40 protein-coding genes and 1 riboswitch are annotated in these 41,854 nt (G+C 70.3%); of the genes, 31 read left to right on the top strand and 9 right to left on the bottom strand.

The features are described 5' to 3' along the window. Positions 1-71: 71 nt before the first annotated feature. Positions 72-1,184 carry a cytochrome P450 gene (locus ACFV4K_RS14460; RefSeq protein ID WP_379275037.1) on the bottom strand — a complete coding sequence of 371 codons (1,113 nt, stop codon included), beginning with the start codon at positions 1,182-1,184 and terminating at the stop codon, positions 72-74. 171 nt (positions 1,185-1,355) lie between these two features. On the opposite strand from ACFV4K_RS14460, the gene ACFV4K_RS14455 reads away from it, so the two are divergent. After that, positions 1,356-2,168 carry an SAM-dependent methyltransferase gene (locus ACFV4K_RS14455; protein WP_379275035.1) on the top strand — a complete coding sequence of 271 codons (813 nt, stop codon included), beginning with the start codon at positions 1,356-1,358 and terminating at the stop codon, positions 2,166-2,168. A 23-nt stretch (positions 2,169-2,191) separates the two neighbouring features. Here the strand turns inward: ACFV4K_RS14455 and ACFV4K_RS14450 are convergent, their stop codons facing one another. From ACFV4K_RS14450 to ACFV4K_RS14435, 4 genes are all read right to left on the bottom strand, one after another. Further along, complete coding sequence (locus ACFV4K_RS14450; RefSeq protein WP_379275034.1) at positions 2,192-2,632, bottom strand: hypothetical protein; 441 nt, start codon at positions 2,630-2,632, stop codon at positions 2,192-2,194. Then, a complete protein-coding gene (locus ACFV4K_RS14445) occupies positions 2,629-3,486 on the bottom strand; it encodes a hypothetical protein (RefSeq protein WP_379275032.1) in 858 nt (285 codons plus the stop codon). The genes ACFV4K_RS14450 and ACFV4K_RS14445 overlap by 4 nt, the downstream gene beginning before the upstream one ends. 396 nt (positions 3,487-3,882) lie before the next feature. Beyond that, a complete protein-coding gene (locus tag ACFV4K_RS14440) occupies positions 3,883-4,953 on the bottom strand; it encodes a polyprenyl synthetase family protein (protein WP_379275030.1) in 1,071 nt (356 codons plus the stop codon). Between the two features lie 116 nt (positions 4,954-5,069). After that, positions 5,070-7,229 (bottom strand): germacradienol/geosmin synthase, encoded by a 2,160-nt coding sequence (locus tag ACFV4K_RS14435; protein WP_379275028.1) that lies wholly within the window; start codon positions 7,227-7,229, stop codon positions 5,070-5,072. A gap of 301 nt (positions 7,230-7,530) precedes the next feature. On the opposite strand from ACFV4K_RS14435, the gene ACFV4K_RS14430 reads away from it, so the two are divergent. Further along, positions 7,531-8,739, top strand: coding sequence for a glycosyltransferase (locus ACFV4K_RS14430; protein WP_379275026.1), 1,209 nt, complete (start codon positions 7,531-7,533; stop codon positions 8,737-8,739). A 119-nt stretch (positions 8,740-8,858) separates the two neighbouring features. Beyond that, entirely contained in the window at positions 8,859-9,215 is a 357-nt protein-coding gene (locus ACFV4K_RS14425) for a ribosomal subunit interface protein (protein ID WP_357086450.1), read from the top strand. 59 nt (positions 9,216-9,274) lie between these two features. On the opposite strand, the gene ACFV4K_RS14420 is transcribed toward ACFV4K_RS14425, so the two are convergent. Then, entirely contained in the window at positions 9,275-10,135 is an 861-nt protein-coding gene (locus ACFV4K_RS14420) for a response regulator transcription factor (RefSeq protein ID WP_379275024.1), read from the bottom strand. Between the two features lie 55 nt (positions 10,136-10,190). On the opposite strand from ACFV4K_RS14420, the gene ACFV4K_RS14415 reads away from it, so the two are divergent. The 7 genes from ACFV4K_RS14415 (at position 10,191) to ACFV4K_RS14385 (ending at position 17,125) form a co-directional block, all read left to right on the top strand. Continuing rightward, positions 10,191-11,828 carry an AMP-binding protein gene (locus ACFV4K_RS14415; RefSeq protein ID WP_379275022.1) on the top strand — a complete coding sequence of 546 codons (1,638 nt, stop codon included), beginning with the start codon at positions 10,191-10,193 and terminating at the stop codon, positions 11,826-11,828. Continuing rightward, entirely contained in the window at positions 11,825-13,531 is a 1,707-nt protein-coding gene (locus ACFV4K_RS14410; protein WP_379275021.1) for an AMP-binding protein, read from the top strand. Before ACFV4K_RS14415 ends, ACFV4K_RS14410 begins: the two co-directional genes overlap by 4 nt. A 52-nt stretch (positions 13,532-13,583) precedes the next feature. Next, on the top strand, positions 13,584-13,775 hold the full coding sequence (locus ACFV4K_RS14405; protein WP_357086456.1) for a hypothetical protein: 192 nt from the start codon (positions 13,584-13,586) through the stop codon (positions 13,773-13,775). Between the two features lie 68 nt (positions 13,776-13,843). Next, complete coding sequence (locus tag ACFV4K_RS14400) at positions 13,844-14,758, top strand: AraC family transcriptional regulator ligand-binding domain-containing protein (RefSeq protein WP_379275019.1); 915 nt, start codon at positions 13,844-13,846, stop codon at positions 14,756-14,758. Positions 14,759-14,807: 49 nt separating this feature from the next. Continuing rightward, entirely contained in the window at positions 14,808-15,734 is a 927-nt protein-coding gene (locus ACFV4K_RS14395; RefSeq protein WP_379275017.1) for an AraC family transcriptional regulator ligand-binding domain-containing protein, read from the top strand. Positions 15,735-15,779: 45 nt separating this feature from the next. Next, entirely contained in the window at positions 15,780-16,754 is a 975-nt protein-coding gene (locus tag ACFV4K_RS14390; RefSeq protein WP_379275015.1) for an AraC family transcriptional regulator ligand-binding domain-containing protein, read from the top strand. Between the two features lie 179 nt (positions 16,755-16,933). Continuing rightward, entirely contained in the window at positions 16,934-17,125 is a 192-nt protein-coding gene (locus ACFV4K_RS14385) for a hypothetical protein (protein WP_379275014.1), read from the top strand. An 18-nt stretch (positions 17,126-17,143) separates the two neighbouring features. On the opposite strand, the gene ACFV4K_RS14380 is transcribed toward ACFV4K_RS14385, so the two are convergent. Continuing rightward, the gene (locus ACFV4K_RS14380; protein ID WP_379275012.1) at positions 17,144-17,656 is read right to left on the bottom strand and encodes a DUF3558 family protein; all 513 of its coding nucleotides are present in this window, start codon (positions 17,654-17,656) and stop codon (positions 17,144-17,146) included. After that, on the bottom strand, positions 17,656-18,168 hold the full coding sequence (locus tag ACFV4K_RS14375) for a DUF3558 family protein (protein WP_379275011.1): 513 nt from the start codon (positions 18,166-18,168) through the stop codon (positions 17,656-17,658). The genes ACFV4K_RS14380 and ACFV4K_RS14375 overlap by 1 nt, the downstream gene beginning before the upstream one ends. A 78-nt stretch (positions 18,169-18,246) precedes the next feature. Beyond that, positions 18,247-18,416: riboswitch (M-box (ykoK) riboswitch) on the top strand. 223 nt (positions 18,417-18,639) lie between these two features. Between ACFV4K_RS14375 and ACFV4K_RS14370 the strand changes: the two genes are divergently transcribed. After that, on the top strand, positions 18,640-20,397 hold the full coding sequence (locus ACFV4K_RS14370; RefSeq protein ID WP_379275009.1) for an ABC transporter permease: 1,758 nt from the start codon (positions 18,640-18,642) through the stop codon (positions 20,395-20,397). A gap of 25 nt (positions 20,398-20,422) precedes the next feature. Continuing rightward, positions 20,423-21,217 carry an ABC transporter ATP-binding protein gene (locus ACFV4K_RS14365; protein WP_379275007.1) on the top strand — a complete coding sequence of 265 codons (795 nt, stop codon included), beginning with the start codon at positions 20,423-20,425 and terminating at the stop codon, positions 21,215-21,217. 11 nt (positions 21,218-21,228) lie between these two features. Here the strand turns inward: ACFV4K_RS14365 and ACFV4K_RS14360 are convergent, their stop codons facing one another. Next, entirely contained in the window at positions 21,229-22,191 is a 963-nt protein-coding gene (locus tag ACFV4K_RS14360; RefSeq protein ID WP_379275005.1) for a DNA polymerase domain-containing protein, read from the bottom strand. A gap of 210 nt (positions 22,192-22,401) precedes the next feature. On the opposite strand from ACFV4K_RS14360, the gene fabD reads away from it, so the two are divergent. From fabD to ACFV4K_RS14265, 19 genes are all read left to right on the top strand, one after another. Continuing rightward, the gene (gene fabD / locus ACFV4K_RS14355; protein WP_379275004.1) at positions 22,402-23,391 is read left to right on the top strand and encodes an ACP S-malonyltransferase; all 990 of its coding nucleotides are present in this window, start codon (positions 22,402-22,404) and stop codon (positions 23,389-23,391) included. A 98-nt stretch (positions 23,392-23,489) separates the two neighbouring features. Further along, positions 23,490-23,912 (top strand): acyl carrier protein, encoded by a 423-nt coding sequence (locus ACFV4K_RS14350; RefSeq protein WP_357086477.1) that lies wholly within the window; start codon positions 23,490-23,492, stop codon positions 23,910-23,912. Then, positions 23,912-24,694, top strand: coding sequence for an SDR family NAD(P)-dependent oxidoreductase (locus tag ACFV4K_RS14345; RefSeq protein WP_379275002.1), 783 nt, complete (start codon positions 23,912-23,914; stop codon positions 24,692-24,694). Before ACFV4K_RS14350 ends, ACFV4K_RS14345 begins: the two co-directional genes overlap by 1 nt. 41 nt (positions 24,695-24,735) lie before the next feature. Beyond that, complete coding sequence (locus ACFV4K_RS14340) at positions 24,736-25,188, top strand: hypothetical protein (RefSeq protein ID WP_379275000.1); 453 nt, start codon at positions 24,736-24,738, stop codon at positions 25,186-25,188. After that, positions 25,185-26,495: a beta-ketoacyl-[acyl-carrier-protein] synthase family protein gene (locus ACFV4K_RS14335; protein WP_379274998.1), complete on the top strand. Its 1,311-nt coding sequence runs from the start codon at positions 25,185-25,187 to the stop codon at positions 26,493-26,495. The genes ACFV4K_RS14340 and ACFV4K_RS14335 overlap by 4 nt, the downstream gene beginning before the upstream one ends. After that, positions 26,492-27,004, top strand: a complete 513-nt coding sequence (locus ACFV4K_RS14330) for a 3-hydroxyacyl-ACP dehydratase FabZ family protein (RefSeq protein ID WP_379274996.1) — start codon at positions 26,492-26,494, stop codon at positions 27,002-27,004. Before ACFV4K_RS14335 ends, ACFV4K_RS14330 begins: the two co-directional genes overlap by 4 nt. Further along, positions 27,001-28,275, top strand: a complete 1,275-nt coding sequence (locus ACFV4K_RS14325; protein ID WP_379274994.1) for a beta-ketoacyl-[acyl-carrier-protein] synthase family protein — start codon at positions 27,001-27,003, stop codon at positions 28,273-28,275. Before ACFV4K_RS14330 ends, ACFV4K_RS14325 begins: the two co-directional genes overlap by 4 nt. Before the next feature lie 18 nt (positions 28,276-28,293). Then, positions 28,294-30,696: a beta-ketoacyl synthase N-terminal-like domain-containing protein gene (locus ACFV4K_RS14320; RefSeq protein WP_379274992.1), complete on the top strand. Its 2,403-nt coding sequence runs from the start codon at positions 28,294-28,296 to the stop codon at positions 30,694-30,696. 55 nt (positions 30,697-30,751) lie between these two features. Beyond that, positions 30,752-31,885 (top strand): 3-oxoacyl-[acyl-carrier-protein] synthase III C-terminal domain-containing protein, encoded by a 1,134-nt coding sequence (locus ACFV4K_RS14315; protein WP_379274990.1) that lies wholly within the window; start codon positions 30,752-30,754, stop codon positions 31,883-31,885. Continuing rightward, on the top strand, positions 31,875-32,432 hold the full coding sequence (locus tag ACFV4K_RS14310; protein WP_379274988.1) for an ester cyclase: 558 nt from the start codon (positions 31,875-31,877) through the stop codon (positions 32,430-32,432). The genes ACFV4K_RS14315 and ACFV4K_RS14310 overlap by 11 nt, the downstream gene beginning before the upstream one ends. Beyond that, on the top strand, positions 32,429-33,643 hold the full coding sequence (locus tag ACFV4K_RS14305; protein WP_379274987.1) for an FAD-dependent monooxygenase: 1,215 nt from the start codon (positions 32,429-32,431) through the stop codon (positions 33,641-33,643). The genes ACFV4K_RS14310 and ACFV4K_RS14305 overlap by 4 nt, the downstream gene beginning before the upstream one ends. A 1-nt stretch (position 33,644) precedes the next feature. Beyond that, positions 33,645-34,352, top strand: coding sequence for a bifunctional 2-polyprenyl-6-hydroxyphenol methylase/3-demethylubiquinol 3-O-methyltransferase UbiG (gene ubiG, locus ACFV4K_RS14300; RefSeq protein WP_379274985.1), 708 nt, complete (start codon positions 33,645-33,647; stop codon positions 34,350-34,352). Then, positions 34,349-35,314 (top strand): NADP-dependent oxidoreductase, encoded by a 966-nt coding sequence (locus ACFV4K_RS14295; protein ID WP_379274984.1) that lies wholly within the window; start codon positions 34,349-34,351, stop codon positions 35,312-35,314. The genes ubiG and ACFV4K_RS14295 overlap by 4 nt, the downstream gene beginning before the upstream one ends. Positions 35,315-35,318: 4 nt before the next feature. After that, a complete protein-coding gene (locus tag ACFV4K_RS14290; RefSeq protein ID WP_379274982.1) occupies positions 35,319-35,714 on the top strand; it encodes a hypothetical protein in 396 nt (131 codons plus the stop codon). A gap of 205 nt (positions 35,715-35,919) precedes the next feature. Next, positions 35,920-36,393 carry a DUF1772 domain-containing protein gene (locus ACFV4K_RS14285; protein ID WP_357086503.1) on the top strand — a complete coding sequence of 158 codons (474 nt, stop codon included), beginning with the start codon at positions 35,920-35,922 and terminating at the stop codon, positions 36,391-36,393. Between the two features lie 44 nt (positions 36,394-36,437). After that, positions 36,438-38,186 carry a BTAD domain-containing putative transcriptional regulator gene (locus tag ACFV4K_RS14280; protein WP_379275039.1) on the top strand — a complete coding sequence of 583 codons (1,749 nt, stop codon included), beginning with the start codon at positions 36,438-36,440 and terminating at the stop codon, positions 38,184-38,186. 2 nt (positions 38,187-38,188) lie between these two features. Continuing rightward, positions 38,189-38,692: a DUF2505 domain-containing protein gene (locus ACFV4K_RS14275; protein WP_379274980.1), complete on the top strand. Its 504-nt coding sequence runs from the start codon at positions 38,189-38,191 to the stop codon at positions 38,690-38,692. Then, positions 38,689-39,615, top strand: a complete 927-nt coding sequence (locus ACFV4K_RS14270) for an SDR family NAD(P)-dependent oxidoreductase (protein ID WP_379274978.1) — start codon at positions 38,689-38,691, stop codon at positions 39,613-39,615. The genes ACFV4K_RS14275 and ACFV4K_RS14270 overlap by 4 nt, the downstream gene beginning before the upstream one ends. Positions 39,616-39,621: 6 nt before the next feature. Further along, positions 39,622-41,814, top strand: coding sequence for an MMPL family transporter (locus tag ACFV4K_RS14265; RefSeq protein ID WP_379274976.1), 2,193 nt, complete (start codon positions 39,622-39,624; stop codon positions 41,812-41,814). Positions 41,815-41,854: the final 40 nt, after the last annotated feature.

Below are 41,854 nucleotides of genomic sequence, written 5' to 3'. Positions count from 1 at the left end.
ATCCGGGGGATCGCCCGCAAGCCCTGATCAGCTCGACCGGCCTGGCGCGGCCTCGACCAGCCTGGTTCGGCTCAGCGCAGCGTGACCGTGGTCGGCAGGGTCGCGAAGCCGCGGTTGTTGGAGGCGTGGATGCGCTTGCTGCCCGCGGTGTGCACCTCGAAATCGGCGACGCGGGACGCGATTTCCTGCAGGGCCGTGCGCAGCTCCAGCAGCGCCAGGTTGGAGCCCAGGCAGTGGTGGCGGCCGCTGCCGAAGACCAGCGAGGCGGAGGTGTCGCGGTCCAGATCGAAGGTGTCCGGGTCGGCGAAGACCTCCGGGTCGCGGTTGGCGGCGCCGGTGAGCAGCAGCACGCGGGCGTCCGCGGGGATGGTGACGCCGTGCAGTTCGATCGCCTCGGTGGTGGTGCGCAGCTGGGTCTGGGTGGCCGGATCCCAGCGCATGGCCTCGGCGATCCAGTCGTCGATGCGGCCGTCGAGGGCGGCACGGCGGGCCTCCGGGTACAGCGCGGCGGCGTTCCAGGCATTGCCGAAGGTCAGCATGCTGGTCTCGATGCCGGCGCCGACCAGCAGGATCAGCACGCCCACGATCTCCTCGGGGGTGAGCCGGTCATCGCCCTCGGCGGCGTCGAGCAGGCCGGAGAGCAGGTCCTCCTGGCGGGACTTGCTGCGCTCGATGGTCAGCTCGGTGTAGTAGCCGACCAGTGCGCCGATCGCCTGCATAGCCTCCGGCCGCAGGTCGGTGGACTCCTCCTCGGTGTACATGATCTCCATGCCGAGCTTGCGCAGCATTTCCCGATCGCCCTCGGGCACGCCGACCAGCTCGGAGATCACCTCGGTCGGGAACGGCCCGGCGAACTCCGCCATCAGGTCGAAGCTGCCGCGCGCGAGCAGCGGTTCCAGCATCGAGACCGCGATCTCGCGCAGCCGCGGCTCCAGCGCCTGCACCCGGTGCGCGGTGAAGGCCCGCGTCACCAGGCCGCGCAGCCGGGTGTGCTTGGGCGGGTCCATGGCGACGAAGGAGAAGAAGCGCTCGGCCTGCGGGCCCCAGAAGGCGGGCTCCATGCGCAGGCCGTTCTTGCTGGAGAAACGGTCCGAATCGCGGAGGGCGGCAAGCACGTCCGCGTGGCGCGACAGGGCCCAGAAATCGTCGGTCTCGTTCCGGTAGACCGGGGCCTCGCTGCGCAACCTGGCATAGTAAGGGTACGGATCGGAATGGACTTCGAAATCGAACGGGCTGTATCGCAACTGCATGACGAACCTTCCGGCGATGTCGCGGCGCGGGCGCGGGACCGCCGCTACCGATCCGCAACTGGAGCTGACATAGTCAGACAGTAGCCGAAAAGGATTGGGAGCGTTGTGAACTCGGATTCAGCGGCGGAGCGCGTCGACACCACCAAGCCACACCCGGCCCGCCGGTACGACTATTGGCTGGGTGGTAAAGACAATTTCCCCGCGGATCGCGAGTCCGCCGACGCGGTCGCCGAGGCCTTTCCGACGGTCCAGCTGGCCGCGGTGGAGAACCGGAATTTCCTGCGACGCGCCGTCGCCTATCTGACCGGTGAGGCCGGAATTCGCCAGTTCCTCGATATCGGCGCCGGCCTGCCCACCGCGGGCAATGTGCACGAGATCGCCCAGGGCATCGCCCCCGAATCCCGCATCGTCTACGTCGACAACGACCCCATCGTCTTGGTGCACGCCCGGCACCTGCTCGACAGCTCCCCCGAGGGCAGGACGGCCTACCTGGACGCGGACCTGCGCGACCCGAAACACATCCTCGACGACCCGGACCTACGCTCGACCATCGACCTGAGCCGGCCGGTCGCGCTGATGGTGGTGGCGGTCGCGCACTTCATGACCGACGACCAGCGCCCCTACGAGCTCATGCGCACTCTCACCGACGCGCTGGCGCCGGGCAGTTACCTGGTCATGTCGCACGCCACCAACGACTACCTGGACGAGCACGATCTGGAGCGGTCGGCCGAGGCCAATACCCGCAGCGGCGTGCCGTTCCAACTACGCTCCAGTACCGAGTTCGCCCGATTCTTCGACGGCTTCACCCTGGTCCCGCCGGGCATCACCGCGGTCACGCTGTGGCGGCCGGAGGAGTATCGGCCGCATCCGCGACCGGAGGCGGTGTCCATGCTCGGCGCGGTGGCCCGGATTCCCTGACCGGTCCGCGCCGAGCCGCATGGTCACAGCCTGCCGACATCCTTGAGCACCCGCCGGGCCTGCGCGAAGAGCATGCCCACATTGACCGATTTGCGGCACACCATCACCACGACCACGTCCTCGCGGCTCTCGGTCCGCACGAACAGGTGGGTGAGGTTGTCGCTGTTGACCAGGATCTCCTGGAAGTAGTGACGCTCCAGGCGGATGCCGCGGCGCTCCTTCCAGATGTTCTCGATCATGACCACATTGCGGCCCTGGAACAGCTCCAGGGTGGCCGCGGCCAGCAGATCGAGCACTTCGGTGGGGTGGTTGTCGACGGTCTCCACGGCCAGCAACATGCCGGTCGACATATCGATGGCGCCCGCGGCGATGCAGTCGGGCACATCCGATCGCAGCACCTTGACCAGCGTCGCGACTCGATCCGTCATGCTGCCGGGTGCGCCGGCTCCGCTCGGATTGTTCATTGCGTCCTCTCTGATTTCCTTGGGGTGAGGCTTCGTTGACCGCCGCGCAGCATGGGCTGGGGCGGGCTGGGCGGGAGCGCGTCATTGATGCCGCTGGCCCCGCGGCGGCGTCGCGGCAGCAGGGTGCGGCCGGTCACGCCGTGAACGGGCGCCGGGTCGAGCGGGGTCGGATCGGCTTCCACCGGTGCGATGACGAGCAGATCGTCGTCGAGCATCCGGACCACCTCGACGGTGACCGCGTACAGGCTGCGGCACAACAACTTCGCGATATCGCGGCAGCTGCGGCGGCCGTTGGACCACAGCAGGATCTCGCGGCGATGGCCGCTGCCCGGACCGCTGAGCAACACCCGGCCGCGTTCGGTGAGCTGCACGTGATTGCGGTGCGGGGAGATGCGGCCGTGGGCGAGCGCGCCCAGCCGCCGTTCGGTCTCCAGTAGTAGCCACCCGGATTCGAAGCCGGGCGCCTGCGGCGCGGCGTCCTCGAATGTGCCGGGCGCGTCGGCGGATTCGGGGTGCGGGTCCGACTGCCAGAAGCAGTTGCCGATCCAGCCCGAGGTGATGGCGAAACAGCCGTCCACCGCGGCCATCATGGTCACCACCCGCAGATCGGCCTCCCCGGTGGAGGTACGCCCGGGGCGCGCGAGCAGTTCGCGCACCCCGGGCGCGCCGGGCGAGTCCACCATCACCACCAGCCCATGGACGATATGGAGATCGCCGCCCGGCTCCCCGGTCACCCGCAGGACCCCGGTCCGCGTGGTGGCCGCGGCCTGTGCCAGTTCCCGGACCAGTTCGCGGGCCGATTCGCGGTCCAACGCCGGTAGGCGCCCGGGTCCGGCGACAGGTCCCGTAGTCATGCGCGAACTCCTGGGAAATAGGCAGGACGGCATGGCACGAATGCGCGGCCGAGAGCGGCCGACAGCGAAACGCGCACGCCTGGTTGATATTTCGACGGCGAATCGCACCGACCCCGGTCACCGCGTGTGGGATATCGTGACAGCCCAGCAGTTTTGGAGCAATGGATTCCTGCGAATCGAGTACTAAAGTCCCTTCGCGGCTATCGAATTCGCTGGGCGGGATACCAGCATCACCAGCGCAAGCGATCCGCTACACGCGCGCCACGGAGGTCAATCCCTATTGACAGAGGCGGCGCGGAGTCACAATTGTTCCCGACGGAATGATATTGCGGCGCAATATGAACCGCCCGGTCGAATTGATTTGTCCGATTTCGAATCGATGCGATTATCGAGGCGTCACCGATCGCACGGGACGACGCATTCGGCCAAGGCCAGCAGATCCGCGGCGGGACGTCCCCCCAGCATGTCCGCGGCGGTGCGCATATGGCGCAGGGATTCCGCTTGCGCCCAGGACTTTCCACCCGCTCGCGCGATGAGATCCGCGGCGTGCGCGGCCGATTCCCGATCCAGGGCGGTGTCCGAGGCGTAGAGCTCGGCGAACTCGCGGCCCGCCGGCGTCGGCGACTCGAGGGCCGCCACCACGGGTAAGGAATGCTTGCGCCGCATCAGGTCATGGCCGACCGGTCGGCTCGGATTTCCGGGCTCACCCCAGATCCCACGCAGGTCGTCACATAGCTGACAGGCGATGCCCAGCTCCCGGCCGAACCGATCCATGGCCGCCACCACCTCCGAAGGCGCGCCGGCGCACAACGCGCCCATGGCGCACGCGCACCCCAGCAGGGCCGCCCGCTGGTGGCGCAGCGTCTCCAGGCACTCCTCGAGCGACCCGGCCGGAGCGGATTCCTGGGCCCGGTCCTGATGCCGGCCCAGACAGAGCTCGATCACCACGTCCGCCAGCCGCGCGATGCTGTCCAGCGTCGCGGTCGCCGGGGCGTCGGCCAGGGTCCAGATGGCCAGGCTGTGCAGGACGTCCCCGACCAGCACCGCGTCGTCCACACCCCACAACCGCCACACCGTGGGCCGCCCCCGGCGCACGGTGCCACCCGCCACGATGTCGTCGTGGATGACCGTGAAGTTGTGCACCATCTCGACCGCGGCCGCGGCGTGCACGGCGGCGGCGGGCTTCGCGTCCAGGGCCGCGGCGGCCGCCAGCACCAGCGCCGGGCGCAATCCCCGGCCCGACTCCCCCTCCGTCATCGCACCGTTCGCGTCGCACCAGCCCACGTGGTACTCGGCCATCAGGCGTAGTTCGCTGGGCAGGGTGTCGAAGGCCGCCCGCAGCAGCGGCCGGGTGAGGCGTTTGGCCCGGCGCAGCAGGTACGGGGCCCGCTCATCGGGCCCGATTCCGCTGTCCCGCGCGCCTTTCCGGTGGGAGAAGGCGGGACCGGCCGCTGTCGACGAACTCATGGCAACCTCCAGTGAACTGCTGCGGAATCGTGATCGCCGGACCCGGCACCGGACCCGACCGGGGCGGCGCCGACCCGATGGGCGCCGGGGCCCGCGAGACGTGGGTGCCGACCGGCTCAGCGACGAGCCGCCGGGACGGCGCGCACGCCGGCGAACGGCCCCGGGTGGCCGAGAGTCGGCCTGGGCCGCGACGCGCGCAGCGCTGCCTCGGAGTAGCGTCCGGTCCTGGTGTGCCAGTGCAGGTTTCCGGCCATGTGATCGCGCAGCCGATCGACGTGCGTCAGCAGCGCGGCCCGAACCTCCCCCGACAGTTGATGATCGGCCATGAAGCCCGGAAGCTGATCGCGGACAACGAGTTCGAACTGCCGTAGCCGCTCGTTGGCCAGATCCACCACGATCGCCGACGCGCGCTCCCGCGAACAGCCCAGGAACGACTGCGTCAGATACACCAGATTGTGCAGTTCGTGGTCATATTCGATTTCCCGCTGATACGAGTACAGATCATTGACCAGACCGGCGTAGTCCTGCGCCGAATGTTGCAGCTGCCGGACGATACTGGAGTCCGCGAGTTCCGCGACCGCCGGATCCGAGACAACTCCGGGCGAATGGAGAGCATCCAGCGCGCCGAACAAGGGACCGCCGGAGGTGATCCGCCGCAATTCGAGATAGTCGACCGGGTCCGGCAAACGGTTCCGGGTCTCGTTCTCCAGCACGGTAATCCAGCCTTCGACCAGGTCGATCAGCGCCGCGCGCAATCGATTCCGGCCGGTGTCGTCGCACACGGCCGCCGTCTCCCGCCACAGCGCGGCCAGACCGAACTCGAGTGGACTGGAGGGCGTCGGCGCGCTCTCGCCCAGTTGAAGAGGTAAGCGCCGCAATTGGTCCCGGCCCGAGACCGGATCGGCCCGGAACACCCGGGTCCCCAGATCATCGGCGTAGGTGCCCCAGGTGCACCAGCGCGAGCGCAACTTCAGGGTCTCCGCGTCTGCTTCGGGGTCGGCCATGGCCATGAGCGCCGGAAAGTCGGCGGCCGCCAGCGATTCCGCCGTCCAGCCGACCCGCGGATCCAGCAGACCCACCGACGCCGCCCACTCCGGGACATCGGCGCGGGCCAGCTCCACGTGTGGGTTCACCCCCACGACGTAGGGCATCTCCAACCCGTCGACCGGCAGCGGACCCGCGACCCGGGGCGGCGGCACATGCTGATTCAGCTGCACCCGCAGGCCCGGCCGCAGCCGTGCGGCGGCGGTGCCCAGGCCGGTCGGCCCGCGATCGACGCCGCTGTTCATGTAGCGACTGGACCGCAGATGCCATTCGTGCCCACCGGACTGCCAGTCCTGCAGTCCCAGCGTGTAGCGCGTCACCGCGAGCTGCTCCTCGGGAGTGGCCGCGCGTTCGGCGAACAGCTGCGGCACCTCGGCGAGCGCGGTGTGCTCGAACTGCTCGAGGCGGGAGGTGAGCACGTCATTGGTGAGCTCGGCGGCCGCCTGGGCGGGTAAGCCCAGGAACCGTTCCAGCACCAGCACCATGTTCGCGTTCTCACCCTCGACTCGCACCTCGCGTTCGTAGGAGAACAGGTCGTTGCGCAGATGCACTGCGTCGGAGAAGGTTTCGCACAGCACGCGCAGCGGGCGCTCCGCGGCGAAGCGGCCGGGCACCTCGGCGCCGCAGGCGTATTCCACCAGGGCGGCGGACCAGGGCGCGCCGCCCACCCGGCGGCGCATCTCGATGTACTCGACCGGATTGGCGACCCGGTCGCGGGCGATATTGTCCAATTCCCAGAGGGATTCGACCATGAGGTTGTGGGTGGAGCGCCGCATGCGCCGCCGCCAGTCCTCCGACATGGCGGGTACGGTGCGGGCCCAGCAGTCGGCCAGCCCGGCCTCGGAGGCGTTCTCCGGTTCCGGTGCGGGACAACCCGGTTCGGCCATGAACTCTTCCAGGCGGGCCAAGTAGCGGGTGGCCTCGGCGCGGTTGCCGGTGCGCTTGTAGGCGTCGAGGAACCAGTCGTCGAAGTAGAAGACCCAGATGTACCACTCGGTCAGCAGCGCCAAAGTCTCGGCGTCGCAATCGGGATGGGTGTAGGCGCACAGCAGCGCGTACCCCATGCGCTCCAATTTCTCGGCGTCCCAGATGGGTTTGCCGTCGACCCCGGGCTCACCGAGCATGCCCAGGCGCTCGGCCCACGCGGCGGCGTAGACGCGGGCGTAGTCGTGATGCGGATTGAGCCGGGCGGGGTGCGGGGAATAGAAGTCGGGCAGGGTGAAGGGCTTCAATGCGGGGCCCTCTCGCTGGGCTGATCAATGAGGATGTGCCGGTGAGCACTGCTTTGGGAAATATCGCTACTCGGGGAAAAGCCGAACGGGACCGCGTCGGAACTGCACTGCGAAGACGTGACTCTTACTGCGACAACGTGATCAGTGTCACAACCATGGTAAAGGCCCGTAGCCGTCTCGCCAACACCTCGCAATCTTCTCCGACCGACCGGTACCTCCCGGCCCGGTCCCCGGAACCGTTCCCGGGATAGCCTGGGCGCTGCCCCACCCACCCGACCCACCCCGCCCAGGAGGATCGTCCATGTCGAATCCCGCCGCCGACCGCGCCCCGATCCTGCAACGGCTGGGCGATCGTGGCCGGGTCCGGGTGATCGTCGCCGGCGGCGGCACCGGCGGCCACACCTATCCGGCGGTCGCCGCGGTCCGGGCGCTGCGCGATCTGGCCGCCGAGGCCGGCGCCACCGCGGAGGTGCTGTGGGTCGGCGTGCCCGACAGTCTCGAACAGCGGGTGGCGGCCGAGAACGACATCGACTTCACCGGCATCAAGGCCGGAAAGCTGCGGCGCGACCGCAATCCGCTGAAGATGCTCAACAAGGACAATGCCCGCGACGCGCTGCGGGTGCCGGTCAGCGTGCTCACCGCCCAGGGCGTGGTGGGCCGCTTCCGGCCGGACGCGGTGCTGTGCACCGGCGGCTACGTGTGCGCCCCCATCGGCATGGCCGCCGCGCTGCGCCGCCGCCCGCTGGTGATCCACGAGCAGACCACCGGCATCGGCAAGGCCAACCTGCTGCTGGCCCGGATGGCCGACCGCATCGCGCTGTCCTCCGACGCCTCCCTCGGCATGCTGCCCGCCAAGGTCCGGGGCCGGGCCCTGGTCACCGGCAACCCGATTCGGCCCGCGCTCACCACCGGCGATCCCGCCGCGGCGGTCAAGGCCCTCGACTGGGACGGCTACACCCCCGGCCTGCCGACCGTCTACATCACCGGCGGCGCGCAGGGCGCGGTGCAGATCAACGATCTGATCCGAGAGCTGCTGCCCGCACTGCTGCACTCCGCCAACGTGATTCACCAGTGCGGGCGGCTGTCCTACGAGCAGGTGCGCGACTTCGCCGCCACCCTGCCCGAGGACGTGCGCGGCCGTTACCTGGTGCGCGAGTTCATCGGCCCGGAGCTCCCCGACGTGCTGGCGCTCACCGATGTGGTGATATCCCGTTCCGGCGCGGGCACTCTCGCGGAGCTCACCACCCTGGGCAAACCGTCGGTGCTGATCCCGTACCCGCATTCGGTGGGCGGCGAGCAGATCCGCAACGCGCGGATCCTGGCCGACCACAATGCCGCCCGCGCCCTGGTCGGCGAGGACGCCACCGCCGCCAATCTGCGCGCCGCGCTGACCGAGCTGCTCACCGAATCCGAGACCCGCGCAGCCGTTTCCGCCGCGGCCCGCGCCCTCGGACACCCGGAGGCAGCCGAGCACCTGGCGCTGACCGTCCTGGACCTCGCCACGCGGTGAACCCGGTCGCAGCGCGGCGATTCCGGTCCCACGCGAGCGATCCCACAGGCGAGTCTCAGCCGGGGTGGGTATGGTCGAGGGTGTCAGCAAGTTCTCGGCTATTACCGAGAAGATTGGAGATGCCAGCCATGCAAATCCAGGTCTTCGCCGACAAGAACGTCGGCGGCGGCGCGATCGCCCAGGATGCAACCGATACCATCGCTGCGATTCTGGACCGGTTCGCGGATCATCTCACCCGGGTCGAGGCCCACATCACCGATGTGAACGGCCACAAGGGTGGTTCCGAAGACAAGAAGTGCACCCTCGAGGCCCGACCCAAGGGCCAGCCGCCGGTCGCCACCACGCATCGCGCGGCCACCGTCGAGGACGCTTACACCGGGGCCGCCGACAGCATGGCACACCTGCTCGACAGCAGGTTCGGAAGACTGCATCACGCCAAGGGCGGCGAATCCATCCGCCACCTGGTTTCCGACTAGTCGATCAGCTCACGGGGTTCGAGGGCGCGCCCCTGAACCCCGTTCCGGTCGGGAAGCACTCACGGTAGGAGCCCGAGGCGGCGTGCTCGCACGACCGCCTCGTGGCGATTGTGTGCCCCGAGCTTGGTCATGGCGCTGCGCAGATAGCTCTTCACCGTCTCCGGCCTCACCGAAAGCCGCTGGGCCGCTTCCACATTGGTGCAGCCCAGAGCGATATGGGACAGCACGTCCAGTTCCCGGGGAGCCAGCGTCACCGCGTCGTCCGCGGCCGCCACCCCGGACACCAGGCGGGCGAGTTTCTCCGTGACGTCCCGCAGCCGCGCCCGTGCGGTGGCGTCGGAGACCACCTGGGTGATCCCCCGCAGTTCCGCGTGCAGATCCCGGAGTTGTTCGGTGGCAATAACATTGGCGCTGTTCATCGATTCGCGCGCGAAGGACAGCCGCAGCCGCCGATCCACCTCGTCGCGGATGGCCAGTTCCGTGCTGAGCCGCCGCGCGGCCTGCACCATCTCGTCGGCCACGCCGTCGCCGATCACCCCCGTCTCGCGATTGGCGACGTAGATCACCGCGCGCGCCTCGCCCTTCACCACCACGGGCACCGCCACCACTGAGCGGAGGCCCTCCCCCAGGACCGGGACGTCGTAGTGGTGGGTGATGGTGGACGCCGAGCGATAGTCGGCCACCGAGCGCGGGCGGCCCGTCGCCACCGCCGAACCGCCCAGCCCGGAGCTGTGCGCGACCGCCAGCCCCCGCATGCCGTTGGTCCGGGTTCCGACGAACTCGCTGAGCACCAGCGTGCCCGCGTGCACCTCGCCCCCGAAGACGACCGGCAGCTTGCTCAGGGCGGCGAGCGCGCGCAGCTCGGCGCGCAGTGCGTCGCCGTCGCTGGGGCGCAGGAGCCCGTCGGCGGCCGTAGTCATCGGGTAGCCCCTTTCGGGGGTAGTCGAGGCCGGGTGTGACGTAGATCCTACTGGTGTGACCGAGAGCACGAGCTACACCTTCGGAGTCTGGGACGCTCCCCCGCTGGGCGACACCATCGGGGCGAACCTGGACCGGACCACGGCGGCGCATCCGGACCGCGAGGCCCTCATCGACTACACGACCGGCATCCGCTGGACCTACCGCGAGTTCACCGACGAGGTGAACGCCCTGGCCCTGGGCCTGCTGAGGGCCGGGATCGGCAAGGGCGACCGGGTGGGAATCTGGGCGCCGAACTGCCCGCAGTGGACGCTGACCCAGTACGCGACCGCCAAGATCGGCGCGATCCTGGTGAACATCAATCCGGCCTACCGTGCCCACGAGCTGCGCTACGTGCTGGGTCAGGCCGGGATCCGGCTGCTCGTCGCGGCGCCCGCGTTCAAGACCTCCGACTACGCGGCCATGATCGACGAGATCCGTCCGGAATGCCCGGAGCTGGAGCAGGTGGTGCTGCTCGACAGCACCGAGTGGCGGGACCTGTTCGCCACCGGGCGCGCCGCCGATCCGGACCTGCTCGCGGCGGCGCAGTCGGCGCTGTCCACCGACGATCCGATCAATATCCAGTACACGTCCGGCACAACGGGTTTCCCCAAGGGCGCGACGCTCAGCCACCACAACATCCTCAACAACGGGTATTTCGTGGGCGAGCTGTGCGGCTACACCGAGCAGGACCGGATCTGCATCCCGGTCCCCTTCTACCACTGCTTCGGCATGGTGATGGGCAATCTGGCCGCCACCACGCACGGCGCGGCCATGGTGATCCCGGCCCCGGCCTTCGATGCCCGCGCCACCCTGGAAGCCGTTGCGGCCGAACGCTGCACCTCGCTGTACGGGGTGCCGACCATGTTCATCGCCGAACTGGCCGACCCGGACTTCGACGCCTACGACCTGTCCTCGCTGCGCACCGGCATCATGGCCGGATCGCCGTGCCCGGTGGAGGTGATGAAGCAGGTCATCGAGCGGATGGGCATGCGCGAGGTGAGCATCTGCTACGGCATGACCGAGACCTCCCCGGTGTCCACCCAGACCCGCCGCGGCGATTCGCTGGTGCAGCGCACCGCCACCGTGGGACGGGCCGGGCCGCACATCGAGGTCAAGATCGTGGATCCGGTGACCGGGGTGACGGTGCCGATCGGCGCCGCGGGCGAGCTGTGCACGCGCGGCTACTCGGTGATGCTCGGCTACTGGGGTCAGCCCGAGAAGACCGCGGAGGCCATCGATTCCGCGCGCTGGATGCACACCGGCGACCTGGCCACCATGGATGCCGACGGGTATGTCGCCATCACCGGGCGGATCAAGGACATGGTGATCCGGGGCGGCGAGAACATCTACCCCCGCGAGATCGAGGAATTCCTCTACACCCACCCCGACATCCTCGACGCCCAGGTGGTCGGCGTGCCCGACGCCAAGTACGGCGAGGAGCTGATGGCTTGGGTCCGGCTGCGGCCGGGCGCGGAGGAGCTGACCGCGGCGAGCCTGCGCGAGTTCTGCACCGGCAAGCTCGCGCATTTCAAGGTGCCCCGATACGTGCACGTCGTCGAGGAGTTCCCGATGACGGTGACCGGCAAGATTCGCAAGGTCGAGATGCGGGAGATCAGCGCGCGACTGCTAGGACTGACCGAGGAGAACGCGTGACCACCGCAAATACCGAGGCCTATCGCGCGGCCCGTGACGGGCTGCTGGCCGTCGCCACCGACTACGACGCGGCGGTGCGCGATTTCGCGTGGCCGCGACTGTCCGGCGCATTCAACTGGGCGATCGACTGGTTCGACGTGATCGCCCGCGGCAACGACCGGCCGGCGCTCTGGATCGTCGAGGAGGACGGGTCCGAGCAGCAGGTCGGCTTCGCCGAGATGGCCGAGCGCTCGGACCGGGTGGCCACCTGGCTGGCCGGGCTGGGCGTGGCCAAGGGCGACCGGGTGATGCTCATGCTGGGCAATCAGGTCGAGCTGTGGGAGGCCATGCTGGCCGTGGCCAAACTGGGCGCGGTCATCATGCCGACCACCGGCGCGCTGGGCCCGGCCGACCTGAGCGACCGGATCGAGCGGGCGGGAGCGCGTTTCGTCATCGCCAATCAGGGTGACGCGGGCAAGTTCGACGAGGTGCCCGGCGACTACACCCGAATCGTGGTCGGCGGGGCAGTCTCCGGCTGGCAGAACTACGCCGATGCCGCGGCGGTCGAGTCGGCCGGTCCGTTCCGGGCGGTCACCGAGGTGACCGATCCGCTGCTGGTGTACTTCACCTCCGGCACCACCAGCAAGCCGAAGATGGTGCAGCACTCCCAGATCAGCTACCCGGTCGGTCATTTGACCACCATGTACTGGATCGGCGTCCGGCCCGGCGACACGCACCTGGCCATCAGCGCGCCCGGCTGGGCCAAGCACGCCTGGAGCTGCTTCTTCACGCCGTGGCTGGCCGAGGCCACCGTCTTCGTCTACAACTACGCGCGTTTCGACGCCGCCGCCCTGCTCGCGCAGCTGCGCCGGGCGGAGGTGAACACGTTCTGCGCGCCGCCCACGGTGTGGCGCATGCTCATCCAGGCCGATCTGGGCGAGCGTCCGGCCGGGCTGCGCGAAATCCTCGGCGCGGGCGAACCATTGAACCCCGACGTCATCGCGCAGGTCGAGAAGGCGTGGGGCCTGACCATCCGCGACGGCTTCGGCCAGACCGAAACCACCCTGCAGGTGGGCAATACGCCCGGACAGCCCCTGGTGCCCGGCTCCATGGGCCGTCCCGCGCCGGGTGTGCCGGTGGCGCTGGTGGATCCCATCACCGGGCGGCTCGCCGACGAGGGCGAGATCTGCCTGGACCTGTCCGCGGGGCCGGTCAACCTGATGACCGGCTACCTCGGCGATCCCGAACGCAATGCCGCGGTCATGGCGAACGGGTACTACCACACCGGCGATGTCGCGGCCCGGGACGCGAACGGCTACATCACCTACATCGGCCGCACCGACGACGTGTTCAAATCCTCCGACTACAAGGTCTCGCCGTTCGAGTTGGAGAGCGTGCTCATCGAGCATCCGGCCGTGGTGGAGGCCGCCGTGGTCCCGCAACCGGACGACACGCGGCTTGCCGTGCCGAAGGCATACGTTTCGCTGGCCGCGGGATGGGAACCCAACGCCGAAACCGCCCGCGCCATCCTCGAATACGCCCGCGACCACCTGGCTCCCTACCTGCGTGTCCGCCGGGTGGAGTTCACCGAACTGCCGAAGACCATCTCCGGCAAGATCCGCCGCGTGGACCTGCGCCACCGCGAGGAACAGGCGCACGCGGAAGGCGTCACCATCCCCACCGAGTACCGCTACGAGGACGTACTGACCGACACCACCCGCTGAACCCGCCCCACCCGGAACACCCGCCCTGCCCCTGCGACAGATCGGAACACCCGTGTCCCACACTGTGGAAACCGCGACCGCCTACGTCATCGCCGCCCTGGAGGCCAAGGGAACCGCCTCCCGTGACGACTTCGACGTGTCCGGGATAGTCAGCGCCACCCACAACATCACGCAGACATGGGATTTCCGCGCGGTCGCCCGCGAGCGCTTCTGGGGCATCGCCGCCACCTTCATCAGAGCCTGACGAGCGGGCTGCCTCACAGTTCCGCGAATTCCCGGTTTCCGGGCCGGAACTGCCCTCACCATTGGCACGTGCACACCTCCGACTCCGTGTTGCTGCCACGCTTCGTGCTGTCGCGCGCCCGCACCGCGGGCGTGGATCCGGCCCGCCTGGCGCGGGCCGCGGGCCTTCCGGGCTGGCTGCTGGCCGACGATGCCGCGAGGGTGCCGAGCCACTACTTCCCCCGGTTGTGGGAGTTGCTCGAACACGAGCTGGACAACCCCGACGCGACCCTGCGCGCCACCGGCAGCTACCGGCTGGGCGAGTTCGGGCTGATCGACTATCTGATCTCCACCGCGGATACCGTCGGGGCCGGCCTGACCGTGCTGGGCCCGTTCATCGGGTCCATCTCCACCAACTTCCGGATCGATCCCGGCGAGCAGACCGAGACCGAGTCGACCTTCGACGTGTACACCGTCAACGCCGAGGGCCGCGGGCGCGAGCTGTCGGTGCAGATGGCGCTGTCCTCCCTGGTCTCGCGCATGCGCCAGATGACCGGGCAGCCGATGGATCCGGTGAGCATCGAGTTCCGCGAGCGCGCGCCGCGCGATCTGGACCCGTTCACCGAGCAGTTCGGCACGGCCCGCCTGGAATTCGGCGCCCCGGTCGACCGCATCACCTACCGCAACACCGACTTCGAGCGGCCGCAGATCACCGCGGACCCCATGCTGGCGGCGGTGCTGCGCCGCCACGCCGCCACCATGCCGCCGCCGCCCCCGCGCGCCACCGAATGGCCCGACCGGGTGGCCACGGTGCTGGCCGAGGTGCTCGACAGCACCGACGCGCTGCTCGAACACGTCGCGCGGCGGCTCTACACCAGCCCCCGCACCCTCCAGCGCCGCCTCGCCGAATCCGGCACCACCTGGCGGCTGGAGGTGGACCGGGCCCGCAAGCGGCACTTCGAAAGCCCCGAACCCGAGACGCCGCCCTTGGACGACGCGCTATGACGCCCGGGATCGACTGCGGTACAGGACCTCCAGGCTCGAAGGTGGATGGGTGACCGGATCGGACAGCGTGCTGCTGGCGCGCTTCGTACTCACCCGGGCTCGGGCCGTGGGTGTGGATCCGGTGGCGTTGGCGCGGGCGGCGGGGATCGGGCCGAGCGCGCTGGACGCTTCGACGGGAAGTGTTCCGGGGCAGTGTTATCCCCGCTTGTGGGAGTTGTTCGAGCGCAGGGTGGATGTGCCGCACGTGGGACTGCGGGCGGCCGAACGACATGGAATGGGGGAACTGGGGATGATGGATTATCTGCTCGCGACCGCGCCGACGGTCGGCGAAGGCTTCCGGGCCGTAGGGGAATTCGGGTCGCGGCTGTCGGGCAACCGGCGGGTGGCCGTGGTCGCCGAGACCGATCGGCAGGTCACGTTCGCGGCGGAGACGGCGGCGCGCGGCCGGGGCGCGGAGGTCGCCGCACAGGCGAGTTTCGCCTTCCTCACCGGCCGGGCCCGGCTGGCCACGCGGGCGCGGATCACGCCGGTGGCGGTCACCCTGCGGGAACGCGCGCCCCGACGGCACGGCCCCTACCGGGAGTTCTTCGGCACGGCGGCAGTGGATTTCGGGGCCGAGCTCGACAGTCTGACGCTGCGCCGCACGGACCTCGACCGGCCGCAGCATTCCGCCGATCCGGGCCTGGCCGCCGTCCTGCGGCGCGGCGCGGCGGTCGCCACCCTGTCGACACCGCCCGCGCGGGCCTGGGTCGATCTGCTTGCCGCCGAACTCGATTCACTGAGCGATCCGGCCCCACCCGGCCGGGATGGCGACACCGCGGACTTTCGCGCGACGGTGTCCCTCGACACCGTCTCACTATCCGATATCGCGCGGCGGCTGGATACCAGCCCGCGCACCGTGCAGCGGCGGCTGGCCGCGGCCGGAACCAGTTGGAGTCGGGAGTTGGCGAACGCTCGCCGCCGGGCCACGTGGTGACGGTCGGCCGTGAACACTCGATCCGATTGTCACGACAGCATTCTCATGGCCCGGTTCGCGTTGCAGCGGGCGGTGCGGGCCGGACTCGACGCCGACCGGATCGCCCGGACGGCGGGCGTGCCCGCCTGGCGCGAAGGCGGTGAGGGCACCCGGGTGTCGTCCCGGTACTGCCTGCGGGTGTGGGAGCTGATCGAGCGCGAGACCGAGGATCCCGATATCGCGCTGCGCGTATCCGACGAGAGCACCACCGGAGAGTTCGGACTGCTCGAATATCTGTTCCTGTCCGCCGCCACGCTCGGCGACGCGCTCGAGGCGTGCGTCCGCCATACCGGCAGTCTCAGCACGAGTTACGGCTTCCGCGTCGCGCGCCGCGACGAACAGGAGGTCTGCTACGAGGTGCGATCGGCCGTGGAGGACTGCCGCGGCCGGGAACTGTTGATACAGGCCACTTTCGCACTGCTCATGGGACGGGCGCGGGCCGCCACCCGCTGCCCGGTGACGCCGGCGCGGGTGAGTTTCCGGCAGTCCGCGCCCGCCGATCTCACCACCTTCACCGAGCTGTTCGGCACCCGCGCAATCGATTTCGATGCCCCGGCGGACGCCCTGACGCTGCGGGCCGCGGATCTGGCGCTGCCGATGAAGTCGGCCGATCCGGAACTGACGGCGGTACTGCTGACCTACGCGGCCACTCTGCCGGCCACCCCGGAGGTCGGGGTGACCTGGCTCGAGCAGCTCGGCGACGCCATCGATCTGGCTCTCGCCGATGGCGCGGCGGCCCTGGAAGTGGTTGCGCGGCGGCTGCTGACATCGCCGAGATCACTACAACGCCGGCTCGCCGAGGCCGGAACCACTTGGCGGCGTGAGGTGGATCACGCGCGTCGCCGCAGATTGCAACGCGCCGAACACCTTCCACGCGCCCAGCAGGCGGAATTCCTGGGATACGCGGATCCGGCGAGCCTGCGGCGGGCGGTCCAGCGGTGGCGGGACCGGGCCGATCCAGGACCCCGAGACCCCCGTTGAGGAGCCGAAATCGCACCTACCGTACGGTATTCCGGCAACCCCACAGCAAGGTTGGCGTGTCCCGGACCGGTTTGGCGCTTTCGGAACTCCCGCGCGGGGCGGACGGAAATCAGACTGGTCGGGAACGCCAGGACACTGTCACGCGTTCCCCCGGACCGGTACTCGATTGGAGCTTCCTCGTGCCCCACACCGCAGAAACCGCCACCGCCTACGTCGTCACCGCCGTGGAGGCGAAGGGCACCGCCACCCGGCACGACTTCGATATCAAGTCCATCGTGAGCACCACCCACAGCCTCACCGAGAGCTGGGATTTCCACACCGTGGACCCGAACATGTTCTGGAACATCGTCGCCACGTTCCTCGAGCACTGAGGTCGGCTCCCGCGCGCGTCAGATGCCGTCGACCGAGAGCGTCGCGTTCATCAGATTCATGGCCGCCGCGCACGGATCGGGCTGCGCGGTGTGATCGCGGTTTCGCACCCACCAGGTGACGGTGCCGGTATCGGCCACTGTCACCGCGCAACCACCCCGGTCCGCCGGATCCCGCCAGTACATGCCGCCGAAGTTCCGCACCACGAGCCGCTCCACGCGGTATCCGAACCGGTCGGCGATCCGCACCTCCCGCGCGAGCGTGTCGTCCCGCAGCCAGGCATAGGTGATGTCGACCGCGCCGCCACCGGGATTCGTGGCGGTCCAGTCGCACACCGTGGGCTCGCTCTGCCGCCGCATGCCGGTGACGCCGATGGCGGCGGCCAGCTTCTGATCCTCCAGCGGGCCACAGCCCGCCAGCAGGTTCGGATCGGCCGCCGGGCGGGCGTCGGCCTCCCGATCGGCGTGCGAACACCCGGACAGGGCGGCGATCAGCAAGGCCGCCACCGTGATTCGCACTCCCGGGCGCGCCATCAGCCCTGTCCCGCCTGCGTCAGGGTGGCCGCGGCCAGCTGCTCGATGCCCTGGCAGGCGCGTGCGCTCGACCGTTCGGACCAGTCGATGAAGTCGGTGTCGCCGAATGCCACTGCGACCTCGCAGGATTGCGCGCCCCGCCATTCGATGCCCGACTGCCCGGCGATCCGGACGGTGGCTGGACTGCCGGTGGTGACCTGGTCGCGGCGGTCCTGCAGCGAGCTGCCGCGGAACCAGTGGAAGGTGACGACGTAGTCGCCGCCCGTGGCGGGCTGCCACGCACAGCCGATCGGATTGGCCGAAACCCGTTGCACACCGGCCGATCCCGTGGCGGCGACCACCTCGGCGTCGGACACGCCGCCGCACAGGCCGATGGTGTCGGGAGACGGCGCGGCCGCCTTGGGCGCGGCCGTCGTGGTCGCCGCCGCCCGCTGGTCCGAGGAGTTCCCGCACCCCGCGACCGCGAGCCCGATCAAGGCGATCCCCACCGCCGCGCGCATCGCTCTCGTCACGCGGACCAGACTAGGCGAATCGGGCCGATCGTGCGCGGACGCACTTTGACAATTCTTCGGGGCTTTACTACGTTCGATAACGCACCTCGATAGGCGAGGCTCCTGCACGAACACAGGCCACTGATCTGACGACGTCGAGAGACGCCCAAGGTTAGGACAGATTTCCCCGGATTAAGGGGTAATCCAAAGTGGCTTTCCGATTCGGAACACGTCGTGCAGTGCCGAAGCTCTGACGAGAGGGGTGTGCGTCCTCCCCGGATTCCCCGGGTCGACCTCCCCCGTGTGCGCTGATGAATCCGCGTATGAGCTGTGTGAGGAGGTGCCGGTCGGATGACAGCTGATGACGACCCCGGACCTCCTGTCGCGCACTCGTAATTCCCCGGTATTCGGCGACGCCACCATCATCCTTTCGCGTGATTCGGCGTGCGCCTATTTCCGCGCGCCCTTTTCGATTAGATGCGGATTCATCCAATGACGCTCCAGATCACCATTCCCAACCGTCCTGAAACAGGGCAGCCGATGCCGCGTCCGCGAAATCGGCTGCGCGCCGTCGACTTTCTGGTACTCGGCGTGGCCGTGTTCCTGATCGCCGTGGCGCTGCGGCTGTTCCGCGATATGTCGGTGCCGTGGACGCCGGGCTCCGGACCGGAAGCGGTGTCGACCGATCCCCGGGAACTGCCGTACTACGCGGCGCGCACCACGCTGCGGATGTTCCTGGGGCTGGCGGCCTCGATCCTGTTCACGCTGGTCGTCGGCCAGTGGGCGGCGCATTCGCGGCGAGCGGAGAAGGTGCTGGTCCCGATGGTGGATGTGCTGCAATCGGTGCCGGTGCTGGCGCTGGTCTCCATCACGGTGACCGCGTTCGTGGCGCTGTTCCGCGGCTCCTTCCTGGGCGCGGAGGCGGTGTGCGTGTTCGCCATCTTCACCGCGATGGCCTGGAACATGACCTTCGCCTACTACCAGGCCGTGCGCACCCTGCCGCGGGAGCTCGACGACGCCGCCCGCATGCTGCGGCTCACCCGCTGGCAGCGGTTGTGGCAGCTGGAGGTGCCGGCCGCCATGGTGCCGTTGATCTGGAACGGGATGATGAGCTTCGGCGGCGCGTGGTTCATGCTCGCCGCGTCCGAGGTGATCACGGTGTCCGGGCGGGAAGAGGCGCTGCCGGGCATGGGCAGCTTCATCGCGGCGGCCACCTCGCAGGGGCAGGTCTCACGACTGCTGCTGGGCGCGCTGGTCATGGTGGCCACCATCGTCGTCGTGAACGTGCTGTTCTGGCGACCGCTCACGGCGTGGTCGGAGCGGTTCCGAGTGGAGCACACCGAAAGCGCCGAAGTCCCACGCAGTCTCGTGCTGGACCTGCTGCGGCGCAGCACCGTGCCGGGGCGGCTGGCTCGCGTGACACGACCGGTCGGTGAGGGGATCGATCGCGTCATGCGAGTCTTCGGGCGCAGCACCCGGTCCGCCTACGACGACCGTCCCGGCAGCCGGGCCGGGGACGTGGTCTTCTTCGGACTGCTGCTGGCGGCGCTGGCCTGGGGCACCTGGACGCTGGCCGCGTATTTCGAAAGGACCGTCGGGCTGGCCGAATTCGGGCCCGCCACGCTCATGGGCCTGGCGAGTCTGAGCCGGGTGATCGTGCTGCTGGTCGTGTCCACCGTGGTGTGGGTGCCGGTCGGGGTGTGGATCGGGCTGAATCCGCGGGTGTGCCGGTTCGCGCAGCCGGTGGTGCAGGTGCTGGCCAGTTTCCCGGCGCAGTTCCTGTTCATCTTCGTGATCGCGGCGCTCACCTGGACCGGCGTCTCGCTGAACATCGGCGGCATCGTGCTGATGGCGCTGGGCGCGCAGTGGTACGTGCTGTTCAACGTGATCGCCGCGGCCGGGCAGATCCCGACCGATCTGCGCGAGGCCATGGACGATCTCGGCGTGCACGGGTGGCTGCGGTGGAAGTCGTTGATCCTGCCCGCGATCGCCCCCGGCTATGTGGTCGGCGCGATCACCGCGTTCGGCGGGGCCTGGAACGCCACGCTGGTCGGCGAGGTGGTCGAGGCGGGCGGCACCCATCTGGAGGCGTACGGGCTGGGCGCGTACATCACCAATGCCACCGCGGCGGACGTGTTTCCGAAGGTGCTGCTGGGCACCGTGGTGATGAGCGTCGTCACCGTGACCATCAACCGGCTGGTGTGGCGTCGGCTGCAGCGCCGGGTCGAACGGCGTTTCTCGCTGAGCTGAAACAGTTTTCGAAAGGAGGACAGTCATGTCCACCCCCATCATCACCGTCGACCGCGTCAGCAAGCACTACACCGGGCCCACCGGTGCGCCGCTGCCGGTGCTCTCGGAGGTCTCGCTGGAGCTGTGCGAGGGCGAGATCGTCGCGCTGCTCGGCAGGTCCGGGTCCGGCAAGTCCACGCTGCTGCGCATCATGGCCGGGCTGGTCGCCCCGACGTCGGGATCCGCACGGCTGCACGGCGATCCGATCACCGCGCCGCATCCGAACGCCGCCATGGTGTTCCAGAACTTCGCGCTGCTGCCGTGGCTGACCGTGCGGCAGAACATCGAGCTGGGGCTGCGCGCCCAGGGCATGCCGAGCTGGGAACGCGCCGAACGGGTCACCGACGCCATCGACATGATCGGCCTCGGCGGCTTCGAGAACGCCTATCCCAAGGAGCTTTCCGGCGGCATGCGCCAGCGCGTGGGCTTCGCCCGGGCCCTGGTGCTGCGGCCCGAGGCGCTGCTCATGGACGAGCCGTTCTCCGCGCTGGACGTGCAGACCGCCGAGAACCTGCGCGGCGAGCTCATGCGGCTGTGGACCGAGACGGCCTTCCCCACCCGGACCATGCTGATGGTCACCCACAATATCGAGGAGGCGGTCCTGCTCGCGGACCGAATCCTGGTGCTGGACAATGATCCCGGGCGGATCAAGGGCGAGATCCGGGTGCCGCTGGATCCGCCGCGCGACCCGCGCGCCACCGGGTTCCAGGCGCTGACGGACCGGGCCTACCGGCTGCTGGTCGAGGACGGCGAACGGACGCTCGACCGGGACGCGGCCTGAGTCCTGGCCGATCAGTCCGCGCGGCGGGCGCGGGCGCGGCGTTTGCCTTCGTGCATCGCCTGCACCCGCGCCACCGGGATGGTGTGACCCTCGGCGATGAGATCCGCCGGGAGCGTTTGCGGTTCGGGCATGGCCTCGGCCCACGGATCGCGGTCGCCGAGGATGGCGGCGGCGGTGCGCACGGTGAAATCGCGCGGATCGATCTCCGGCAGGTCGGCCCAGCCGACCGGGAACGACACCGTCGCGCCCGGCCGCACCCGCGGGCTGTACACCGACACCACCGTCGCCCCGCCCGCCCGGGTGGAATCCAGGAAAACCTTGCCGCCCCGGTCTTCTCGAATGAAGGCCGTGGTGGCCAGGTCCGGGTCGAGCCGTTCGGCGCGCGCCGCGACGGCCCGGGTGGCAGCCGCCGCGTCCTCGATATCGACCCCCGCCCGCACCGGCACGAAGATGTGCACCCCCTTGGACCCGCTGGTCTTCACCGCCCCCGCCAGCCCGTCGTCGGCCAGCGCCCGCCGAATCAGCTCAGCCGCGGCGACCGCCTGCGAAAACGGCTGTCCCGGTTCAGGATCGATATCCAGCACGAGATGCGTGGGCCCACCGGAATAGTCGACCAGATCCTCCGCGAGCAACAGTGTCACGTGGTACTCCACCGCCCGCTGGTTCCCGAACCACAACAGTGTCCGCACGTCATCGCACAAGGCGTACGACACTTCCCGTTTCGAGCTCCCCGCCCACAAGGTCTTCCGCCGCACCCACTCCGGCGTGTACTTCGGCAGGTTCTTCTGCATGAACGGCTCCTGCCCCGGCCGCACCCGCACCACCGACAACGGCCGCTCCCGCAGCGCCCCCACCATCCGCTCCCCCACCGCCTCGAGATAGTCGATCAGCTCGCCCTTGGTGGCCCCCGCACCGTCGAACAGGGGACTGTCCAGACTGGAGAACTTCAGACCGGCCCGCGCGTCTTCGCCCATCGGCCCACCATGCGCCCCCACCGCACCCCCGTCAACCACCCCGGCCGTGTCCGCGCTCACCGGACGTGAGCCTCGCCGGGATGGTTACTGCGTGTTTGGTTTTCCTCGAGGACCGCTCGAGCCGGGATTCACATACTCGGGACGCGAACAGCGACGTTCGGGATCTGACCCCGAGTAGCCACCGGCTACCTGCACGATTCGGAAGACATCATGAACGCCAATCTGATCGCGGCGGCCCAGCAGTTGGCCGCGCCGGGGGCACCGGACGGGCAACGACGGGTACTGGCCATGTTTCCCGGGCAGGGATCGCAGCGGGAGGGGATGGCCGCCCATTTGATTCGGGAGCACCCGGAGACCGCGGGGGCCGTGTTCGAGCGGGCCGACGAGTGCCTGGGGCTGCCGATGCGGGCGCTGTGCACGGAGGCGGACGCGGAGCAGTTGCGGGCCACCGAGGTGGCGCAGCCGGCGATTCTGGCCACGGCACTGGCTACCTTCGAGGTGCTGCGGGCCGAGGGGTTCGCGCCCGATCTGGTGGCGGGGCACAGTCTCGGGGAGTTCGCGGCGTTGGCCGCGGCCGGGGTGCTGGATCTCGCCGACGCGTTGACGCTGGTGCGGTTGCGGGGTGAGCTGATGGCCGAAATCGCGGCGGCGGTGCCGGGCGCGATGACGGCCGTGTCCGGGGTGGACGCGGGGCGGATCGAGGAGATCTGCGCGGGTGTGGACGGGGTCGTCGAGCTCGCCAACTACAACGCGCCGGACCAGTCGGTCATCTCGGGGACGGCGGAGGCGGTCGCGGCCGCCACCGAGCTGCTGCGCGCCGCGGGCGCGGGCTCATTGGTCGCGCTGCGGGTCGGTGCGCCGTTCCACTGCTCGCTCATGGCGTCGCTCGAGGAGCGATTCGCCGCCGGACTGCACCTGGCCGACTTCCGCGATCCCACCACCGCCGTCATCAGTTCCGTGACCGCACAACCGATTTCGAGCGGTAAACAGGCGCGGGAACTGCTGCGCCGCCAGCTCACCGCCCCGGTCCGCTGGATCGAGGTGATCGGCACCGCCGCCGAACTCGGCTGCACCGACTACCTCGAGATCGGGCCCGGACGCGTGCTGTCGGGGCTCGCCAACCGCATGGTCGGCGACGCCACCGTGCGCAGCACCCAGGACGCTCGCCGCATCGCCGCGGCCGTCGCCGAATACGCCTGAGCCAGGCCGGATCCGGCCCACCTCCCACCGATCACACCCCTGCGGCAGGCGCCGCAGGGGTCCCCGACCAACCCCTCACCCAGAAAGAAGGAATCATCATGCCCGAAACCACCACCGACTTCGCGCCCGCCGTCACCGACGCGATCGCCGACGCCCTCGGCATCGACCAGTCCGAGGTGACCCTCGACGCCACCCTGATCGACGAGCTCGGCGCGGAATCCATCGACCTGCTCGACATCCTGTTCCGCATCCACCGCGACACCGGCGTCAAGATCGCCGTCGCCGACGTACAGGAACTGCTGCAGGGCGGCATCCCCGACGACGAGTTCGGCGACGAGAACGAGATCGTCTCCGAGATCGGGCTCGCCCACCTGGAGAAGGTGCTGCCGCAGTTCGACCGCAGCAAGCTCAACGGCCCGCTGCGCGGCGAGCAGGTGCTCGGCCTGGTCACCGTGCGCAACCTGGTCGACCTGGTCGCCCAGCGCGCCGCCGCACCGGCCGAGGCCGAAGAGGTCGCCTGATGCCGGAACAGGATTTCGCAGGCAAGGTCGCGCTGGTCACCGGCGCGTCCCGCGGCATCGGCCGGGCCGTCGCACTCACCCTGGCCCGGCGCGGCGCGGCGGTCGCGGTGAACTACCGCTCCCACAAGGACGAAGCCCTCGAGGTGGTCGCCGAGATCGGGGAGTTCGGCGGCCGCGCGGTCGCGATCGGCGCGGACGTGTCCGAGCTGGCGGCGGCCAAGGATCTGGTGGAGCAGACCCGGGATCAGTTGGGCGGCTTGCACATTCTGGTCAACAACGCGGGCATCACCCGCGACGGCCTGCTCCACGACATGGATCCGGCCGAATGGTGGAAGGTCATCCAGGTCAACCTGGGCGGCGCCTTCAACTGCACGCACGCCGCGGCCGGGCACCTGATGTCCCAGGGCGAGGGCGCGATCGTGAACGTCTCGTCGATCATGGGCGAGAAGGGCCTCACCGGGCAGTCGAACTACTCCACCTCCAAAGGCGCGATGAACGCGCTCACCCTGGCCTGCGCGGTGGAGATGGCCCGGTTCGGGGTGCGGGTGAACGCCGTGCTGGGCGGCGTCATCCCCACCGATCTCATCGGCGACCTGTTGCAACGCGACAACGGGAAGGGCCGCACCCATGTCCCGATGCGCCGCTACGGCGATGTGGGACAGGTCGCGGAGGCGGTGGCCTGGCTTGCGAGTCCGGCCGCCGACTACGTCACCGGAGAGCTGCTGCGCGTCGACGGCGGCCTCGCGGTGCAGCTCAGCAACGGCCGCCTGGTCTCCCGCTGAACACCCCGGCATCCCGCTGAATCGGAAAGGACGTGACTGCCATGCGATTTCATCTCATCGACCGAATCGAGTGCTGGGAACCGTTGCAGCACATCACGGCTCGCAAACTCACCTCGGTCTACGAGAACGTCTGGCAGCCGTCCGCCACCGGCCCCGTGCTGCCCTTCGGCCTGGCCCTGGAGGCGCTGTGCCAGGCCGGGGCCTGGCTCGTGCTGCTCAGCTCGGCGCACACCAAACGCGCCGCGCTGCTCACCGTCGGCGAAGTCACCATGCACCGCGACGCGGTACCCGGTGACGTGCTGCGGATGACGGCCCGGGTGGTGCACGCGACGCCGGAGGCGGCGGTGGTGGACGGCTGGATCGAGGTCGACGGCGAGCGAATCATGGACGCCCGCAACATTATGTGCGCCCTCATCGACGCCGACCGGCTCGACGACCCGGCCGACACCGAACGGATGGCGCGCCACCTGCTCGGCGAGGAGCTGGTCGGATGAGCACCCCGGCCGGACGCCGGCGGGTAGTGGTGACCGGCGTCGGCGCGGTCACCCCGCTCGGCGTGGACGCGCCGTCCACCTGGGGCGGGCTGGTGGCCGGGCGCAATGCCATCGGCCCGCTGACCACCTTCGACTGCACCACCTTCCCGGTCCGGATCGCCGGGCTGGTCCCGGACTCCTTCGATCCGGCCACCGCGATCCCGGCCGCCGCCGACCGGCGCTGGGTGTCCCGGCCCGGCCTGTTCGGGCTGGCGGCGGTCGGCGAGGCCCTGCGCTCCGCGGGCCTGGCCGGCGATCAGCCCTATCCGCCCTCGGATCGCGGGGTGGCCATGGGCGCGAGCGTGGGCCGGCCCGACCTCGAGATGGTGCTGCTGGTCTCCGAATTGCGTTCCCGCACCGGGAAACCCGACGCGTTCGTGCGGCCCGCGCCGTCGGCCACCCTGACCGGCAATCAGAACCTGGCCCTCAACGCCATGGTCCGGCTGATCGGCGCGACCGGTCCGATGGTGGGCATCCACACCGCCTGCGCCGGATCCGGGCACGCCCTCGGCGAGGCCTTCCGGCTGATCCAGGAGGGCGACGCCCGCATGATGGTGGCCGGCGGCTACGACTCGCTCACCACCTGGGCCGACATCCTCGGCTTCGGGCTGCTGGGCGCGATGACCGACCGCTACAACGACAATCCCGCCGCCGCCTCCCGTCCCTTCGACGCCGACCGCAGCGGGTTCGTGATCGGCGAGGGCGCGGTGTCCTTCGTCCTCGAGGACCACGACTCCGCGGTCGAGCGCGGCGCGCCGATCCTGGGTGAGCTGCTCGGCTACGGGTCCACCATGAACGCCTGGCGGATCACCGACTCGCCGCCGGACGGGGCGGGCGCGATCGAGGCGATGGAATCGGCTCTGACCGAATCCGGTTTGGGCACCGGCGATATCGACTACATCGCGGCGCACGGCACCAGCACGCCCGGCAATGACGTCTCCGAGACCCGGGCCATCAAGAAGGTGTTCGGCGACGACGCCTACCGATTGGTGGTGTCCTCGCCCAAATCCATGGCCGGGCACCTCACCGCCGGGGCCGCGGCCCTGAACCTGCTGGCGGCGCTGGGCGCGATCCGGGACGCGGTGGTGCCGCCCACCCTCAATCTCGACACCCCGGACCGGGCCCTGGATCTCGACTACGTCCCCCATCGCGCGCGCCGGATGCCGGTGCGCGCGGCCATGATCAACGCCCTCGCGTTCGGCGGTTCCAATACCTGCCTCGTGGTGGGCGCATTCCCGAACACCCCCGAACTCAGGGAGCAGCCATGACCGCGTCCCACCCCGCGCCCGCCGACCTCGCGGCGGCGGGCATCGGCACCCCAGGATTCGATCGAATCCTGGTGGTGGACCCCGGCGTTCGCGCCGAGGCCCTGCTGAACGTGACCGGCACCCTGCCGTTCTTCGACAGCCACTTCCCGCGCCGCCCCATCCTGCCCGGCGTTCTGCTGACCGAGAGCCTGATCGCGCTGGCCGTCATGGCCGCCGGTGATCCGCTGCTGCGGCTGCGCGCCGCCGACGGGCTGCGCTTCCGGCGCTTCATCACGCCGGGCGATCAGGTGCATCTGACCGTCGAAAGCGTCAGCGCCGGAACCGATCCGGACGAGTCGGTGTGGCGGGCGACCGCCACGGTGGACGGCAGGACCGCCGCCGCCATCAAGAACCTGCGCCTGGCGCGTAGGCCGATCGCCGCGGTGACCGGCGATTCCGCCGCGGCGATCGGTGGCCCCGCTGTCTCGACGCCGGTCGCGAATGGCCTTGCCGCCGAGGTGCAGTCGTGACCGCGCGCCGCGTGGTGATCACCGGCGTCGGCCTGGTCACGGCGCTCGGCGAGGGCGCCCGTGAGACCTGGGACGCGCTGGTGGCGGGCCGCACCGGCATCGCACCGCTGCGCGCCTACGACCCGTCGCCGCTGCGCACCCGGCTCGGCGCGGAGATCCCCGACTTCGATCCGGGCAAGTTCCTGTCGCTGCGGTCCATGCGCACCTCCACCCGCGGCGACCAGTACGGCGTCGCGGCCGCCACCCTCGCGCTGCGCGACGCCGGGCTCGAACGCAGCGACCTCGGCCACCGCACCGGGCTGTATCTCGGTGGCAACAAGGACATCTGCCAGCGCGACGACTCCATCGCCGACATGGAGGCCATCCGCGGCGCGGACGGCGAGCCGGACATGCGCAAGCTGGGCGAACTGGCCCGGTCGATCGTGCCGCCGCTGGCGTACGTGGAGGGTTTGCAGAACGGCGGGACCTACCACATCTCCTCGCTGTTCGGCCTGCGCGGACCCAATGCCTTCTACGCGGGCGCGGCCGATTCCGGTGCGACCGCGATCGGGCGGGCCATGCGCGCCATCCGGCGCGGGGAGGCCGATCTGGCCGTGGCGGGCGGCTACGACGACGCCACCAACTGGTGGGCCATGGCCAAGCTCGACGGACTCGGCGTGCTGTCACCGCGAAACGACCTGGACACCAAGGCGTTTCGGCCGTTCGACCGTGAGCACACCGGCTCCGTGATCGGCGACGGCGCGGCCATACTGGTGCTCGAGGACCGCGATCGGGCACTGGGACGCGGCGCGCACATCTACGCCGAACTCGCGGGCTACGGCATGGGCAACGACTGCGTGCGCCCGCCCGCCTCCGACCCCGACGGCCGCGGCCTGGTCCGGGCCATCACGGCGGCGCTGTCGGATGCCGACGCGGCGGGCCCGGATTGCGTGTTCTCCCACGGCTGCGCCACCACGCTCGGCGACACCAGCGAGGTGCGGGCGCTGCGCACCGCCCTCGGCGGGGCCGCCGACCGGGCGGCCGTGACCAGCGTCAAACCCCAGACCGGGCATCTGGTCGGCGGCGCGGGCGCGCTCAATGCCGCCCTGGCCGCGCTGGCCCTGGACTCCGGCGTGGTGCCCGCCACCGCCAATCACGAGAACCCGGCCCCCGGATGCGATCTCGACATCGTCACCGGTGCGGCCCGGCACGCACGACCGAGGGTCGCGCTGGCCCTGGCCCGCGGCCTGGAGGGCCAGGCCGTGGCGCTCACCCTCACCCAATCGAACTGATCGACAGGACTTTCGGCCATGCACGAAACCCATCGTCCGGCGCCCCGGCGCATCGTGATCACCTCGCTCGGCGCGATCACCGCCCACGGCGCCGGCGCGGAGGAACTGTGGCAGCGGGTGCGCGGCGGCGAGGTCGCCATCCGGCCGCTGCGCGAATTCGCCGTCGCCGGACTGCCCGCGGCCATCGGCGGCGAGATCCTCGACCCGCCGCGCCCCAAATACGACTACCTGGCCCCGCTGGGCCTCACCGACCCCGAACCGGCCATCGACTACGCGCTCATCGCCGCCGAGGAAGCCATGGCGGGCGCGGGATTGGGCGTGCTGGAGGCCGGCGCGGCGCCCCGCCCGGACGCGCTGCCCGCGCATCGGTGGGGTGTGGCCTTCGGCAGCTGCAACAGCGGGATCCGCAGCGCCGAGAAGGCGGTCCGCCGCGCGGTCGACGCCGGGCGCACGGTCGGCGCGGACGAACTGGGGCTCGGCGACGACCGGCACCTGCTGCTGGTGTCACCGCAGTTCTGCGCGGAAGCCCTCAGCGCGGCGTTCGGCCTGAAAGGCCCGGTGCTGTCGGTCAATACGGCTTGCGCGTCCAGCGCCCACGCCCTGGCCCACGCCGTCGAGCAGATCCGCGCCGGACGCGCGGACGCCATGCTGGTCGGCGGCAGCGACGCGCTCAGCGAGATGGCGTACTACGGCTTCAACAGCGTCGAATCGCTGTCCTCGCGACCGGCGCGGCCGTATTCCCGTGACCGCGACGGACTCTCGCTCGGCGCGGGCGCGGGCATGATGGTGCTGACCTCCGCCGACGTGGCCCTCGCGGCCGGGGCCCCGATCGTCGCCGAGGTGCTCGGCTACGGCATGTCCGCCGACGGCTACCACGCCACCGCACCGCATCCGCAGGGCGCGGGCGCGGCGCGGGCCATCCGCGCCGCCATCGGCACCGCCGGGCTCACCCCCGCCGACGTGCCGTACATCAACGGGCACGGCACCGGCACCCCGAAGAACGACTCGGCCGAGAGCAATGCGGTCCGCGCCGCCCTCGGCGACGCCGCCCAGGACGTGGTGCTGAGCAGCACCAAATCCATGATCGGCCACCTGCTCGGCGCGGCCGGCGCCGTCGAAGCCATCGTCACCATCCTCGGCCTGCGCGACGAGATGATCCCGCCGACAGCCGGTTTCGCCGAGACCGACCCGGCGTGCGGGCTGGATCCCGCGCCGAACCAGGCCCGGGCCCTGCCCATGCGGGTCGCCGCCTCGAACAATTTCGCCTTCGCCGGGGCCAACGCCTGTGTCGTCTATGGGCGGCCCGCCGAAACCCACGGCGAGCCCACACCCGGCGCGGCCGACGAGGTCGTCGTGACCGGGATCGGCGTGCTCATCGGTGAGGCGGCTGATGCCGAACAGCTCTGGGCCGCATGGCGGGCCGGGGCCGGAGTCGCCGAGTCGCACAACGGGTTGCGGGTGATGCGCGTGGGCACCGATCCGGGGGCAGCCATTCCGGCGAAGGCGCGGCGGCGGATGGACCGCCTCGGTCAATTGGCCGTGGCGACCAGCGCGCAGGCGCTCACGGCGGCCGGGCTCACCGCCGACGAGAGCGTGGGCGTGGTGCTCGGCACCGGTGTCGGGCCGATGAGCAGCATCTCCCGGTTCTTCGAGCCGACGGTGCTGGGCGGTCCGCTGCAAGGCAATCCGGCCATCTTCCCCAATACCGTCTTCAATGCCGCCGCCGGGCAGGTGGCGATGGCGCTGGGCGCGAAGGGACCGACCTCGACGCTCACCTCGGGTCACGCCGCCGGCGCTGCCGCGCTCGGCACCGCCTTCGACCTGCTGCGGGCCGGACGCGCCGACGCCGTCCTGTGCACCGGCGCGGACGAGCTCTCGCCCTACGCGCTCGACGCCTACCGGGGCGCGGGAGTGTTCACCGGTCGTCACGGCCGCGAATTCCGGCTCGCCGAGGGCAGCGTCACCCTGCTGCTGGAACGGGCCTCGACGGCGCGGGCCCGCGGGGCCGCACCGCTGGCCGTGCTCGCGGGCTACGCCACCACCTGCGATGCGCTCGGCATCGCGCGCTGGGATCCACGCGGGCACGGCGTGGAGCGGGCCATGCGCGACGCCCTCACCGCGTCCGGGGTGAAACCGGAAGACGTGACCGCGGTCTGGACCGGCGCGGCGGGGCTGCCCGCGGTGGACGGTCCCGAGCGCCGGGCCGTCGATCGGCTCGGCCTGAACCCGGCCTGCGTCCGGCACGAGCCGAAGCGGGTGCTCGGCGATCCCATCGGCGCGGGCGCGCAACTGGCCGCCGCGCTGGCCATCACCTCGTGGGCGCACGGCGCCGACCACGGCCCGGCGCTGGTCAACGGCTCGTCGCTCGGCGGCACCCACACCAGTCTCGTGCTGACCCACCCCGCGGCCGCACCGCGGTGACCCCACGCACCCACCTACTCGTGAACGCACACCTCGAATCGTGAACGGAGACACCATGCCGAACCTCGACACCCGCCACGTGTCGATCCTGTCCACCGGCTCCTACCTGCCCGGGGACCCGATCGACAATGCCACCCTCGAGCGCCTGTGCGGGCCCATGCCCGCCGAGGTCCTCGACAACATCCAAGTGCGGCAACGGCATTGGATCATCGACCCGGCCACCGGCCGCCACACCACCGGCACCTCCGCCATGGCCACCACGGCGGCGCGGCGCGCGCTGGCCCGCGCCGACATCGACCCGGCGGAAGTGGACCTGCTGGTCATGTCCTCGGCCAGCCCCGAATACCAGCTGCCCGCCGTGGTCACCTACGTGCAGGAGCAGCTCGGGCTCGCGCACTGCGCGTCCATCGAATTCCGCGCCGCCTGCACCGGTTTCGTACAGGGCCTCGACTATGCCCGCCGCCTGCTCGCCGATGGCACGTACCAGACGGCCGTGGTGATCGGCGCGGAATCCATTTCGCCGCTGCTGGTTCCGATGTACCTCGGCATGGACCCCGAACTGGTGCGCATGCGCGACCGGCTGGTCATCAACTCCTTCGGCGACGGGGCCGGGGCGGTCGTGCTGCGCGCCGGCGAGCCCGGCAGCGCCGATCCGAACGGCGAATTCCGGTTCGCCACCGCCTGTCTCGGCGGCGACCGCAAGCCCGGCATGCAGATCGTCGGCGGCGGCACCCACGAGCCGGTGTTCGATCAGGCCAAGCGCAAGCGCCTGGTGGAGATGAAGCTCGACGTGAACGGGACCGCCACCTTCGGGCCGCAGGTGTTCGTGGCGGGCATGAAGGACATGCTGGCGCGCACCGGGCTCACCGTCGCCGAGATCGACGCCTGCGTGCTGCCCGAGGGCAATGCCGACTACTTCACCGCCGAATTCGACGCCGCCGGAGTCTCTCCCGAGGACCAGGCGGTGCTGGCCAAGAACATCGTCGAGAACCTCGCCACCGTCGGCGCGACCGGCTCGGCGGCGGTGCCGCTGGCCCTCGACGACGGCTGGGTCCAGGGCCGGGTCCGCCCCGGCGACCAGGTGCTGCTGCTCGCCGTGGAGGCCAGCCGCTACCTCTACGCCGGTCTGTCGCTGCGCTGGGAAGCCCCGTTCGCCGAATCCGCCGAGGTGGTCGACCATGTCGCCTGATCACGTGTTCACGGCCGAGGAGAACGCGCGCATCATCCGCCGCGTGTTCGACGAATTCGTCAACCAGGGCGACTTCTCGGTGGTCGACGAGATCTACTCCCCCGACATGGTCGACCACCAGCCGCTGCCCGGCGCGCCCGACGGCACCGCGGGGGTCAAGTACACCATCGCCGGTCTGCGCGAAGGCTTTCCGGACCTGCACGTCACCATCGAGGCGCTCAGCGCGCACGCCGACTATGTGGTCATCCACAACACCTGGCGCGGCACCTTCACCGGCGAATTCCTCGGCATGGACCCCACCGGGGAGGCCATCGAGTTCAAGGGCGTGGTGGTGTGGCGGCTGGCCGACGGCCTCATCCACGAGCGCTGGGGCATCGGCGTGGAATCCGCCATGCTCGAGGCGCTCGGCCTGGGCTGGCTGATGTCGGGCGCGCTGGGACGCAAGGGCCGGCGCCGCAAGGGCGGCGGCATGGACCTCGCGGAACTGGCGGCCACGGTGTCGTCCCTGACGGAAGCGGCGGCCCAGACCGAAGCGGGCCGGCCGTGACGCAGCGGCCATTGACGGTTCTCATCTCCGGCGGCGGCATCGGCGGCCTGGCCGCGGCCCTCGCGCTGCGGCAGCGCGGCCTGCGCGTGCGGGTCTTCGAACGCGCCACCGAGCTGCGCGACGGCGGTGCCGGACTGCATATCTGGACCAACGGCACCATCGCGCTGCAACGCCTCGGCGTGCTGCGCGAGGTGCTCGAGACCGCCCCCGTGCAGCAGATCACCCACTTCGGGACCTGGCGCGGGGACCTGTTCGGCGCGTGGCCGGTCGGCGGGTTCATCGAGAAGTACGGCTGCCCGACCATCGCGGTCGAGCGGTCGGTGCTGCACCGGATCCTCAGCGCGGCGGTCACCGCCACCGGCGACGACGCCGAGATCCGCACGGGCGCGGCCGTCGTCGGCTTCGAACAGGACGACACCGGCGTCACCGTCGAGCTGTCCGACGGCGACCGGGTCCGCGGTGATGTCCTCATCGGCGCGGACGGCATCAACGGCATGGTCCGCAACGGATTGCTCGGCATGGCAAGGCCGCGCTACACCGGCTACATCGCCTGGCGCGGCAAAGCCGAACTGCGGCACGAGAAGATCCCGCCCGGCACCTTCTACGCGCTGTTCGGCCCCGGCACCCGATTCACCTTCTACGACGTCGCCCCCGGCGTCGTGCACTGGATGAGCGTGGCCAACGGCGAACCCGGCGGCCACGACGACGGCGACCCCAGAGAGTTACTGGCGCGACGGCATCGGGGCTGGATGTCCCCGGTCGAGGAGATCCTGGCCGCCACCCCGCCCGAGGCCATCATCCGCGGCGACGTCCTGGACCGGGCCCCCGACAAGCGCTGGGGCGCCGGCCGGGTCACGCTGCTCGGCGACGCCGCCCACCCCATCACCTTCAATATCGGCCAGGGCGCGTGCCAGGCCCTCGAGGACGCCCTCGTCCTGGCCGAGGAACTCGACGCCACCGACCCCGCGACCGCGTTGCGCCGCTACGAGAAACAGCGCCGCGCCCGCACCGCCGGACTCCAGAAGGTGGCCTGGCGCATCGGCCGCCTCGGCGCGGTGGAGAACCCGCTGCTCATCCGGCTGCGCGAATTCGGCATGCGGCTGGTGTGGCCGTGGCTCGTCTTCCGCATCGCCGAACGCGACCAGATCGCCTACGCCACCCGCTGGCACACCCCCGAACCGACCGCATCACTGCAGAAAGACGGTGTCTGACATGAAGCAATCCCAGACCGAGGCCGACTTCTTCGGCGACTTCGCCGAATCCTGGTGGGACGACGACTCCGCCATGAAGGGACTCACCTCCTTCCAGCGCCCGCGCTTCGAGTACTTCGACAAGTTCGTCCAGGACTGGGCGGGCAAGAAGGTGCTCGACGTCGGCTGCGGCGGCGGCTTCACCACCGAATACCTGGCGGGGCGCGGCGCCGAGGTGAGCGGGATGGACCCCTCCGCCCGGCTGGTCGCCGCCGCCCGCGCGCACGCCGAATCGACCGGCAAGAACATCGAGTACTCCGTCGGACGGGCCGAGGCGCTGCCCTACGCGGACCACACCTTCGACGTCGTCACCTGCGTGGACGTGCTCGAGCACGTGGACGACCCGGCCATGGCGGTGCGCGAGATCGCGCGGGTGCTCGCGCCCGGCGGAATCTTCTGCTACGACACCATCAATCGGACCCTGCTGGCCCGCATCGTGATGATCTGGATCCCGGAGTACCTCACCGGCATGGTGGCCCGCGGCACCCACCATCACCACCAGTTCATCAAACCCGCCGAGCTGGCCCGCCACCTCGACGCCGCCGGGCTGAAGCCGCTGGCCAAGCAGCGCGGGCTGACCATCCTCGGCAAGAAGCGCGACGGCAACCTGATCATGTTCACCACCGCGGACCTGTCCTCCACCTATATCGGTGCGGCGGTGCGCTCGTGAAGGCGGTCTTCTACCGACGCTACGGCGACGCGTCGGTCCTCGAATACGGTGAGCTGCCCATCCCGAAGATGGCGCTCGACGGGGTGCTGCTCGACGTGAAGGCCGCCGCGGTCAACCCGATCGACTGGAAGGCCCGCGAGGGCTACCTGGATCCGTTCGCCGACACCGTCTTCCCCATCGTCCCGGGTGCGGACGTGTCAGGCGTGGTGCGCGAGATCGGCATCGGCGTCAACGAATTCGCGGTCGGCGACGAGGTCGTGGGCTGCGTGCGCGAGGACTACCTGAGCCGCGGCAGCTTCGCCCAGGTGATGCCCGCGCCGGTGCGGGCGCTGGCGATCAAACCGCCGAACATGGGCTGGGCCGAGGCCGCCGCCATGCCGCTGGCCGCGCTCACCTCCTACCAGGCCCTGGTGCGGGTGCTCGACGTGCAGCGCGGGGAGACCGTGCTGGTGCACGGCGCGGCCGGTGGCGTCGGCAGCGTGGCGGTGCAGATCGCGGTGCACCTGGGTGCGCGGGTGATCGGCACCGCCAGCGAGCGCAATCACGATTTCCTGCGCGAACTGGGCGCGGAACCGGTGAATTACACGGTGGGGCTGGCCGATTCGGTCCGCGCGCTCGCCCCCGACGGGATCGACGTGCTGCTCGACGCGGTCGGCAAACGTATCCAGCGCACCGTGCTGCCGCTACTGGCCCCGCAGGGCCGGTTCGCCTCCGTGGTCGATCCGAAGGCCCGCGAACTCGGCGGCTCCTACGTCTTCACCCGGCCCGACACCGGCGACCTGCCCGTGGTCGCCGCGCTCGCCGCCAAGGGCGTGTTCCGGGTGCCGGTCGGCGCGGTCTTCCCGCTGCCCGAGGCCGCCGGCGCGCATCTGCTCAGCCAGGGCGGACACGCCCGCGGAAAGGTCGTGGTCGCCGTGGACGAGGCCGCCTGCCAGGAGGAAAACCCTTACGATGAACGGTAATTCGATGCTAGCCCACCGCCGTGTGCAGGGCATGGTCCGGCAGATGGCCTGGTCGCAGGCGCTGGCCCGGATCGCCATCGGCACCGGCATGCTCACCCAGCCCGCCACGGTCTCCAAATCATGGTCGGGCGAGTACGACGACAACGCCTCCTCGCTGCCCACCCGCGCGTTCGGCACCCGCGACGTGGTGATCGGGCTGGGTACCGTGTGGTCACTGCGGCGCGGGCACCCCGTTCGCCACTGGTTCGTGCTCGGCGTCGCACTCGAACTGGTGGATGCCACGGTGACGCTGAACAAGCGCGGGCGCCTCGGCGTGACCGGGCCGCCCGACACCTGGGAGTTGCTCACAGCAGCGGGATTGGCTGGCGGAATTCTGGTAGCCGCGACGTTGCGGGAGTAGCGAACCCCCAACCGCCCCATAACCGATCACAACGCGCGCCGGGCGAGAACTGGCCATCGCCACAATCACATTTCAGTGAAATGTCGTGCACCACACGGTGCAACATAATGTTCACGACAATTTGCGACGATCACCACTACCGACGCCGAGGTGGAGAATCGGCGGTAGCCGTTCTCGCCCTTGGCCATTCGCCGAGGATTTGCTAATGGAAATTCTGTTCCAGTCAGCCATAGGTATTTCAATTCTGACGACCGCGGTCGTCTACGGCACCGATTTTTTCTGCGCCCTGGTGCTGCGGACGGCCTTCGCCCGCATCGACGACCGCGCCCTGGCCGCCGTCACCGGCCGGATCCACGAGGTCGCCGACAAGCGCATGCCGATCCCGGGCGCGGTCGGTGTGGTCGCCGCGGTCGTGGCCACCGGCCTGGCGTTTCTCGACGGCAAGACCGCCGCGGGGGGCTTCGCGGCACTGGCCGTCGCCGTGCTGGCCGTCTGGCTGGGCATCTACGCCCGGATCAGCGCGCCGGTCAACAAGCAGCTCACCGCCGCGGTCATCGCCGACCGCGTCCCCGCCGACGTCCGCGAGATGCAGCGCACCTGGGACAGCGTCATCGTGGTCCGCGTCGTCCTGCAGGGAATCGCCCTGGTCGCACTCTTTCTCGCGGCGCTGTCCATGTAATGGGCTGCGCCGCAACCAAACCAGGGGGGAAGTTAGGCGTGACAATGATCCAGTTCAAGCTCCTGGGCCCGGTACAGCTCCACGTCCACGGCAAACCCGTCGACCTCGGGCCGCCCCGGCAGACCAGCCTGCTGGCGGCGCTGCTGGTGGATTCGGGCCGGCCGCTCTCCATCGACACGCTCATCGACCGCGTGTGGGGTGATTCCCCGCCGGTCGCCGCCCGCGACGCCGTCTACACCTACGTCGCCCGGCTGCGGGGGGTGCTCACCGAGGCCACCGCCGGGCACGGAGGCCCGCCCGTCCAGGTCAACCGGGGCTCCGGCGGCTACACCCTGTCCACCCCACCGGATTCCGTCGATCTGCGGCATTTCATGGACCTGGTGGACCGGGCCCGCGCCACCGACATCGACGACCCCGGCCGCGTCGAACAACTCGCCGCGGGGCTGAACCTGTGGAACGGCAGCGCCATGACCGGACTGGACAGCGAATGGGCCCGGCGACTCAGCGACTCGCTGCACCGGCTCAAGCACGAGGTCACCGCCGACTGGGCCGACGCCGAGATCCGGCGCGGCAACCATTCGCTGGTGATCAACCGGCTGCACACCGCCCTGCTCGAGGAACCACTCGTGGAAGGGTTGCAGGAGCGGCTGATCCGCGCCTACTTCCTCAATGGCGAGACCGCCCAGGCGCTGCGGCAGTACGAACTGGCGCGACGGCTCATCGCCGACGAACTCGGCGCCGACCCCAGCCCCGGCATGCGGGACCTGCACTGCCAGATCCTGCGCGGCGACCCGCCCACCGTCACCCTGGGCATCGCGCCCGACATGGTGCCGCTGGCCCCGCTCGGATTCAGCGGGCGCGACGCCGAACTGGCCACCCTCACCGGCATGCTCACCGACGATCCCTCCCCGCGCCCCGTCCTGGTCACCGGCGGCGCGGGCGTCGGCAAGACCGCACTCGTGCTGCAGGCCGCCGACTGCCTGCGCGACCGCTTCCCCGACGGGATGCTGTTCGCCGACCTGGCCGAAGGACCGAACACCACCCCGGAGACGGTGCTCGGCCGATTGCTCACCGCGCTCGGCATCCCCGCCGACGCCCTGCCCGCCACCCTCGCCGAACGCGCCAACCTCTACCGGGCGCGGCTGGCGCGGCGACGCGTCCTGGTGATCCTCGACAATGCCGTCACCGAATCGCAGATCATCCCGCTGCTGCCCGCGAGCGGATCCAGCACCGCGCTGATCACCAGCCGATTCGCCCTGGGGCTCACCACCGTCCGCACCTACGTCCTGCACGAGCTGTCCCGCACCCAGGGCCTGCAGATGCTGGTCGCCACCGTCGGGCGGGCCCGGGTGCTGCCCGAATGGGAGGACGCGGGCAGCGTCGCCGACCACTGCTCGGGCATCCCGCTGGCCCTGCGCGCCGTCGCCTGCCGCATGTCGGCCCGACCGCACTGGACCTTCGCCCGCATGCTGGCCCGGATCAGCGACGAACAACGCCGCCTCGAAGTCGTGTCCTACCAATCCCTCGACATCCGTGCCAGCCTCGACCTCACCTTCGACCGGCTCGACAGCACCGCCGCCGGCGTCTTCCGCGACCTCGGCCACCACATTTCCGCCGGAGCCGAATTCATCGCCCCCGACCACCCCGAACTCAGCGCCGACGAGGTCGAGGACGCCATGGACCGGCTCGTCGACGCGTACCTGCTCTCCGAGGTCGGCCGCGACGACGCCGACCGCGCCCTCTACCGAATGCTCGACATCCACCGCATCTACGCCAAGCACCTGGGAGACTGACCATGCCGCGTTCCGTGCAGCACACCACCCCGTACCCGTACAGCGACGTCCAGTTCCACCGCGCCCTCGGCTCCCGGGACTACTGGGAACAGCGCATTCGCGAAATCGACGGCGCCGACGCCGAATTGGCCGCCTTCGAGGTCACCCCGAACCGCACCCTGGTCACCGTCAACACCGTCATCCCGGCCTCGTCCCTGCCCGGCCCGGCCGCCAGGTTCCGGCCCGACGGCGTGCGCTACACCTACAGCGAGACCTGGTCCGAACCCGCCGACGGCATCGCCCGCGGGCGGATGGACGGGCAGGTCGAGGGCATGACCATCACACTCGGCGCCGACCTGGTGCTGCGACGCACCGACAACGGGTGCGAATTCACCATGTCCGGGCAGATCGAAGCCCGGGTTCCCCTGATCGGCAGGCTCATCGAAGCCGATATGGGCAAGACGTTCACCAGCACCGCGGCCGCCATCGACGAGTTCACGATGCAGTGGCTGGAGAACGCGGCATGAGCCTTCCCGTTCTCATCACCGGCGCGACCTCGGGGCTCGGCCTCGAAACCGCGAAAATCCTCGCCGCCAAGGGTGTTCCCCTGATCCTCGGATGCCGTGACACCGAGCGGGCGGAGGCCGCTCGGCAGCGGATCCGGGAACACGCGCCCACGGCGCGGGTGGAACTGCTGGAACTGGAACTGGCGTCCCTGGATTCGGTCGGGGCGGCGGTGGAAACCCTGCACCGCCGGGAACAGCCGCGACTCGGCGCGATCGTGTGCAATGCCGGACTCCAGATCGTCGACAAGGTGCGCAGCTCCGAGGACGGCTACGAATTGACCTTCGCCGTCAATCATCTCGGGCATTTCGCGCTCGTCACCGGATGCGCGGATCTGCTCGACGCGGGGTCGCGGGTCCTCGTGGTGTCCAGCGACGTGCATCAGGGGCCGCGCAAATCGATGGGGTTCCCCGCGCCGCAGTGGCGCGCACCCCGCGAACTCGCCGCTCCCGGTGACGGTTCCGGGCGCGACGGACGGGTCGCCTACGCCACCAGCAAGCTCGCCAATGTGTACTTCGCCTACGAGCTGGCCAACCGGTGGGGCGACCGCGGGATCACCGTCAACGCCTTCGATCCGGGGCTGATGCCGGAAACCGCTCTCTCCCGAGGCTATTCGGCACTCGCCCGCATCGGATTCCGGCTGCTCGCACCGGTGCTCATCCGGGTCATGCCCATCGCCCGCACCGTCGCCCGCTCGGCCGCCGACCTGGCCTGGCTGATCACCGGACCCGACCTCGCCGACACCACCGGCACGTACTTCACCGGCGCGACCGAAGTGCCCAGCGCGCCCGAGTCCTACGACCCCGAGCGGGCCGCGGAACTGTGGCAGGTCTCCGAGGACCTGGTCCGGACCGCGCGGCGGGTGCCGCCCGCCGAACGGCGGTGAGCCCGCGTGCTGCTCGCCATCGCCCACTTCGCCCAGCGTCGCGCGCGTGCCGTCCTGGTGCTCGCGGGGCTCGCCGCCATCCTGTGCTACGCCATCGGATGGTCGGCGCCGATGCACCTGAAATCCGGCGGGTTCCAGGCGCCGGACTCCGAATCCACCTGGGTCGACCGGTATCTCGAAGACCACTTCCCCGGCGCGGCGCCGAATGTCGTGCTGGTGCTCACCGCGCCCGACGGAATCGACACGCCCGCCGCCACCACGGTGGGACAGCGGATCACCGATGAACTGAAGGCGAACCCGGAACTCCAAGGGGTGCAGTCGTATTGGAGCGTCCCCACCGACATGCGCACCGCGCTGCGCAGCACCGACCGCCACAGCGCGGTCCTGGTGGCCTACGCGCGCGGCGACGACACCGCCGCACCGAAACTCGCGGGCGCCCTGGCCGACACGTACAACGGCGGCCAGGACGGGATCGAGGTCCGGGCCGGCGGTGAGGCCGTCGCGCTCGCGCAGATGAGCAAGCAGATCACCCTCGACCTGGTGCTCATCGAATCCATCGCGATCCCACTGGCGGGCATCGCGCTGGTGCTGGTGTTCGGCAGCCTCGTCGCGTCCATGCTGCCGCTGCTGGTCGGCGTGGTCACCATCGGCGCGGCGCTGGCCGTGCTGCGGGTGCTGGCGGCGGTCGGCGACGTCTCCATCTTCGCGCTCAATATGACCACGGCACTGGGGTTCGCGGTCGCGCTGGACTCCAGCCTGTTCATGGTGAGCCGATTCCGGGAGGAGATCGCGGCGGGCTCCGACACCGTCGACGCGGTGGCCCGCACCGTCCGCACCGCCGGGCGCACCGTGCTGTATTCCGGTCTGACCGTGGCGCTTTCCCTCGCGGCGCTGCTGGTGTTCCCGCTGTACTTCCTGCGGTCGTTCGCCTACGCGGGACTGGCGGTGCTCGCCGCGGCGGTGTTCACCACACTGCTGGTGCTGCCCGCGGCGCTGGCGCTCCTGGGCCCCCGGGTCGAGGCGCTCGACGTGCGGCACTGGCCGCGCCGACGACTCGGGCGGCCCGACCCCGTCCCCCAGCCGGTGGAGCGGGACCGGTGGTACCGCTTCGCCATGGGTGTCATGAAGCGGCCCGTCCTCGCCATCGTGGCCGTCGTCGCGGCCTTGCTGCTGCTCGGTGCGCCGTTCCTCGGCGTGCGGTTCGGGTGGGCCGACGATCGAGTGCTGGCCTCGGGCTCCAGCCGGGAGGTCGGCGACGCCTCCCGCAGCGGGTTCTCCGAGAACCTGACCGCGGGCATCCTCGCGGTGCTGCCCGACACTCACGGGGACACCGCGCGCGTGGCCGACTACGCGCGTGCCCTGTCCCAGGTCCCGGACGTGAGCTCGGTGCTGTCCAGCGGCGGCGTCTACGCCGGTGGCCTCCCGGTCGCCGGGCCGCAATCCGTCATGGCCGGGGACGCCGGAACCTACCTGCGCATCGGAACCCGACTCGACCCCTACTCCGCCGCCTCGACCGAGCAACTCGACCGTCTCCGGGCGGTTCCCGCCCCCGGACCGGTGAAGTTCGGCGGCCCCGCCGCCCGTAACGCCGCCTCCGTCCACGCCCTAGGCGCACGAGTCCCGTTGGCACTGGCCCTGATCGCGATATCGATGTTCGCCGTCCTGCTGATCTTCACCCGCAGCGTCGTGCTCCCGATCAAGGCCCTGGTCCTCACCGTGCTCTCCCTGGCGGCCACGTTCGGAGCGATGGTCTGGATCTTCCAGGACGGCCACCTCTCCGGCGTCCTGGGCTTCACCCCCACCGGATACCTCGTCCCCACCATGCCGATCCTCATGTTCTGCCTGGCCTTCGGCGTATCCATGGACTACGAGGTCTTCCTCCTGTCCCGAATCCGCGAGGAGTACCTGGAGTCCGGCGAGACCGGGCGTTCGGTCGCCGTGGGCATCGCGCGCACCGCACGAATCTTCACCGCGGCGGCGGCGCTGCTGGCCATCGCCTTCGTGGGCATGGTCTTCGCCCACGTCTCCTTCGTCCAGCTCTTCGGCCTCGGCCTCACTCTGGCCGTCCTGGTCGACGCCACCGTGATCCGCACCATCCTGGTCCCGGCCCTGATGCAGACCATGGGCCGCCTCAACTGGTGGGTGCCGGGACGCGCGAAAACCGCTGCGCCCGAACCGGTATCCACCGATGCCCGCTGAGCCCGGCTGCCGGTCGCGCTCGGCGTGACCGGCAGCCTCC

Source organism: Nocardia sp. NPDC059764 (assembly GCF_042732555.1).
Classification (GTDB): Bacteria; Actinomycetota; Actinomycetes; order Mycobacteriales; family Mycobacteriaceae; genus Nocardia.
The sequence above is the reverse complement of the archived record's forward strand: the minus strand, read 5'-3'. Positions and strand labels throughout refer to the sequence as shown.

What these genes read in the sequence shown, in the direction of transcription:
- ACFV4K_RS14310 (WP_379274988.1), top strand. Translation starts at nt 31,875, where the DNA reads ATGTCGCCTGATCACGTGTTCACGGCCGAGGAGAACGCGCGCATCATC.
- ACFV4K_RS14335 (WP_379274998.1), top strand. Translation starts at nt 25,185, where the DNA reads ATGAGCACCCCGGCCGGACGCCGGCGGGTAGTGGTGACCGGCGTCGGC.
- ACFV4K_RS14320 (WP_379274992.1), top strand. Translation starts at nt 28,294, where the DNA reads ATGCACGAAACCCATCGTCCGGCGCCCCGGCGCATCGTGATCACCTCG.
- ACFV4K_RS14445 (WP_379275032.1), bottom strand. Translation starts at nt 3,486, where the DNA reads ATGACTACGGGACCTGTCGCCGGACCCGGGCGCCTACCGGCGTTGGAC.
- ACFV4K_RS14330 (WP_379274996.1), top strand. Translation starts at nt 26,492, where the DNA reads ATGACCGCGTCCCACCCCGCGCCCGCCGACCTCGCGGCGGCGGGCATC.
- ACFV4K_RS14360 (WP_379275005.1), bottom strand. Translation starts at nt 22,191, where the DNA reads ATGGGCGAAGACGCGCGGGCCGGTCTGAAGTTCTCCAGTCTGGACAGT.
- ACFV4K_RS14280 (WP_379275039.1), top strand. Translation starts at nt 36,438, where the DNA reads ATGATCCAGTTCAAGCTCCTGGGCCCGGTACAGCTCCACGTCCACGGC.
- ACFV4K_RS14425 (WP_357086450.1), top strand. Translation starts at nt 8,859, where the DNA reads ATGCCAGCCATGCAAATCCAGGTCTTCGCCGACAAGAACGTCGGCGGC.
- ACFV4K_RS14430 (WP_379275026.1), top strand. Translation starts at nt 7,531, where the DNA reads ATGTCGAATCCCGCCGCCGACCGCGCCCCGATCCTGCAACGGCTGGGC.
- ACFV4K_RS14440 (WP_379275030.1), bottom strand. Translation starts at nt 4,953, where the DNA reads ATGAGTTCGTCGACAGCGGCCGGTCCCGCCTTCTCCCACCGGAAAGGC.
- ACFV4K_RS14270 (WP_379274978.1), top strand. Translation starts at nt 38,689, where the DNA reads ATGAGCCTTCCCGTTCTCATCACCGGCGCGACCTCGGGGCTCGGCCTC.
- ACFV4K_RS14345 (WP_379275002.1), top strand. Translation starts at nt 23,912, where the DNA reads ATGCCGGAACAGGATTTCGCAGGCAAGGTCGCGCTGGTCACCGGCGCG.
- ACFV4K_RS14420 (WP_379275024.1), bottom strand. Translation starts at nt 10,135, where the DNA reads ATGACTACGGCCGCCGACGGGCTCCTGCGCCCCAGCGACGGCGACGCA.
- ACFV4K_RS14340 (WP_379275000.1), top strand. Translation starts at nt 24,736, where the DNA reads ATGCGATTTCATCTCATCGACCGAATCGAGTGCTGGGAACCGTTGCAG.
- ACFV4K_RS14350 (WP_357086477.1), top strand. Translation starts at nt 23,490, where the DNA reads ATGCCCGAAACCACCACCGACTTCGCGCCCGCCGTCACCGACGCGATC.
- ACFV4K_RS14275 (WP_379274980.1), top strand. Translation starts at nt 38,189, where the DNA reads ATGCCGCGTTCCGTGCAGCACACCACCCCGTACCCGTACAGCGACGTC.
- ACFV4K_RS14365 (WP_379275007.1), top strand. Translation starts at nt 20,423, where the DNA reads ATGTCCACCCCCATCATCACCGTCGACCGCGTCAGCAAGCACTACACC.
- ACFV4K_RS14380 (WP_379275012.1), bottom strand. Translation starts at nt 17,656, where the DNA reads ATGGCGCGCCCGGGAGTGCGAATCACGGTGGCGGCCTTGCTGATCGCC.
- ACFV4K_RS14370 (WP_379275009.1), top strand. Translation starts at nt 18,640, where the DNA reads ATGACGCTCCAGATCACCATTCCCAACCGTCCTGAAACAGGGCAGCCG.
- ubiG (WP_379274985.1), top strand. Translation starts at nt 33,645, where the DNA reads ATGAAGCAATCCCAGACCGAGGCCGACTTCTTCGGCGACTTCGCCGAA.
- ACFV4K_RS14450 (WP_379275034.1), bottom strand. Translation starts at nt 2,632, where the DNA reads ATGAACAATCCGAGCGGAGCCGGCGCACCCGGCAGCATGACGGATCGA.
- ACFV4K_RS14290 (WP_379274982.1), top strand. Translation starts at nt 35,319, where the DNA reads ATGCTAGCCCACCGCCGTGTGCAGGGCATGGTCCGGCAGATGGCCTGG.
- ACFV4K_RS14390 (WP_379275015.1), top strand. Translation starts at nt 15,780, where the DNA reads ATGGCCCGGTTCGCGTTGCAGCGGGCGGTGCGGGCCGGACTCGACGCC.
- fabD (WP_379275004.1), top strand. Translation starts at nt 22,402, where the DNA reads ATGAACGCCAATCTGATCGCGGCGGCCCAGCAGTTGGCCGCGCCGGGG.
- ACFV4K_RS14315 (WP_379274990.1), top strand. Translation starts at nt 30,752, where the DNA reads ATGCCGAACCTCGACACCCGCCACGTGTCGATCCTGTCCACCGGCTCC.
- ACFV4K_RS14285 (WP_357086503.1), top strand. Translation starts at nt 35,920, where the DNA reads ATGGAAATTCTGTTCCAGTCAGCCATAGGTATTTCAATTCTGACGACC.